Annotated in this window: 55 protein-coding genes (2 of these 55 running past the window's edge); 22 read left to right on the top strand and 33 right to left on the bottom strand. The window is 47.0% G+C overall.

The window, feature by feature from the left end; genetic code table 11:
• Together DEU30_RS06885 and DEU30_RS06880 are read right to left on the bottom strand one after the other, a co-directional pair.
• Positions 1–919, bottom strand: partial view of an iron ABC transporter permease gene (locus DEU30_RS06885; protein WP_114981747.1) — the 5' portion only. 98 nt of this gene lie to the left of the window's left edge; the window shows 919 of its 1,017 coding nt (coding positions 1–919); it begins with the start codon at positions 917–919; its stop codon lies beyond the left edge, outside the window.
• Between the two features lie 4 nt (positions 920–923).
• Positions 924–1,790 carry an ABC transporter substrate-binding protein gene (locus tag DEU30_RS06880; protein WP_114981748.1) on the bottom strand — a complete coding sequence of 289 codons (867 nt, stop codon included), beginning with the start codon at positions 1,788–1,790 and terminating at the stop codon, positions 924–926.
• Between the two features lie 139 nt (positions 1,791–1,929).
• Between DEU30_RS06880 and DEU30_RS06875 the strand changes: the two genes are divergently transcribed.
• A complete protein-coding gene (locus DEU30_RS06875) occupies positions 1,930–3,984 on the top strand; it encodes a TonB-dependent receptor (RefSeq protein ID WP_114981749.1) in 2,055 nt (684 codons plus the stop codon).
• A 114-nt stretch (positions 3,985–4,098) separates the two neighbouring features.
• Here the strand turns inward: DEU30_RS06875 and DEU30_RS06870 are convergent, their stop codons facing one another.
• Entirely contained in the window at positions 4,099–6,000 is a 1,902-nt protein-coding gene (locus DEU30_RS06870) for a cytochrome c/FTR1 family iron permease (protein WP_114981750.1), read from the bottom strand.
• 114 nt (positions 6,001–6,114) lie between these two features.
• On the bottom strand, positions 6,115–6,789 hold the full coding sequence (locus tag DEU30_RS06865; RefSeq protein ID WP_034819103.1) for an SDR family oxidoreductase: 675 nt from the start codon (positions 6,787–6,789) through the stop codon (positions 6,115–6,117).
• 198 nt (positions 6,790–6,987) lie between these two features.
• On the opposite strand from DEU30_RS06865, the gene DEU30_RS13665 reads away from it, so the two are divergent.
• Both DEU30_RS13665 and DEU30_RS06860 read left to right on the top strand, forming a co-directional pair.
• Positions 6,988–7,299: a hypothetical protein gene (locus tag DEU30_RS13665; protein ID WP_227016327.1), complete on the top strand. Its 312-nt coding sequence runs from the start codon at positions 6,988–6,990 to the stop codon at positions 7,297–7,299.
• Between the two features lie 31 nt (positions 7,300–7,330).
• Positions 7,331–8,614, top strand: a complete 1,284-nt coding sequence (locus tag DEU30_RS06860) for a TonB-dependent receptor (protein WP_243734117.1) — start codon at positions 7,331–7,333, stop codon at positions 8,612–8,614.
• A gap of 92 nt (positions 8,615–8,706) precedes the next feature.
• On the opposite strand, the gene katG is transcribed toward DEU30_RS06860, so the two are convergent.
• Both katG and DEU30_RS06850 read right to left on the bottom strand, forming a co-directional pair.
• Entirely contained in the window at positions 8,707–10,887 is a 2,181-nt protein-coding gene (gene katG / locus DEU30_RS06855; protein WP_114981751.1) for a catalase/peroxidase HPI, read from the bottom strand.
• A 240-nt stretch (positions 10,888–11,127) separates the two neighbouring features.
• Complete coding sequence (locus DEU30_RS06850; protein WP_114981752.1) at positions 11,128–11,409, bottom strand: hypothetical protein; 282 nt, start codon at positions 11,407–11,409, stop codon at positions 11,128–11,130.
• Between the two features lie 67 nt (positions 11,410–11,476).
• Here DEU30_RS06850 and DEU30_RS06845 point away from each other — a divergent pair, with 67 nt between their 5' ends.
• Entirely contained in the window at positions 11,477–12,130 is a 654-nt protein-coding gene (locus tag DEU30_RS06845; RefSeq protein WP_114981753.1) for a class I SAM-dependent methyltransferase, read from the top strand.
• Between the two features lie 42 nt (positions 12,131–12,172).
• Here the strand turns inward: DEU30_RS06845 and DEU30_RS06840 are convergent, their stop codons facing one another.
• Genes DEU30_RS06840 through DEU30_RS13660 form a run of 3 tightly spaced genes read right to left on the bottom strand, consistent with a single transcriptional unit; the run spans position 12,173 to position 16,551 of the window.
• The gene (locus tag DEU30_RS06840) at positions 12,173–13,981 is read right to left on the bottom strand and encodes a phytase (protein ID WP_114981754.1); all 1,809 of its coding nucleotides are present in this window, start codon (positions 13,979–13,981) and stop codon (positions 12,173–12,175) included.
• Between the two features lie 29 nt (positions 13,982–14,010).
• Complete coding sequence (locus DEU30_RS06835; RefSeq protein ID WP_227016328.1) at positions 14,011–15,831, bottom strand: TonB-dependent receptor; 1,821 nt, start codon at positions 15,829–15,831, stop codon at positions 14,011–14,013.
• Between the two features lie 39 nt (positions 15,832–15,870).
• The gene (locus DEU30_RS13660) at positions 15,871–16,551 is read right to left on the bottom strand and encodes a TonB-dependent receptor plug domain-containing protein (RefSeq protein ID WP_227016329.1); all 681 of its coding nucleotides are present in this window, start codon (positions 16,549–16,551) and stop codon (positions 15,871–15,873) included.
• 202 nt (positions 16,552–16,753) lie between these two features.
• Here DEU30_RS13660 and DEU30_RS06830 point away from each other — a divergent pair, with 202 nt between their 5' ends.
• Positions 16,754–17,659 carry a diguanylate cyclase gene (locus tag DEU30_RS06830; protein ID WP_011233363.1) on the top strand — a complete coding sequence of 302 codons (906 nt, stop codon included), beginning with the start codon at positions 16,754–16,756 and terminating at the stop codon, positions 17,657–17,659.
• Complete coding sequence (locus DEU30_RS13575) at positions 17,640–18,698, top strand: helix-turn-helix transcriptional regulator (protein ID WP_114981755.1); 1,059 nt, start codon at positions 17,640–17,642, stop codon at positions 18,696–18,698. Before DEU30_RS06830 ends, DEU30_RS13575 begins: the two co-directional genes overlap by 20 nt.
• On the opposite strand, the gene DEU30_RS06820 is transcribed toward DEU30_RS13575, so the two are convergent.
• From DEU30_RS06820 to DEU30_RS06780, 9 genes are all read right to left on the bottom strand, one after another.
• Positions 18,693–19,202 carry a cytochrome b/b6 domain-containing protein gene (locus DEU30_RS06820; RefSeq protein ID WP_114981756.1) on the bottom strand — a complete coding sequence of 170 codons (510 nt, stop codon included), beginning with the start codon at positions 19,200–19,202 and terminating at the stop codon, positions 18,693–18,695. The two genes, DEU30_RS13575 and DEU30_RS06820, sit on opposite strands and share 6 nt — an antisense overlap.
• 93 nt (positions 19,203–19,295) lie before the next feature.
• Positions 19,296–20,639 (bottom strand): ATP-binding protein, encoded by a 1,344-nt coding sequence (locus DEU30_RS06815; protein WP_227016330.1) that lies wholly within the window; start codon positions 20,637–20,639, stop codon positions 19,296–19,298.
• Entirely contained in the window at positions 20,630–21,292 is a 663-nt protein-coding gene (locus DEU30_RS06810; protein WP_114981757.1) for a response regulator transcription factor, read from the bottom strand. Before DEU30_RS06810 ends, DEU30_RS06815 begins: the two co-directional genes overlap by 10 nt.
• 8 nt (positions 21,293–21,300) lie before the next feature.
• Positions 21,301–21,954 (bottom strand): hypothetical protein, encoded by a 654-nt coding sequence (locus DEU30_RS06805; protein ID WP_114981758.1) that lies wholly within the window; start codon positions 21,952–21,954, stop codon positions 21,301–21,303.
• Positions 21,951–22,748, bottom strand: a complete 798-nt coding sequence (locus tag DEU30_RS06800) for an SDR family oxidoreductase (protein ID WP_114981759.1) — start codon at positions 22,746–22,748, stop codon at positions 21,951–21,953. Before DEU30_RS06800 ends, DEU30_RS06805 begins: the two co-directional genes overlap by 4 nt.
• Positions 22,745–23,422 (bottom strand): iron-containing redox enzyme family protein, encoded by a 678-nt coding sequence (locus DEU30_RS06795; RefSeq protein ID WP_114981760.1) that lies wholly within the window; start codon positions 23,420–23,422, stop codon positions 22,745–22,747. The genes DEU30_RS06800 and DEU30_RS06795 overlap by 4 nt, the downstream gene beginning before the upstream one ends.
• Before the next feature lie 9 nt (positions 23,423–23,431).
• A complete protein-coding gene (locus DEU30_RS06790) occupies positions 23,432–24,781 on the bottom strand; it encodes an AMP-binding protein (RefSeq protein WP_114981761.1) in 1,350 nt (449 codons plus the stop codon).
• Positions 24,772–25,374: a thermostable hemolysin gene (locus DEU30_RS06785; RefSeq protein ID WP_114981762.1), complete on the bottom strand. Its 603-nt coding sequence runs from the start codon at positions 25,372–25,374 to the stop codon at positions 24,772–24,774. Before DEU30_RS06785 ends, DEU30_RS06790 begins: the two co-directional genes overlap by 10 nt.
• A 144-nt stretch (positions 25,375–25,518) precedes the next feature.
• Positions 25,519–25,878, bottom strand: coding sequence for a diacylglycerol kinase (locus tag DEU30_RS06780; protein ID WP_011233352.1), 360 nt, complete (start codon positions 25,876–25,878; stop codon positions 25,519–25,521).
• Between the two features lie 123 nt (positions 25,879–26,001).
• Here DEU30_RS06780 and DEU30_RS06775 point away from each other — a divergent pair, with 123 nt between their 5' ends.
• Entirely contained in the window at positions 26,002–27,972 is a 1,971-nt protein-coding gene (locus tag DEU30_RS06775; protein ID WP_114981763.1) for an LTA synthase family protein, read from the top strand.
• Between the two features lies 1 nt (position 27,973).
• Here DEU30_RS06775 and DEU30_RS06770 read toward each other — a convergent pair whose 3' ends face one another.
• Positions 27,974–28,222: a hypothetical protein gene (locus tag DEU30_RS06770; protein ID WP_011233350.1), complete on the bottom strand. Its 249-nt coding sequence runs from the start codon at positions 28,220–28,222 to the stop codon at positions 27,974–27,976.
• A 114-nt stretch (positions 28,223–28,336) separates the two neighbouring features.
• Between DEU30_RS06770 and DEU30_RS06765 the strand changes: the two genes are divergently transcribed.
• Positions 28,337–28,576, top strand: a complete 240-nt coding sequence (locus DEU30_RS06765) for a hypothetical protein (protein ID WP_011233349.1) — start codon at positions 28,337–28,339, stop codon at positions 28,574–28,576.
• 15 nt (positions 28,577–28,591) lie between these two features.
• On the opposite strand, the gene DEU30_RS06760 is transcribed toward DEU30_RS06765, so the two are convergent.
• A complete protein-coding gene (locus DEU30_RS06760; RefSeq protein ID WP_011233348.1) occupies positions 28,592–28,882 on the bottom strand; it encodes a hypothetical protein in 291 nt (96 codons plus the stop codon).
• A gap of 408 nt (positions 28,883–29,290) precedes the next feature.
• Between DEU30_RS06760 and DEU30_RS06755 the strand changes: the two genes are divergently transcribed.
• On the top strand, positions 29,291–30,100 hold the full coding sequence (locus tag DEU30_RS06755) for a UDP-2,3-diacylglucosamine diphosphatase (RefSeq protein WP_114981764.1): 810 nt from the start codon (positions 29,291–29,293) through the stop codon (positions 30,098–30,100).
• 3 nt (positions 30,101–30,103) lie between these two features.
• On the opposite strand, the gene DEU30_RS06750 is transcribed toward DEU30_RS06755, so the two are convergent.
• Positions 30,104–30,898, bottom strand: coding sequence for an SDR family oxidoreductase (locus tag DEU30_RS06750; protein WP_011233346.1), 795 nt, complete (start codon positions 30,896–30,898; stop codon positions 30,104–30,106).
• A gap of 92 nt (positions 30,899–30,990) precedes the next feature.
• The gene (locus DEU30_RS06745) at positions 30,991–32,376 is read right to left on the bottom strand and encodes a family 43 glycosylhydrolase (RefSeq protein ID WP_114981765.1); all 1,386 of its coding nucleotides are present in this window, start codon (positions 32,374–32,376) and stop codon (positions 30,991–30,993) included.
• Positions 32,377–32,554: 178 nt separating this feature from the next.
• Between DEU30_RS06745 and DEU30_RS06740 the strand changes: the two genes are divergently transcribed.
• Both DEU30_RS06740 and DEU30_RS06735 read left to right on the top strand, forming a co-directional pair.
• A complete protein-coding gene (locus tag DEU30_RS06740; protein ID WP_011233344.1) occupies positions 32,555–33,010 on the top strand; it encodes a MarR family transcriptional regulator in 456 nt (151 codons plus the stop codon).
• Between the two features lie 123 nt (positions 33,011–33,133).
• Positions 33,134–33,553, top strand: a complete 420-nt coding sequence (locus DEU30_RS06735; RefSeq protein WP_034819178.1) for an organic hydroperoxide resistance protein — start codon at positions 33,134–33,136, stop codon at positions 33,551–33,553.
• 64 nt (positions 33,554–33,617) lie between these two features.
• Here the strand turns inward: DEU30_RS06735 and DEU30_RS06730 are convergent, their stop codons facing one another.
• Positions 33,618–35,615, bottom strand: coding sequence for a PhoX family phosphatase (locus tag DEU30_RS06730; RefSeq protein ID WP_114981766.1), 1,998 nt, complete (start codon positions 35,613–35,615; stop codon positions 33,618–33,620).
• A gap of 126 nt (positions 35,616–35,741) precedes the next feature.
• Entirely contained in the window at positions 35,742–36,590 is an 849-nt protein-coding gene (locus DEU30_RS06725; RefSeq protein ID WP_114981767.1) for a TraB/GumN family protein, read from the bottom strand.
• A gap of 232 nt (positions 36,591–36,822) precedes the next feature.
• Here DEU30_RS06725 and DEU30_RS06720 point away from each other — a divergent pair, with 232 nt between their 5' ends.
• From DEU30_RS06720 to DEU30_RS06695, 6 genes are all read left to right on the top strand, one after another.
• Positions 36,823–38,751, top strand: coding sequence for a hypothetical protein (locus DEU30_RS06720; RefSeq protein WP_016341246.1), 1,929 nt, complete (start codon positions 36,823–36,825; stop codon positions 38,749–38,751).
• A 140-nt stretch (positions 38,752–38,891) separates the two neighbouring features.
• Positions 38,892–39,980, top strand: coding sequence for an NADH:flavin oxidoreductase/NADH oxidase (locus tag DEU30_RS06715; RefSeq protein WP_114981768.1), 1,089 nt, complete (start codon positions 38,892–38,894; stop codon positions 39,978–39,980).
• A gap of 131 nt (positions 39,981–40,111) precedes the next feature.
• Positions 40,112–40,627, top strand: coding sequence for a DNA starvation/stationary phase protection protein Dps (gene dps, locus DEU30_RS06710; protein WP_034819182.1), 516 nt, complete (start codon positions 40,112–40,114; stop codon positions 40,625–40,627).
• A gap of 187 nt (positions 40,628–40,814) precedes the next feature.
• A complete protein-coding gene (locus DEU30_RS06705) occupies positions 40,815–42,977 on the top strand; it encodes a S9 family peptidase (protein ID WP_114981769.1) in 2,163 nt (720 codons plus the stop codon).
• A gap of 37 nt (positions 42,978–43,014) precedes the next feature.
• Complete coding sequence (locus DEU30_RS06700) at positions 43,015–44,100, top strand: DUF2891 domain-containing protein (RefSeq protein ID WP_114981770.1); 1,086 nt, start codon at positions 43,015–43,017, stop codon at positions 44,098–44,100.
• 158 nt (positions 44,101–44,258) lie between these two features.
• The gene (locus tag DEU30_RS06695; RefSeq protein WP_110012922.1) at positions 44,259–45,101 is read left to right on the top strand and encodes a methylated-DNA--[protein]-cysteine S-methyltransferase; all 843 of its coding nucleotides are present in this window, start codon (positions 44,259–44,261) and stop codon (positions 45,099–45,101) included.
• Positions 45,102–45,132: 31 nt separating this feature from the next.
• Here the strand turns inward: DEU30_RS06695 and DEU30_RS06690 are convergent, their stop codons facing one another.
• Entirely contained in the window at positions 45,133–45,468 is a 336-nt protein-coding gene (locus DEU30_RS06690; protein WP_011233331.1) for a zinc ribbon domain-containing protein, read from the bottom strand.
• Between the two features lie 122 nt (positions 45,469–45,590).
• On the opposite strand from DEU30_RS06690, the gene DEU30_RS06685 reads away from it, so the two are divergent.
• From DEU30_RS06685 to DEU30_RS06675, 3 genes are all read left to right on the top strand, one after another.
• A complete protein-coding gene (locus DEU30_RS06685) occupies positions 45,591–46,007 on the top strand; it encodes a YqaA family protein (protein ID WP_011233330.1) in 417 nt (138 codons plus the stop codon).
• Positions 46,008–46,141: 134 nt separating this feature from the next.
• Positions 46,142–47,101, top strand: a complete 960-nt coding sequence (locus DEU30_RS06680; RefSeq protein WP_034819197.1) for a DnaJ C-terminal domain-containing protein — start codon at positions 46,142–46,144, stop codon at positions 47,099–47,101.
• The gene (locus DEU30_RS06675) at positions 47,101–47,418 is read left to right on the top strand and encodes a chaperone modulator CbpM (RefSeq protein WP_114981771.1); all 318 of its coding nucleotides are present in this window, start codon (positions 47,101–47,103) and stop codon (positions 47,416–47,418) included. Before DEU30_RS06680 ends, DEU30_RS06675 begins: the two co-directional genes overlap by 1 nt.
• Before the next feature lie 38 nt (positions 47,419–47,456).
• Here DEU30_RS06675 and DEU30_RS06670 read toward each other — a convergent pair whose 3' ends face one another.
• From DEU30_RS06670 to DEU30_RS06650, 5 genes are all read right to left on the bottom strand, one after another.
• The gene (locus DEU30_RS06670) at positions 47,457–49,325 is read right to left on the bottom strand and encodes a CocE/NonD family hydrolase (RefSeq protein ID WP_114981772.1); all 1,869 of its coding nucleotides are present in this window, start codon (positions 49,323–49,325) and stop codon (positions 47,457–47,459) included.
• A 307-nt stretch (positions 49,326–49,632) separates the two neighbouring features.
• Positions 49,633–50,928, bottom strand: a complete 1,296-nt coding sequence (locus DEU30_RS06665) for a type II toxin-antitoxin system HipA family toxin (RefSeq protein ID WP_114981773.1) — start codon at positions 50,926–50,928, stop codon at positions 49,633–49,635.
• Positions 50,929–50,942: 14 nt separating this feature from the next.
• On the bottom strand, positions 50,943–51,293 hold the full coding sequence (locus DEU30_RS06660) for a helix-turn-helix transcriptional regulator (protein ID WP_034819205.1): 351 nt from the start codon (positions 51,291–51,293) through the stop codon (positions 50,943–50,945).
• A 96-nt stretch (positions 51,294–51,389) separates the two neighbouring features.
• The gene (locus tag DEU30_RS06655) at positions 51,390–52,334 is read right to left on the bottom strand and encodes a nucleotidyl transferase AbiEii/AbiGii toxin family protein (RefSeq protein ID WP_034819207.1); all 945 of its coding nucleotides are present in this window, start codon (positions 52,332–52,334) and stop codon (positions 51,390–51,392) included.
• A gap of 6 nt (positions 52,335–52,340) precedes the next feature.
• On the bottom strand, positions 52,341–53,114 hold the full coding sequence (locus DEU30_RS06650; protein WP_034819209.1) for a type IV toxin-antitoxin system AbiEi family antitoxin domain-containing protein: 774 nt from the start codon (positions 53,112–53,114) through the stop codon (positions 52,341–52,343).
• A gap of 228 nt (positions 53,115–53,342) precedes the next feature.
• On the opposite strand from DEU30_RS06650, the gene DEU30_RS06645 reads away from it, so the two are divergent.
• A complete protein-coding gene (locus tag DEU30_RS06645; RefSeq protein WP_227016331.1) occupies positions 53,343–53,741 on the top strand; it encodes a helix-turn-helix transcriptional regulator in 399 nt (132 codons plus the stop codon).
• A 193-nt stretch (positions 53,742–53,934) separates the two neighbouring features.
• On the opposite strand, the gene DEU30_RS06640 is transcribed toward DEU30_RS06645, so the two are convergent.
• The 3 genes from DEU30_RS06640 to DEU30_RS06630 all read right to left on the bottom strand — a co-directional run bounded on the left by DEU30_RS06640 (position 53,935) and on the right by DEU30_RS06630 (position 57,036).
• Entirely contained in the window at positions 53,935–54,789 is an 855-nt protein-coding gene (locus tag DEU30_RS06640) for a hypothetical protein (protein WP_011233319.1), read from the bottom strand.
• Positions 54,779–55,315, bottom strand: coding sequence for a sigma-70 family RNA polymerase sigma factor (locus DEU30_RS06635; RefSeq protein ID WP_016341244.1), 537 nt, complete (start codon positions 55,313–55,315; stop codon positions 54,779–54,781). Before DEU30_RS06635 ends, DEU30_RS06640 begins: the two co-directional genes overlap by 11 nt.
• Positions 55,316–56,139: 824 nt before the next feature.
• Entirely contained in the window at positions 56,140–57,036 is an 897-nt protein-coding gene (locus DEU30_RS06630; RefSeq protein WP_011233317.1) for a LysR substrate-binding domain-containing protein, read from the bottom strand.
• 102 nt (positions 57,037–57,138) lie between these two features.
• Here DEU30_RS06630 and DEU30_RS06625 point away from each other — a divergent pair, with 102 nt between their 5' ends.
• On the top strand, positions 57,139–57,671 hold the 5' portion of the coding sequence (locus DEU30_RS06625; RefSeq protein WP_011233316.1) for a DMT family transporter. It continues 316 nt past the right edge of the window; the window shows 533 of its 849 coding nt (coding positions 1–533); it begins with the start codon at positions 57,139–57,141; its stop codon lies off the right edge, out of view.

The raw sequence follows: 57,671 nt of genomic DNA, 5'->3' as shown, positions 1-57,671 counted from the left end.
CAACCAGAGTTTTTGCCAACCAGTCGGTAAGCACTAAAATGGCTGCGCCAAACAACATGGATACCGGCATTAACCAGCGCACATTAGCGCCAACCAGCATTCGTGCAATGTGGGGAATAATCAGTCCGATAAAGCCAATCATGCCGGTTAAGGCAACAGCTCCGCCTACACCAAGTGCAACGAAAAAAATTATCCGACGCTTCAGAGTGCCGACATTAACGCCCAGGTAACGCGCTTGTCGTTCACCTAAAAGCAGAGTGTTAATTGCCCGGCGGTGAATAAAGAGTGCAACGCAGCTAACGCCCATAAACAAAAAGCCAAGTGGTAACTGTTGCCAGTCGGCTCCGGCCAGAGAGCCCATCTGCCAGAAACTCATAAGCCTCAGGGCGTCATCGTTAGCGTAGTAGCTGAGCAACCCGAGAATGGAACCGGCCAGCGCATTGATGGCAACACCTGCCAGCAGTAAGGTGGCAACATGAACTCCGGAACGCCCACCAGCCAAATGGTAAACCACAAAGGTGGTCAGCAGAGCGCCGATAAAAGCCGCGCCGGAAACCCAAAGCTGTCCCTGTAACCCGAACTCGGGACCTAAGGCAATAACTGCCAGTGCGAATACAGCCGCTCCCCCCGAAATACCAATGAGCCCGGGATCAGCCAGCGGATTACGACACAAGGTTTGCATTGCAGTACCACTCTGCGCCAACACCGCGCCCACCATTAGTCCTAAAACCAACCGGGGTAACCGAATATCGATTAATACCGTCTTTTGGATATCAGTAGCTTCAGACAAGACTCCCGGTAACCAGATAAAGGGCAACCGCCAGTCCGACATCACCGGTCCGCTGGAAAGCAACAGAACGCTGCTGACAGCAATACCCATAACACCGACGAGTAACCAATAGCGACGTTCAAGCGGCATAGTCTTACTCCCGGCCCGCCGCTAATTCATTGGCAAACTCAGCAACCACTCGTTGCGCCTCTGCAATGCGGGTTGTCATACCCAGCGCCAGCAACGAATCCATAACCAAAACCCGGCAGTTTTTTCCGGCTTCCAGTAGCTTAAGTGCCTGCGCCTGACAAAACGCTTCTTTACTGCCGTGGCTTTTAACCACGTGCTCAGGAGCAACTAAAAAGTCAGGCTGTTCTGCCAGTAAATATTCAGTAGAAACGGTCTTGAATCCGACGTGAGAAAACACGTTGTTAATATCGGAGTAACTGAAAAGCAAATCCGGTACTGTATCCGTCCCGGCTGCCACCACGCCTCGCTCTGACGCCTGCAGAACGAACAGAGCCTTCAAAGGCTCTTTACGCGAGCTAGTCGTCGTCAAATCCGACTTGATACCGGCAATCACCTGCTTTCCTTCGGCTTGCGCACCGAAGCGATCCGCCATGTTTTCAATTAGCTCGTACAGCTCCTGAAGCGACGTCGGCTTATCAAATACAACCACAGAAACTCCGGCCCCCTCAATTTGCTGCAACACTTTATCGCTACCGCCGCCTTCAAGCACCCACAGGTGTTCAGGCTCAAAACTCAGAACGCCCTCAGCGGATAAATTACGGTAGTAACCAACCTTCGGTAACCGGTTAACAGCCGCAGGCGAGGTACTGGAAGTATCTACGCCAATCAGGTTGTCGTCTTTATTCAGCGCAAACACGATGTCGGTTAAAGTTCCGCCTGCGGTTATTAATTGGTTAACGTCTGTATCCAGCGTATCTTCAGCCTGGCCGAACCACGAAAACAACAATAGAAAAGCGGCTCCGGCATGAACCAGAAACTGTCGTCCTGTCATCACAATCAAACTCCTGAATTAGATTTTCTTTTTTGTCCTAAATCAAAAATAGTAACCTTCACTTGCAAATGCAAATCATTTTCGTTTAGATCTTATTGATTTTTTCATACGACATGTTAATCAGGATTGGAGATGAAAAGTGAATAAAGGACATAAGACAACTCACAGCTTTGCAAAAAGCTTATTGGCGACAGCCATTTTCGCTACCTTACAAACCACTGTTTACGCAGCTGACTTGGCAAAACCCACGCTGGAAACCGATGAAATACTGGTAGTAACCGGCTCCCGCAGTAAAGAAAAACTGGAGGATGTTGCCGGTGCAGTCAGTGTGGTGACAGCCGAGGAAATCGATATTCAGGTTAGTAACAGTCTGTCGGATATTTTTCGTTATGACCCCAGCATCAGTTCAACCGGCAGCCAGGGTCAGGCACAAACCCTGTCAATACGTGGTATTGGCGGTAACCGGGTGGTCTACATTAAAGACGGCCGACGCTTAAACGATGCCTATGCCGGCGGTGGAGGGTATCTGGTCGGCCGGGGTTACCTGGACGTCTCACAATTGAGTCAGGTTGAAGTCGCTAAGGCCGCAGCATCGCCACTTTACGGCTCAGACGGATTGGGTGGGGTTATTGTTCTGACAACGCCAGACCCTGACGATATGCTACAGGGTGATTCAAACGCACTTTCCCTGCAGGCGGGTTTCGATAGCATTGCAGACGAACGCAGTTTAGGTGTGCAGGCGGCAAAACAGTTTTCTGGGTCACAGGCATCCATTCAGCTCACCGCCCGCAAAGGAAACGAAACCCAGAACTATGAACAGTCGTTGCCGGAGTTTGATTACGACAGTGTCGGTGTGCTGGCGAAATGGGCTATCGCGCTTGAGAATAACAATGAACTTAAGTTTACTCTGGACCACTACCAGCAAAACAATGAGCAGTTGCAGGAGCCGCCGGAGCAAACCGAAGATGAAGACAAACAAACCGCCTTTTCCATCGACTATCTCAATAATAACAGCAACTGGCTGACCGATACTCAGCACTGGCAGTTGTATTTGAGTCACTACGAGCAAAACAGTGACCAGATAGTGCAAGGCGCAGATCAAAGCGGTCCTTATATCGACAATAACGATTACGGCTTTGAACAACGTATTATTGGTGCTCGCTGGCAGGGCGAAACCCTGTTGTCCGGCAACCAAGTGGAACAAGACCTGGTATTTGGGTTCGATGTTGACTACTACGACACGGAACGACCACGCTTTAAAACCCGCACCGCAGCAGACGGCACCTTACTGCAGGACAATATCCAACTGAAAAATATGCCGCTTAAATTCATTGCCGGTGTCCGTATCGACCATTACCGCATGACGCCTCAGGACAATGCACTCTACGATATGTCGCTATTAAGTGATATACGTGAAACGGCTCTGTCACCTAAACTGGCGGCTATATACACTTTCTCAAATGATATTCGAGGATACGTTCAATACGCCGAAGGCTTTAAAATTCCACCTCATGATCAGGCGTATCAGAACCACGGCATCGAACCTTTTTATGCCATATTGCCTAATCCCGACTTAGATCCTGAGAGCAGCCGTTCACTGGAAACCGGCCTGAAATTTGCGGACAACAGCACTCGCTGGAATCTGTCAGCCTTTTACAGCAAGTTTGACGACTTTATCGATACTCAGGTCGTCGGAACCAGTCCCACCTACATTCCGGGTGTGGATCGCGTTGAGTACCAGTATGTTAATAAAGACGAAGTGACAATAAAAGGCGTTGAAGCCTCAGTGACTCACTGGCTGAATGACAACATTCAATTAGCTTCTTCAGTGGCCTACACAACCGGCAAGGATGAAACAACAGACGACTACCTGACCACTCTGTCACCGCTTTCCGGTAATGCTTCAGTGGGTTACCACGGCAATGACTGGTATGTACGCGGCGTTGTTACCGCAGTAGATAGCATGAGTCGCGTTCCAACCGATGAATCTATTCAAACACCGGGCTACGCAACCGTTGATGTGCTGGCAGGTATCACACTGACAAACTGGCAAGTTAACCTTGCGGCGCGTAACTTAACAGATAAATATTATGTGCCCTACCAGAGCGTGGCAGGACTTCAGAGCGAAGCCTCTACGGAACAGTACAGTCAGCCCGGACGTTCGTTTGGGGTGCAGGTGAAATACACTTTTTAGTCTAAAACAGCCAAAAAAAAGCCCCCAAATATTGGGGGCATAAAAACTTAACCAGGGAGTATAACCAAACAATGTTAAGTTGTGGTGCATGTTAAAGATTAAATATGACAGTTTTTAGACGACTTTATTCAATTTTGATGAAACCTGCCGTTTAAATAAAGCCATCACAAGAATCAAATACACCAATTGCGCACCTAAGGTCTCCCAGCTGGCGTAAATACCCAGCCAGTCGAAGGTTACATCCACTGGAAACGCCGTATGACTAAACCAGGCAGCTTCCTGCAGGGCGCTAATGCCTTTGCCCAGCAAAACAAAGACCAGAGCCAGAATGATGTACGTTGTGAACTTGAAAAACGTATTCATTGGCAGTTTGACTGAGTATTTAATGACAGCCCAGGCCACTACCGCCAGAACCACCAGGCCAAAGACAAAACCGTAGGCGACACTGCTGCCATTGTCCTGCGCCTGCAACAATAAAGACTGATAGAACAATACGGTTTCAAACACTTCTCGATACACAGCTAAAAAGGCAAGACCGGCAAGACCCCATAAAGCGCCCTGCTTTAGCTGAGTCTGCACTTTTTCATGAATAAAGCGTTGCCACTGCTGCGACTGGGTTTTGCTGTGCATCCAGTAACCCACATAAAACAATATGACAGCGGCCAGCAACGCCGCCCCACCTTCAATAATCTCGCGGCTGGCACCACTAATGCTGATGAAGTATTCCGCCACCAGCCAGGTGCCGACACCCGCAATTAGTGCCGTGATCCATCCGGCGTGCACATAACGCAGGCCGTCTTTGCGCCCGGAGCGCGCCAGCACTGTGCCAATTGCCAGCACAATGAGTAAAGCTTCAAGCCCTTCGCGTAACAGAATAACGGCGCTTGCGGCAAACAATGCGGATTCTGACAGCTTATCTTCTGACAGCGTATTCGCCGCGACGTCCAGTTCCTGTTGCAACTGTGCTGTCATTTGCTCTACCTGCTGCAGCTTGCCGGGTTTACTGATAACCCCACGCAACGCCATCATGTCACGTTCTATGGTTCGCATTAGCTCCGGAGCTTTGGCATTAAGGGAGTTTTCAGCTAACTCGAAACCATCGAGATACGCCGAAATAGCCAACCGCTTAGCTTCGCTATAATTGTCTTGTTGGTACGCCTTTAAAGCCTGGCCAAGGGTTGTGCGGGCAATTGCAATAGGACTGTTTACTGAGCTTTCAGAAAAGTAATCACGAGCGTGAGTGCGCGAGTAATCAATAGCGTTAGACGAAATGCCGCGCTGCAATAAGGTATTCGGGCTGTAATTAATCAACTCGCTCAGCGCCACCTTCTGCTCAGAGTCGGCACTGTTATTAAACGCCAGACTGCCCACGTAAAAGGTCAACGCCCACCGCTCTTCTTCACTTAAATGGCTAAAAGACGCCATTGCCGTGCCGTCGATGCCATCGGAAACAGCGTCAAACAACCCAAGTAATGAGCGGTTATTGGCGCGTTCACGGTCGGTAAAATTAGTGGGGGCAGGCTCCAGCCCGGTAGCACCAGGGCCATCACCCTGACCGGCAGCGCCATGACAGGCTGAGCAGTTTTGTTGAAATAACTGCTCAACGTGCTTTTCGCTTGCCAGCTTTGACGGGAGGCTTAGCTTTGGCAAAGCCGACAGCAATGTGTCTCTTAGCTCACTGGTTAGCGTAACCACCGCTTCCGGGTCAGCTTTATCATGAATCAGCTGCTTGAGCTTGTTCACCAACTGACGCATTTCAGCTTGCACCGCCTGCGGCGCCTGTTCAGTCTTTTCACCAATAAGGCCGGCGAACTCAGTCATTTCGCTGTATTCATCGGGATTAATGACTTCACCATTGGCTACCGCTTCGGAATAATCTACGCCAACGTATTCCGCCAGCTGCAATAACTGACGCATGTCAGAACTTTGAGTATCCGCTGAAGAACTGGCCAAAGCCTGACCGGAGAAAAGTAATGTGCCTATTAAGGCAATAGGGAAAAAGAATCGGGAAAACACGAGTACTCCTCAAGGCTCATGTCATAATCAGGCTTAAAATTATACAGGAACCTTGAGAAGTATTAAATGATAACTATTGTTGTTTGTCTTTAAAGTCTCTTAATCTGAGCTAAATCAATACGCCGGCATTAAGAACACTTCGCGCACACAATTACGCGGATTCGCATTGATTGAATACAATACCGCATCGGCAACATCTTCAGGAGCCAGTTTGTCCGGCTTAGGTTCGTCGAAGAACGGCGTATTGACCATACCCGGTGCTATGGTTGTGCAGCGGCCGTTCCACTCTTTCATTTCTTCGGCCAGGTTCTGGGCAAAGCCATGAACGAACCACTTAGTCGCACCATAAACCGAACCTTTTAGCGTAATTCGCCCGGCGGCAGAGCCTGTCATTAAAAAGTGACCGGTGGTTTTACGTAAATGCGGCAAAGTCAATTTAGCCGTGTACAGAAGACCATTGATATTCACATCCACCATAGACTTCCACTCGTCCGGGTCGCCCTCTTCTGTTCCAGCGGTCGAAACCCCGGTTCCGGCGTTAGCGAATACCGCATCCAGCTGACCAAACTTATCTACGCCCTGCTTTACAGCCTCGGCTAGCTGGTCATAATTTCCGGCATCAGCAGCGACACCAATAGCATTATCCGCACCAAACTCCTTAACCAGCGCATCCAGTTTTTCTTTCCGGCGCGCCGTTAATATCAGCTTTAATCCCTCTTTCGCCGCTTTTCGGGCTGTAGCTTCACCAATGCCGCTTGAGGCACCTGTTATCAATAATACTTTGGACATACTTCCTCCTTAAGTTCGTGTTTCTAATTCTATTGTACTCTTTCATTTCGCTTAGCGATCAACAACGGATAATAACGCACTGCGCTTTATACCCTTTCGAAGAAAAAACAAACATGATATTGATACTGATTCGCATTTACATTAAAGTAACGTTCTTATTAAAGCTGACTCACAAGCGAAACCAAGGAGAACAAAAAAGTGACCGGAAAAAATGAAAGAATAATAACAGGCTTATGTGCATTCATTTTTGTTGGAGCTGCTTTTACCCCTCCCCTTGTTTCAGCAGAAGACGCTATGGTTCAGTCGCAAAAAGACGGGCTGGAAATTATTAAAGTTCAGGGTGAAAAACGCGAGCGCTCACTGTCAGAAACCACCAGTAGTGTCGCCGTAACAACGGCACAAAAAATTGATCAGGAAAACTTGCTCGACCTTGGCAATATCATAGACAACAGCGTTATCGTCCGTCACGTCCCAATCCGATTCGGACTCCCTGCGCTTATACGATATTGATTTAATAGCAGAAGATAATCAGTACGGCAGAATGGATCACGACTATCAAAATCGTTCTCAGGAATTACGGTTACACTTTGACTACCCCGATTTTCATGGGCTGCTCGGATGGTACTGGTCTGATCGTCAGAAAGACAGCGTTGATAACCAACTGGGCGGTGTCGCAACACCAGTAGCAACTATTGTCAGCGCATTACAAAATATGGGATTAGACGAGGCTACCGCCACTCAGTTTGCTAACAGTTATTCACAGGCGCTGCCGTCTATTCCTGTTGATTACGGTAATGATGTTGCCGACCGTTCAACCAACCAGGCTTTATTTGCCGACGTTGAGTATGCTTTAGCCGACGAGGTAGCACTTATTGCTGGTTTTCGTTACGACACCGAGCGTTATACTTACGAGTCTTTAACTGAAGCTGAATTTGCCGGAACCTTACCCGACCCAACAAATTACGGCGAGCCCGGCACCGCATCTCATGGCATTATCAGCGGCATCAATCAGGAAGTACTGAACCTAGTTGACCGCGCAGGTAACAGTGTTCCCGAAAGTACCCGCGACTTTAATGCCTTTTTGCCGAAGCTGGCGGTGCGCTGGGACTACGATAACAACGATTCGCTGGCTTTAACGGTACAGCGAGCCTACCGTTCCGGTGGTAGCTCGTACAATATAGCGCGTGCCGAAGTCTTCGCTTACGACCCGGAATTCACCACCAACTACGAGCTATCCTGGCGCAGTCAGCTGTTAGACAACAAGCTTTTTGTCAGCAGCAACCTTTATTATATTGACTGGGAAGATAAACAAGTCAGCGCTGAATTCGGCCTTAACAGTTTTGATAACCATACAGTGAATGCTGGCAAGGCGCACTTGTACGGGGTTGAGCTTGAAGCGCGCCAATACGTCAATTCATACCTGGATTGGTACGGGTCGTATTCTTACTCCAGAACCCAGTACGATCAGTTTGAAGCCATTGCCGGGGCTCAGGTCCGAAACTTTTCAGGAACAGAATTTATCTATGCCCCCAAACATACGGCCGCTTTAGGCGTAAATTTATACCCTGCCCGCGACTGGACGGTGAATGTAAACGCTAACTATCGCGACTCCATGAACATGGCAACCCGCGCTACAGATAACAGAGTGTCATCACGCACCTTAGTTAACGCCAAGATCAGTTATGACAAGTTCGACTGGTCGGCCTATATTTTTGCGAACAACATTTTCGACAAAGGCTACATCGAATACACTCGCCCGGATCTCCCGTACGCAATATTCGGCGCACCAAGAGTGGTTGGTGTTGGTTTCGAGGCTGAGTTTTAATAGCCTAAAAGCATGCCCAGTAAACTGAATCCGCTATAAAAAAGGGGCGCTTAATAGTAAGCGCCCCTTCTGATTAACCAGCTAACTCTGCATTAAGCTAAATCAAAGCGGTCTGCGTTCATTACCTTAGTCCAGGCTTTCACAAAGTCTTTAACAAACTTCTCCTGATTGTCGTCCTGAGCGTACAGCTCTGAATACGAGCGCAGTATAGAGTTTGAACCGAAGACTAAGTCAATGCGGCTTGCTGTCCACTTCAGTTCGTCAGTTTTGCGGTCACGAACTTCGTAGTGGTCATCCGCTTTCTTCCAGACATTGTTCATGTCGGTCAGATTAACGAAAAAGTCGTTGGTTAACGTACCGACACGGTCAGTGAATACACCGTGCTCAGACTCACCGTAGTTAGCGCCTAAAGCGCGCATACCACCGACAAGAACCGTCATTTCTGGCGCCGTTAATCCCATCAAATGGGTGCGATCCAGCATCAGTTCTTCGGCCGGTACCGCGTAATCTTTTTTCAGATAGTTACGGTAACCGTCATGCAATGGCTCTAAAGGCTCAAAGCTCTCCACATCGGTCTGTTCGTCGGTTGCATCACCACGGCCCGGCGCAAATGGAACCGTTACGTTATAACCGGCATCTTTTGCGGCTTTCTCAACCGCTGCCGTACCACCTAAAACAATCAGGTCCGCTAAACTCACTTTCTTGTCCAGCGTCGACTGCAGCTCTTCCAGTACACGAAGGACTTTGTGCAGTTTTTCCGGCTCGTTACCGTGCCAGTCTTTTTGCGGCGCTAAACGAATACGAGCACCATTGGCGCCGCCACGGAAATCTGAGCAACGGAAGTTACGTGCGCTGTCCCATGCGGTAGAAATCAGCTCGTAAGACGTTAACTCTGTGTTTAATAACTTCTCTTTTAAATCAGCAATTTCTTGTTCGCTTAAGGTGTAGTCCACTTTCGGAATTGGGTCCTGCCAAATCAGGTCTTCTTCCGGCACATCGGCACCTAAGTAGCGGTCTTTTGGACCTAAATCGCGGTGCGTCAGTTTAAACCAGGCGCGGGCGAATACGTCAGCAAAGTACTCTGGGTCTTTGTAGAACTTCTCCGCAATTTTGCGATAGTCCGGATCCATTTTCATCGCCATATCAGCGTCAGTCATAATGGGGTTATGACGAATGGACGGATCTTCCACATCGACCGGTTTATCTTCCTCTTTAATGTCGATAGGCTCCCACTGCCACGCACCAGCCGGGCTTTTCTTCAGCTCCCACTCGTAATTAAACAGCAGGTAGAAGTAACCGTTATCCCATTGGGTCGGGTTTGTCGTCCAGGCACCTTCAATACCACTGCTCATGGTGTCACGACCAACGCCTTTGCCACCACTGTTGCGCCAGCCCATGCCCTGCTCTTCAACATCTGCAGCTTCCGGCTCTGGGCCTAAGTTTTCTTCTTTACCATTACCGTGACACTTACCCACAGTATGACCGCCCGCAGTTAACGCACAGGTTTCTTCATCGTTCATTGCCATGCGTTTAAAGGTTTCGCGTACGTCTTTTGCGGTGCGAAGCGGGTCAGGGTTGCCGTCAACGCCTTCCGGGTTCACGTAAATTAAGCCCATTTGTACTGCAGCCAGTGGGTTCTCCAGTGAATCACGCTCTTCATCTGAACTGTAACGGTTTTTAGTTTCCGCCAGCCATTCTTTCTCGCTACCCCAGTAAGTGTCTTCTTCAGGGTGCCAAATGTCCTCACGGCCGCCGGCAAAACCAAAGGTTTTAAGACCCATCGATTCATAAGCCATATTACCGGCCAGAATGAATAGATCGGCCCAGGACAATTTGTTGCCGTACTTTTTCTTAATTGGCCACAATAAGCGACGCGCTTTGTCTAAGCTTACGTTATCCGGCCAGCTGTTTAACGGCGCAAAGCGTTGGTTACCCGTACCGCCGCCACCGCGACCATCGGCTAAACGATAAGAACCGGCCGAGTGCCAGGCCATACGAATCATTAAGCCACCATAGTGACCCCAATCTGCCGGCCACCACTCTTGGCTGTCGGTCATGAGATCTTTGAGGTCTTGCTTTAACTCTTCTAAATTGATCTTCTTGAATTCTTCTGCATAGTTAAAGTCATCATCCATTGGATTCGCTTTGGTGTCGTGCTGACGCAGAATTTCCAGCTTCAGCGAGTTTGGCCACCAGTGGGTGTTCGTCTTTTTCTCAGAGGTCATGCTGCCGTGCATGATAGGGCATTTACCGCCACCACTTGATTTAGTCATTTAGCCTTCCTTATTTTCTGTGCTCAATTTGAATATTCGTTATGTAAGTTATAGCAACGCCCGGTTATTTACTCAAAGGTAAGATTTCGTTTGCTTTGATAGGTTTTATAGATACACGACAAATCGCGGGAAAGATCGGAATGCCGGTTACTTTAAGGCAAGTGTTTAGTAATTTGGAATGAACATTGATACAAGCCGCTGCATTTGAGGTTGCAGACACAGCAGCTTCCTTCTGGTTTTTTACACACAGGTATCTTCTATTATCTCTTTTTGCTTTTCCATTTCTTTGGTGTTCTCTTCCGACTCTGCAATAAGGAGCTCCATCTTCGCCGACGCGCACTTGTCAGCGAGTTCCTTATTCATGATATAGCTTTGATCTTTCTGATATTGCTCCATACCTTCAGCGCCGCTGTATTTCTCCCTATTTTCAGGGCTGACATCTTTTTCATAAGGTTCAGGCTTAGTCGCACCGCACGCTGACAACAACAAAACCGATGCAATAAAAAATATATGTTTATACAATGTCCATTCTCCTTTTCCATGTGCTCAAAAACTAGCTTACTCTAAATCCCTGAGGTAGCATACCCCCATGCAATGTACTCTATGTTCCTCAATATCCAAGCCTTTTTGTGCAGATAAAAAGCGTCCGTATTTTCGCTGCACGGAGTGCGATCTTATTTTCGCAGACCCTGACACCCTGCTGTCTCAAGCCGAAGAGAAGCTCATTTACGACTATCATGAAAATGGCCCAAACGATGTTGGCTACCGTAAGTTTTTAAATAACCTGGCAACCCCTTTACTTGATAAACTGTCTCCGGGTATGGAGGGGCTCGATTTTGGCTCCGGCCCGGGTCCGACATTGAATTTGATGCTTGAAGAAAAGGGGATGAAGATGTCTGTTTATGACATCTATTACGCGCCGGATACCGGTCAGCTGAGTTGTCAGTACGACTTTGTCACCTGCACCGAAGTCGCAGAACACTTTCGGGAGCCTGATAAAAGCTGGGCGCAGTTAATTGGCCTGGTCAAACCCGGCGGCTGGCTGGGAGTAATGACCTGCATGTTCACAAAAGAAACGGCTGACGACTTTAACCTGTGGAGCTACAAAGGGGATCCCACCCATATCAGCTTTTACACACCAAAAACCATACAGTGGATAGCCCGGCATTTCCGGTTAGAACTTGAAATAATCAATGACCGGGTTATTTTTTTCCGAAAACCAGCGGACGCCCGGCAGCGTTAACTACCGGACGGCTTTGTCAGTAAGTGTGTAAGAAGTAACTACTTACTTAATGGTTTTAAGAATATTCTCTAACGGCACCAGTTTAAGGTTCTGACCCGCTTCCGGCATACGGTTACGTCCGTCCTGAACCATAAACGCGCCTTGCTCAAACCCTTTACCCAAAGACCGAGTTGTTACGTCAATACCGTCAGTTTCTGATGCGCCATCAATAGCTAACTCGGTATTGGTGCGAATACGAAAATGCGAAAGCAACGACCAGGGCGCCTGCCCTTCAAACACAATGTAACTGTCGTTGCCCTGACTTGAGACAAACAATAAATCTCTGCCATCGACATTTGCGAAGGTAACACCTTCAATGTCGTCAACCAGCTCTTCATGTTGGTCAACATTAATAATGGCTTCACCGGAGGTTGAACCATCCGCTGCAGCATCAAATAACCATACTGCAACGTCCTCTTCACCAACGAATAAACGTTGCGTTTTATCATCGACAACACAACCTTCAGGCTGAGAAGGAACGCTTAACTCTCTAACTTTTTCCATCTTGCCGTCGTTGCTTATAACAAACTGCTGAATAACGCCGGATTTGCCGTTTACATAAACGGAGGTCTGTTCTGTCGACTCATTGTAGCCCATGCAAAGACCGTAAATTTCGTCAATATCGGTAAGCGCATTAGTACCAACCGAAAGCTTTCCGTCTGCGTTAATATCAAACAATTGCAGGCTGTTATTGTCACGCAAGGAAGCAACTGCCCAGGAGCCACGGACATCGACATTATTCAGCCGGCCTACAGGGAGTTCCTGAACAATGTTACCGGACATGTCATAAACATAGAGACCTGTGCGCTTGTCTGTAGCCAAAATGCGGCTTTTCTCAGGGGCTTCCGGATGTACCCAAACAGCAGGATCATCAATTGCATCTCCGCGTAACGGTGAGGGTTCAGTCTGCAGTGTTGCCTCAACCTGAGACACCGGCTTTTTAACCGAACGCTGTTTTGACTCCAGAGTATCAATTGTCAGCTTGCTCGTTGCGGTCATGTCTTCTTCTGTCAGCAATAGCTCGCCATTTCCTAAATCAGACACATCGGTTAAAGCTTCAGCGTCGTCAATTGCAAAGGCTTTATCAAACTTAAAACCCTGCTCATTCTGACGATACACCAGCAACCGCGGCGGCTCTTCTTCAAGCACCAGCAAACTGCCGTCATCAAGCAGCTCCAGCGCTTTCACTTCGCCTTCAATAACACCAAAAGGTTTGGCTGCCGCAATTAAGTCGCGCCCCTGATCAACTTCCGGCTCTGCGTTATACGCCCACACAGCCTGATCCGCTTCGGCAACATACAGCTTTTGTTCCGCATTCGATACAACACAAGCCGTGCTATCAAAAGGTACGTTCATATTACGTATAACCAGCGGCTCTTTTAGCCACTTTTCGTCCTGCTTTAACAATCGCTGTTCTGCACCGCCACGGCTGCCAAGCAGAAATACAGACAGCTGCTGGTTTTCGTAGCTCTCGTAAAAGCAGATATCCTCTACCACGCGGCTGGTAATTTCGCCCTTCCACACCGGCTGTATAGCTTTGCCGCTGGCACGCCAGAGAATAAGCTCCTGAGTGTTGCCCTCCATTGCGCCAATCAGGGTTTCACCGTTACTTAACGGCAGAGTCCGCAGGTGGAAAAAATCGCCTTCGGCAACGCGTTTATCGCCCAGGCTTAGTCCATCAGCAGTAACTTTCAGATAGTCATTATCTACTGCGACTTTATGACGAACATTGGTCTCTGTCGCTGACGTACCGCAAGCGGCAAGTAGCATCAAACTTGATGCTACCGCGCTTAAAATCATTTTATTTCTCATGGTTATCCTTTAAATACCGTTATTCCGTGTTACCAGTTAATTAGCTGCACACCCAGAGTGAAGCTGCGGCCATAGCTTTCGTACTGTGCGTTGTATCGCTTCTGGCCGGTGTAAACATAGTAGGGTTCATCGGTAATGTTGTTGGCCGCAAAGCTCAGGCTGACATGGTCGTTAATGAGCCATTTCGCGGAAAAGTCCAGAGTCAGATTGTCGTCTTCGTAAATGTCGTAACGGCTGTCTTCAACGTCACCAAGCTCAGCCAGATACTTTGACTTATAGTTCGCTGCCAAACGTAAGCTGACATCATAAACTTCGTAGCCAAGCGCAAAGTTTGCTGTGGTATCAGACTGGCTCGGCAGCGTAATGTCGCGTGACACAAGCTGACCATCGTCAATCCAGTCAACCGTTGCTTCCGAGTCAGTGAAAGTCAGGTTGGTATTGATTAAGAAGTTATCCAGCCAGTTATTAAAACCAGACACCTGATGCACAAAGTTGACTTCTAAACCGTAGACGTAAGCGTCATCACCGTTGATATAAGTGACGGCTTCATCGAAGTTTTCGTAACCCGGGCGACCGGCAACATCGGCTTCATAGACAAAGTTTTTAATGTCTTTGTAAAAGGCCATGGCGGAAATAACACCCAAGGTTTCATCGTAATGCTCAATACCAAAATCGAGGTTCTGCGTGGTTAATGGTTCAAGATCCGGGTTACCGAATTCAGCTTTCAGGTCGCCATCGTCATTTTCCAGGTAATAGCTGGATCTAACCTGTTCAAAGTTAGGTCTGACAAGACCGGTGCTGTAGGCCGCACGAATAATAGTGTCATTACTTAAGTCGTAGCGCGTCACCACACTAGGAAGCCAGTTTGCATCGCTGAATTTATCCGAAACTGGTGTAAAGGTTTCCAGTTCGTCGTCATAACGGTTACCGCGCCCGGTGCGCTCCTCATGTTCATAACGTGCGCCAGCAATAACCTGCCACTTACCGAAGCCCATGTCGGCCATCAGGTAACCGGCACTGATGTCTTCATCAATTTCGTAAGAGGCGATTCTCGATTCAACTTCATCCCGGAAGTTTTGTAACTCGAAGGTATTAATCATGTCCCAAAGTTTGCCGGCGGAAGCGCCGGGGCCAAATCGATCCAGACCGTACTCAACATTTGACGACGTTTCGTAGTCAGCAAGCGTTAATCCGGTAACACCCAGGTCAGCAAAGTCTTCCATAATAAAGATGTTTTCTTCTGCGGACTTTTCGCGTTGGCTTAACTTAACACCGCCTTTAAAAGTGACCTGATAGCTGGGTTGTAACCAGTCATAAGCCACATCCAGCTTAACGTTCTTTTCAGTCTCTTCGGTGTAGGCGTCACTCACTTCCACTTCATCAATTTCATATTCTGACGCCTGATATGCCGTATCTGGCGCGTTCAGTTGCAAGCGTTTCAGACCTGAGTAGCCCAGGCCTTCGTCAAATTCCTGCGTAAACTTGGCTCCACCAATAGCAAAAGGCTGATCTTCGCTGGCTTTACTGGTACCTGCCTCCAAAGTGACATGCCAGTCATCAAATTTCTGCTTAGTGCCCAGCACAATCGCTGTAATTTCCTGGGTTTCTTTACGGTCTTTAAGCTCACGAACAATTTCGCCGCCAGCACTAGCTTCTGCGCCAATTGGATCAGAAAATTCAGTCACAATACCCTGACGAATTTCGGTATCCGCAAACTCACTGTACAGCGAGCGCAGGTAGAATTCAGAATCATCGGAAGGACGATAGTCCAGGTTTAAGGCTAAGCCAGTTCGCTCACGGGTAACCGAATAGGCGCGTTGCTCAAACTCTTCCAGGCCCGGTTCATCCAAGTCCCAGTTTCCGCCGGTTTCAACGTTGTCGGTAGTAAATTAGCGATCCTGATAACTACCGGCAAAGGCGATACCAAAACTGTCCGCTTTATCGCCGACATCAAAGGTGTTGCTGACAACACCCGAAACTTTTGGGTTCGTTTCGCTGGCCTGCTCGTTATAACCAACATCAGCAGTAAAAGAGTAGAACGAGCCCTCACGGTCAAAGGCCGTCATGCTTTGCAGTTCAATATTACCGCCCAGACTGCCTGCTGAGATATCAGGCGTCAGGGTTTTATTAACCACAACCGATTCCAGCAAATCCGCCGGAATAACATCTAGCGCCACGGCTCGGCGTCCGGCTTCAGGAGCGGCCAGCGAGGTGCCATTGTATGAAACCGAGTTTAAATCGGGGGCTAAACCACGAATGCGAATAAAGCGTCCTTCACCCTGGTCGCGTTCTACAGATAGACCAGGAATGCGCTGCAACGCATCACTAACGCTGTCGTCCTGCAGCTTACCCATGTCATCTTTCTTCAGAACATTGATAATACCGCCGGACTCTCGCTGCTCTTGCACGGCACGTTTTATTGAGTCGCTGTAGCCAATAGTAAGCACCTCTTCAATGCGCTTTTCTTCGGCTGTTTTATCTGCGCTCTGGTCCTGCGCTTCCTGAGCCATAAGTGGGGATGTAGCACCACATGAAACGGCAATAAGCCAAGCTAAATATGTCTTTTTCATAATCATTCAAACCCTGTCGTTTTTTGATTGATGCGACATACCTTAAAAGCAAAAAGTGACAATATGAGGATGCATATCGCCCGCTTATGAGCTCTTTTGATGCGGGTCAGTTAAGCTCAGAAAGCGAAACCGGCGTCACCAAACTGTCACAACCGGAGGTTAAAGTGTCTTTGTTCTAATGCCGAGATATGCGGAGACTTCAATGCAATTGATTAATTTACGCTATATCAGCAACTGGCGAGTTCTGCTCATTGCCGTAGTGGTTCTGCTTTGTTTGCTGCTTAGCAGTCAACTGGGTGTCGTTAAACCCTATGAAATCGTTGATCCGCTGGACATTCTTGGTGAGGGCTCGACCCTGTTCCTGACCATTTTAATTGTCATATTTATGGTTACTGACCGGCCTCGGGGTAATGTAACCAACCTCTTTTACAGCGGTGGTCTATTACTTATTTTTTCCATGACGCTGGACGTACTAGATGAATTTTTTCGCTATCCCGATGCCCTGCGGTTATTAAGCTGGCTGGAGTCCTTTCCGCTTCCGGTGGGGCTTATTATCATTAGTTTTGCCGCAGCTGAATGGCGGCGTGAAAACAAAATGCTGTCGCGACAACTTATGGTACGCGAAAAGAACCTTCGGTCTCACCAGTGGGTCGACCCTTTAACCTCGCTATACACCACCCCTTATTTTATCAAGCTGGTTGAACGGGAAATAGCGTTACAAAACAGTACTGATGCAGAGTCGACTGTATTGGTTAGCGTTAATTTCAAAAACTTCGCCCAGTATAATCATGAAATGGGTACAAAAGCCGGAGACGAACTCCTGCATCAAGCCAGCGAGTTAATGGTGTTACTGCTAAGGCCTCAGGACTGTCTGTGTCGGGAACACAGTGACCATTTTTTAATACTGCTTCCACAAACTCGCTTGTCTCAGGCGGACAGGTTAATGAAGGTTATAGCTCAGAATCTAAACTCCGAACTTGAGTTACCCAATTACATGAGTGTGGAAGTGCATACTCACCGCGTTGAAGAACTCTCGGCTGTTGATGCAATTACCGCATTACACACGCAAGTTGAGGAGATGACTCACTATGCGCCCCTGGCCAACTAACGACCAACGCCGTTTGCTTGGTAAACCCTTTATACGGGCGCTGCTGCCGCTTGCCGAGAGGCGCGGCATTTCCTCTTCGGAGCTTTTCAGGGGCACCTCATTATCTGAACAAAAACTGCAGATAAACAACTTTCGGCTCACCGATCATGAAATGCTGTTGTTACTGGCGTCTGCCGAAGAAAAAATTAACGACCCGCACTTATGGCAATTGGTTGTAGAAACACTGTTCAGTGACAGACTGAACCCACTGATTGACCTGACTGTTCACGCAAAAACACTAAAGCAGGCGCTTATTCATTTGTCGCGCTTTCAAAGCCTGCTACAGCCCTTTTTATTTACCCCCACCCAACGCTTTGAAAATCACTTACAACTGGACTTTATTCCGGTTGAGGGGCTGTCAGGGAAAATGAATCAACTCTGCTATTCTGCCAATTGCAAAATTGGTGTAGCAATACTTTTAATGCTGGGCAGAGCTCGAGGCTTAGCCGTTAACCAGTGGCATGTTGCTCTGCCTGATGATATTTCGCCCTTACCCACCTGGAAAAAATGGGTAAAAAAGGTGAGTTCACGCCCTATTTGTGGACTCTCTATTCCGGCGGAACAGCTTCAGGAACATTCGCCTGAGCGCAACTTAGCCCAATATCATCAGGCACTTAGTTTTTGTCAGATGCAGCATCAGACACAGGCTCAAGCTTCTGTCATGCTAAGCGTTTTTAAGTGGCTGGATTATCAGCTCGAAACGGGCCATGACGCCTCGCTAACCGAATTGGCGGCTGAAATTGGCATTAGCCTTTCCTCGTGCAAACGTCTGCTGGCCAGTCATGGCTACAGCTTTCAGCAAATATATGACCTGGTGCGGCTACACAAACTGCTGAACCTGCTGCAAAAACATCCCTACAACAATGTCGAGCTTGCGCAGAAGCTGGGGTACAGTAACCCCAACAACTTTCGACGCGCCTGCAAACGCTGGCTGGGTATTGTCCCGGAAGAGCTGCGCCAGCGGCAATCTGCGCTATTTATTTCCAATTCAGCTTTATGATCGGGCTACTCCCTCATCTGACAAGTAGGTAACAACAGCACCCGCAATATGCACAACAAGCAGAGCCGGCAGTACGTAAAGGCCGGTAATTTTATGCACTTCTTCCGCCGGTTCGTGAACAATACTGAGAGCAGTGAGATCAAGATTAACGGTAAACCAGTCAAACACCGCCAGTCCTTCATTCTCAGTAAACAAATACAAGGGACCGGTAATAATCAATAGTGTCAGTCCGAGTAGAATCAAGTAGTGAACAACCCGGGCAAATTCGTGACGCCTATCTTGTCTTTTATGTGCAGGGAAACCCATTTTTAAACGGTAGATTGTGCGCCAGAGCAAAAACCAGAAGGCGAAAAAACCAACGCCAATATGTGCGGCTTCGGCGTATGAGCCAGAAGCTCTGTCATTTGCAAAAAACATCATATAACCCAGAGTCAGCATGACAACCACAAAGATCACGCTGAACCAGTGGTTTATTCGCGACAAACCCGAATATCGAATATCCATAACAACTCCAAAAGGTGTTTAATGACTTGAGTATAGGCACACTACCTTAAGGAAATATTAAGCTTATGCGCTCAACGCCGGGAATACAGCCGCTTATTGATCCGTATCAAAAGTTACAATAAAACAGAACTCATCATCGATATGTCGAAAGTTAATCTGAACGCCGAGTTGCTCGGCCAAATTCTTCACAATACTCAGACCCAGTCCGGAGCCCTCAACATCTAGCTGTTTTCCGCGATAAAACCGCTCGGTAATTCGGTCAATATCAATAACATGGTCTGCAGCGACGCGGTTACAAACAAATATCTGGTTTTCGGTGACTTCGATTCCGATATGAGAACCCGGAACCGCATACTTAATAGCGTTATCCAGTGCGTTAGCAAACAAAAGATAGAGATGACTTTCATCACTTGTTTGCTGAAACACAGTGGGAAGTTGTGCATGGTAGCTCAGCCCCTTCGATTCCGCAGCGACGTACTGGTCGGCAAGTACCTGCCTGAGAACACTGGCAACATTCACTTGCTTTAGCTGCTCAGGTGGCAGCTCAGCTTTAGACAACTGCAATAAGCTTTCAACCAATTTAACCAATCGCTCAGTACTATCAAGCAAAGGCCTGAGTTCTTCCTTGTGTTCCGACGTCGAGCCCCCTAGTCGACTCTGAATCTGAGCCTTCAAACTGGCCAAAGGAGTTCTAAGCTCATGAGCTGCATCTGCGGAAAAACGCTTCTCACGTAAAAACGTTTGCTCTATACGATTTATGTAGTGATTTAAAGAACGTTTTACTAATGCAACTTCCTCTCTGTCGTTATCTTCAACAAAGGCGGTGTAGTCGTCAGCACGTTTACGCCTTAACTCACCAGCCAAGCGATTAAAGCTGGAGAAGTTCCGGTTGATGGTCCACCATCCCAACCAAAGCATAAAAGGTAAAATCAGTAATATCGGAATAACTGTATCGACGGTTAAATCCATTCTAAGTTCAGAACGAAAGCCGTCTTCCTGCAACATTAGTATTCGCTGTCCAGTTGCGTTCTCTAAGCCAAATGCATGCCAAAGTTCGTCTTTCACTCTCTTAACTGAAAAACCCGGGATAAACTCAAAAGCACTGGCATCCGGGGCGCCTTCAGTTTGCATAAGAAGCAGCTCTTCAGTGTTTTCTATCCTATAAGACAGCTTATCTTCATAGTTGTGCGCACCGATTGATTCAATGATCACCCCGGCTTCAGGCAAGCGCTCGGAATTCACGGACATAAATGCAGATAAGGTTTTTGCCTGCTGCAGCATTTCCGCATCAAAGAGTTCATCAACCTCATGGCTCACTTCAAAGTAAATCCATACTGCTGACAAGGTTGAACTGACAAGGTACAAAAGAGATACAGCGACAAGAATACGCCTACGAATAGAGTTTAGCTTGTGCCTTACACGCTTAACTAATTGCATTGCAGTCGGTAACCAATACCGCGAATAGTCTGAATCCACTCTTTATGGCCCAGCTTTTTACGTAAATTATGCACATGAACCTCCAGCGCGTTACTCTCTACCTGAGCTTCATTCTGAAACACAACCTGCTCGAGCTTGTCACGGCTGTGCACACGTTCCGGTGCGGACATTAATGCTTTCAGTAGCTCAAATTCGCGTCGGGAAAGGTTAACAGCCAGCCCTTCAACAACAACGGTATGGTTAGCGTCGTCCAAAACAATATCACCCACTTTTAACTCCGGGGAAGCATAGCCGCGCTGGCGACGAACCAGCGCGCGCAGACGGGCAGCCAGTTCGTTCATATCGAACGGTTTGATCATATAGTCGTCAGCGCCGTTATCCAGCTGCTTTACAATTTCACTGGATTGATCTCGCGCTGTCAGAACCAATACAGGCAACGTCATACCCTTTTTTCTGAGGCTGGCCAAAACGCGGGTTCCGTCTAAATCCGGCAACCCCAAATCCAGAACAACAGCATCGTAGTGAGTTCGGTTTAACTCGCTAATAGCCGCCGCTCCCGTGCGTACCCGCTGAACCAGGAACTTACGCTCGGACAAGCCGAGTTCCACAGCCTGTCCTAACATCGCATCATCTTCAACCAGTAACAACTCCATGCGGCCAATTACCTCTTCAGCTCGTGATGAATCTTTTTCAGTAACGCCTGAACCTCTTTGCGTCGCTCCGCATCAGCTAATGGTCTTTGTTCCCGCACTTCAGCGCTCAGCGCGTGCTCTGCGTATTTTCTTGCATCTGAGTACTTGCCCTGTTCATACAGATAGTCGGCGTAAAAGTAGTTAGGGTCAATACCGTCCGGGTTTATTTCCAATGCGCGTTGCAATAATTCACTGGCTTTGTCGTCGTCACCAAAACCAAACGGCCAGCCGGGAACTTTGTAATATAGCGTACCGAGACTTGCATAAGCAGAACCCTGCAAAGCTTGAGGGTCAAGCTGCAATGCTCTTTGCAGAGATTTTCTAGCGTCTTTTGCCAAACCCAGCGCACTCAATCCACCTTCAGCACCGGCCTGAGTACTTTTAATAATACCCAGCCAAATATGCGCTTCGGCGTTATCGGGCTCTTGCTCAACCCATTTTTCAGCTTGCGTCGACAGTTCTTCAAACGCTTTTAGCTGCTCGTCGCCCTCGATCTTATAATTCACTTCAGCCCAGCGTTGCTGAACGCTCAGCAACTGGCTGACTTCTTCTGCAGCAACCGGCGACAGGTAAAGCGTTACAGCTAACGCCATTGAGGTAACTAATACAGTTATTGGTTTCATAGCGATTTTTCCTTGATCAATTGGTGTAATAAAATTCGTGGCTTTTTCATACTGCGGTTAACCAGTTCCGGTAACAGCCCGTTAAGCCGGGCAAATAACTTTTCCGGCCAGCCCAGGGTTTTCAGTGGTTGTTGTTGCTCAATTTGATGAACGATTTGTTGCGCAACCCATTCCGGGGCATCCGCCGAGGTTTTCAACTGTTGGTTTAAACGACTGATAACGCCGTTATTGAGTTGCGTCTGTATTGCTCTGGGGGCGCAGTAAAGCACTCGTACGTCCTCTAGTTGCAACTCTCGCTGCAGCGCCTCACTAAACCCTCGTAGGCCAAACTTGCTGGCGCAATAAAGTGCCTGCCCCGGAAAGCCAATAGCGCCGAATACAGAGCCAATATTCATTACCCAACCATGATTTGCTCTTAGTCGAGGCAGTAGCCTATGAATAAGAGCCACGGGCACGGTTAGGTTGGTGTCGATAACACGCTGAATGTCCTCAGAGGTTGCGTCTTCAAGCAGTCCTTCATGTGTGGTTGCTGCATTATTGATAAGACCGGTAATGCGCAGGTTTTTCTGCTCAATAAACTGGTGCAAATGGCTTATTGCATCGGACGCACAGAGATCCAACACGAAATAGTCCTGCTGCAAACGCCCGGCAAGTGCAGCAAGCTCGGGCTCAGAACGTCCTAATAATAAAAGTTTTGCTCCTTTAGCACTAAGCAGCTCGGCAAGTTGAATACCTAGCCCTCCGCATGCGCCCGTCAGTACTATGCTTTGTGATTTCCAGTTTATTTTGCTCATACACTCGCTTCCGGTTGTTCACCCGCAAGCTCCGGCAAAGCTCTGAACATATCACCATACAAACGATAAACGTGTTTAGCGGTTTGAATAATGGCGCGCTGCGCGTCGGCGTCTTCAATTCGGTTCATCAGTTGCTCAAAAAACTGAACGTGCTCCTGATCCAGGTCACCGTGAGACAGCAAATAACTAAAAGCTGACTCCGGCAAGCCAAGTGTGCTCTGGATTTTATGTGCGGCGGCCGTTGCCAGCTTCACGCTGGTTCCTTCCAGTACGTGTGCCATGCCAAAAAACGCCGTAGGATGCACATTGTCTATCGCGTTATAAACCAAAGACACCATGGCCTGTGTCGGTGTATGTGGCTCTGAGTTCTGCACCATATCCACATCGCCGCCAGCGGCATCGAGGTCGTTGAGTATCCAGCGCTCATGACCATATTCTTCGCCAATGTATTCAATAACCGCTTTGCGTAACCACTCATCGTTTAGCGACAGGCGGCTGCCACAGCGCATCAGCAATGGAACCGTATGCTTTACATGATGGTAAGCCTGACTTAAAAAAGCCTGATAACGAGGCAATGAAATATCGCCCTGCAATGCCTGTTGAATAGGTCTTGCGCTCAGCAAATACTGCTGTTCTGTCTGAGTCTGCTCACATAAAGTGTTAAAAAAGGACATAAAATACCTCTATAGCGTTAATAGCTCGGAATAATCGTTAGCAATTTGCCGACGACGAAGACGTCCGGTTCCGGTCAACTGTTGGTTGGCCTGAGAAAAAGGTTCAGTGATAAGAAAATACCGCTCGATTTGCGCGTAGTCAGGAAGTTGCTGATTAACCGCTTTAACACGAGCGGCAACAGAGTCGATGTTTTCAGGAGAATATAGCAGCGCGGTAATGGGTAACTCTTCCGAGCCCCAAATGGCCGCTTGTCGGATGTTGGGCTGCAGGCTCAACAGGGCTTCTGGCCACTCAGGGTCAACATTGCGCCCAAACGCCGTAATAATAATATTCTTAATACGCCCGCCAATGCGCAGATTGCCCTCAGCATCCCATGAGCCAAGGTCGCCAGTTCTTATCCTTTTCGGATACCAGGAGTCTGGCTCACCCAGGTAACCCAGCATGCAGTTGCCGGAGACCACAACTTCGCCCTCATCAATAGTCACCTGTGCATGAGGTAGCGGTTTGCCAACCGAAGCGACAACCGGACGGTCGGGTGAGTTCAATGCGACAACAGAACAAAACTCTGACAATCCATAGCCGTGAACCAGCGGCAGGCCTAATGCCAATGCTTTTGACTCCAACGGCAGGGGTAATTTTGCGCCACCTATCGCTAACAACTTGAACTGCTGACTATCTAACAAACCTTGCTCAACACCCGATACAATAGCCGCCAACAGTGCAGGCGTTAGAATTAGGCTATCCGGTTGGTAGAGCCGTAGCGCAGCAAAAAAAGACTCTGCACAGAGTGATGATGATCCTTTCAGCCCCAGAGTTTCTGAACCAACCAGAACCACTTCATTACCTAGCCAAAGCGATAGATACACCCCGGCGATATTTTCCAGCAATACAGCAAGCGGCATCAGTACCATATGCCGCTTAACCTTCACCGCTCCCAGACGCTCCGCCAGTGCTTTCACTGTTTCCATCTGAGACGCGGCAGCAAGACAAACTCCTTTAGGTTCACCGGTTGTTCCTGAGGTATAGGTAATTTTAGCTGTCATCGACGGCAGTTGCGGCGACGACAAGGTTTGCTGAACCAAATGCTGCTTCTGCTGTTCAGTAAAAAATGGAGGTACCGGAACACTGACTTTGCCCGCCCACAGCAGCGCCAGGTCATCTATCACCCAATCAATGGAGTTGGGTTTGTCGATAAGAACAACAGGGTCTGGCTGTTGCAGGTAATAGTCGCGTCGGGAAGCCACCCGACTAAGTAACGTGTGGTAAGTAATAGCCGTTTGCTCGTCACTTAAAGCAATCTGATTTGGATTACTTTTTACGTGCGCTTGCAGTTGGTCAAAAAACTCAGTTACAGGCATGACGCAGCCCCTGCTGTCGACCTGAAAACAGACGCAGGGCGTTGCTTAGTGAATAACGCATGCCCCTGGCTCAGCCAACCACCCAGCACAAGCGGTGTGTGCTCATAGTAATTGCCCCATATATCGCGGACAGACTCGGGCAAAGCGTTTTTCTTAGCTTCGGCTAGAAGGGTTAATTCTATGCCTTGTCTCGCGAAATACTTTTGCAGAGCCCGGGTTGCAGTGAAGACAACAGCGGTAATTCCTCTCGACAAGAGAGAATCGATAACCGCCTGAAACAGCAAAGGTAAATAAGGCGGTGCCAGAGCGGCCATTGAACCGACTTCAGCTATATTTTCAAGCGCTGGCATCGGCTTGTTGCCAACAGAGTATTGTTGCAATGGCTTATCGAGATAGAACTCTGAAAACAACGGCTTTTGTTCAGCAAACTGAATACCACATGCCGCAACCAGAGTGTCGTTTTCGTACAGGGCTAGCAGCACCTCGGGCAGTTGACTAAGGCAGGCATTAAAATTAAGCCAGTAGCGTTCACAGATAAAAGCCTCAACCGACGACCGGTTAGCCTGTGTTGTTGTAACCCATTGGTAGCGCATGACGATTACTCCTTTTCCAGCGGACATCGCTGACAGAATCATTCATGCTGCTACTGTATGAGCGTTTACTTAAGAGAACCTTAAGGGCTATTAAGGAATAGTGGAGCGTTAGTTTGTAGAAAGTTCCTGAACATACCCAATAAATCAAAAAAACAGAATGCTAACCCAGACCACGAGCATAAACAGTAGGGCAAAAAATACCGCTGCAGAGGCTAAATCTTTCGACCTTCCACTAAGCTCGTGGAACTCTGCCCCAACACGGTCAACAACGGCTTCTACCGCCGAATTAAGAAGCTCAGTAATGAGCAGAATAAAAAGACTTGCAAGCAATAGCAGCCGCTCAGCCAACGATGCTTCAACGTAAAAAGCGACAGGTACCAAAATCAAACACATTAGTGCTTCCTGTCGAAAGGCCGCCTCGTACTGCCACGCACTTTTCAGGCCTCGCAGCGAATTGAAAGTTGCGTACCAAATTCGTTCTAAGCCTTTCTTTCCCGGTTTCATTCTATCGCCCTCTTAGCCATCAACATCTTTAAATAACTTATTAAATGTTTCTTAAGGCTTACTTAAGAATGCGCTGCTAGTTTGCCTTTTATTAAGCAGCAACAAAGAACTAGTACAATATTTATGATCAAACCAATTTTACCAATTGCAGAATTATTGCGGCCAATATTTCTTTTCTTTGTTTCTGCGCTCGCTCTGCTTAGTGGATTCCGCTTTCTTCACTTCTCTCTGTACAGCAACCGTGTCAGCGAAGCTATAGGGTTAGGAGAGTTTTTCATTCTGGGCTTACGAGCCGATCTTATGCAAGTAAGCTATTTTATTGTTATTCCACTTCTTGTATTACCATTTCTTATTCCTTTTATGAACCGATATCGAGCCCAGAGTCTCTGGTATCGAGTCTCTTTATTGTGGTTTACATTATGCTTCATCATTTTATGGTTCATGGAGATTTCAACACCGGCTTTTTTGGCTCAGTACGACACTAGACCCAACCGCTTATTCTTTGAATACCTAGAGTATCCCGCCGAAGTATTTTCCACACTATGGAACGGATTCAAAACTTGGTTAATGATAGGTGCGGCTTCTACTTTACTAACCATATACATTTTAAAGCGCATAGCCCGTATTATTGCTCAACGATTTCAACCAGAACCAATGCGCCGTCGGTATTTGTTGGGTGTTTACTCTCTTCTTCTAGTGATGGTAGTACTCGGCATCCGTTCAACACTAGCGCATCGCCCGGCTAACCCAGCATTTTTCGCGGTTACCTCTGATGCCATGGTCAATTCATTGATTCTGAATTCCACTTATACCTTAGAGTATGCACTTTACAATTTAAAACACGAATCAAAAGCAAATCTTATATACGGTGATATGAAAACCGATGAAGTTTTAACAACAGTTAAGCAGAACACTCACCTTAAAGAATATGAGTTTCCTTACAAAGATTACCCCACAGTACACTTTCAGCCTGCGACACGGAAAAGAGAAAAACCTCTTAATATTGTCATTATTTTAGAAGAAAGCCTGGGTGCGACATTTGTCGAATCACTTGGTGGCGTACCGGTAACACCTAATCTGGAGCGACTGAAATCAGATGGCTGGTGGTTTGAGCGGCTTTACGCAACAGGAACCCGTTCAGTACGCGGTATAGAGGCTGTTGTTTCAGGTTTTTTACCGACTAGAGCACGAAGCACCGTGAAACTTTCAAACTCACAGCGTCAGTTTTTTACACTTGCCGATGTTTTATCCCGGCAGGGTTATTTCACCGAGTTTATCTACGGCGGCCAGGCTCACTTTGACAATATGGCCAACTTTTTTGTCGGTAATGGCTTTCAATCGATTATCGATCAAGATGATTACAAAACACCGAATTTTACTGGGAGCTGGGGTGTTAGCGATGAAGATTTATTTAATAAACTACATCAGCGATTAGTAGTCAACACAGCTAAACACCCCACCTTCACCCTGGCTTTTAGCTCCTCTAATCACGAACCGTTTAAGTTCCCCGATAACACTATAAAGCTTCATGAGGAGCCTAAAAATACCGTGAATAATGCGGTTAAATATGCGGATTACGCACTCGGAGAGTTCTTTAGAAAAGCCAGACAAAGTAACTACTGGGATAACACCTTATTTTTGGTCGTGGCCGATCATGATACCCGGGTTTACGGTGACGACTTAATCCCTGTCAATAAATTCCACATACCAGGACTGATTTTAGGTGCAGATCTTGAACCCCGAACCATTAAGTCGACAGCAAGCCAAATTGATTTAGCTCCCACATTACTCTCTTTAGCAGGTGTTTCCGCCTATTTGCCAACAGTAGGGCAGGATTTAAGCCGCACAGATAAAGCTCCCGGAAACCGGGCAATGATGCAGTTTGGCGACAACTACGGATGGTTGGAAGGTGATACTTTAACCGTTCTTAGGGTAAATAAGCCAACTGAGCATTATCGCTATATCCCGGAAGTCGATAAGCAAGAGTCGATAGAGGATCCGCTAAGCCCCGAGCAGTTAAAAAAAATAAGAGCATTCGCTATGTTGCCGTCTATTTTGTATCAATCGCGAGAATATTATGTTCCTAAAGATTAGACTACTTCGGCGTACCAAACAGAATCTTGTCGGCTTGACCAGCTAACGCAATGATCATGGTCACAACCCAAACGCCCAGTATCCACCAAAAAGTTGACCAGGACATCCATGCCAGGTCTAAAAACAGCAAGTCGAAAATCCAGACAATAAATGCCGCGAATAAAATTGAAGGCAGAAATACAACGAAAAGAACGCAAAGGGCTAGAGGTATCGTGCCCAGAGTTTTCATCCAGTTTAACAAAGAGGACATAATGGCTTCAGATTAGTGAGAATGGACTGAAAATTACATTGAGTTGCGGGAGATATCAACTCACCCCGTGATTTCCCGGAAAAATCGACTACTATTTGTTCTTAGGAGGCCTTTATGACTCAAGAAGAAATCAATTCTCAGGAATGGCATGACGAAAGCAACTGGTCACGGCCTTTGTGGCTCGGCATATACTTTAGCAAGAAAGATACGCGCAGCTGGGTGCCGAAATTTTATCCAATGCTTGGCTGGACAATTAATTTAGGAAAGCGGGCTGGAGCTGCATGGTTTATCGCTATTATTGCCGGGGCACTTGCCGCAGCATTTTTTGCAGGGTGGCTAACAGCCAGCAAGTAGCCACCCCTAAACCCTTTATTTTTTAAATTGCTGACTGGCCGATTTCAGCGCCGTTGATAAAGACTCTGTTGCCGACTCAAGTCCCTTACTAACGTCAGACCATGCGTCTTTGCTGGATTTCTTAACTTCTTCCAGCTTAGTTTCTGCATCATTTCTTAACGCTTCAAGTTCACTAATTTTTTCTTCATACTTAATTTCAGACTCCGCTTCCGACTGCTTTGCTTTCGCTTTTAAGCGGTCAATCTCAGCTTTCATTTCTTCTATTTTTGCTTCGTGCTTTTTCTCAAATGCGTCTTTGTTATCCATTTAAACCTCCAAGTTTTTACCGTTACTCAGTAACTTAATTAAAATAAGCATGGTCAAAAGTCGTCGGGGAATCAAGCGCCCCTTGGTTCTCATGTATGATTACTGTAAAGATGCTTGTCCGGTTTATGGTTTTCGGGTTTCATATTCGCATTACCCAATAGACAGGGACGTCATGGCAAAAAGTAGAACAAGCACGCTAGATCGGAGTATCAGGCTCTATGAGCGTTTTAAAGATTATGCCTGGTTAATGCCTGAGCCGGTGCACAATGCTTCCTGACTTTATGCCATTCATAATAAAGCTGATCTTGTCGCAAATAGTCTGCCGATGTCACAAAAGCTTAAATGAACTGTCAACGGCGGTTCATTTAAGCAGAGGAGTATGGACGAAACCCACAGTGGGAGATCGTTATGCCTCAGGCTCGCTTGAACGCCCGAACTTTGTTTATTTCCGACGTACACCTTGGCTCTAAAGATTGCAAAGCCGAATTTCTGCTTCACCTGCTCAAACGCGTTGATATTGAGCGGTTGTATCTGGTTGGCGACATTGTCGACTTTTGGGCAATGAAACGGCAGATATTTTGGCCGGATCAGCATCATAAGGTACTTCAGCAAATACTGGCAATGGCACGTAACGGTGTCGAGGTTATCTACATTCCCGGCAACCATGACGAAGTTATGCGTAAATATCGCCATCCAGATGTGGCCAGTATTCGCATTCAACGTCAGGCTATTCATACTACCGCTGACAACAAACGTTTGCTGGTAATGCACGGCGACGCGTTTGATGCCGAAACCTGCCATAGCCGCTGGCTGTCGTTTGTTGGCGACCATCTTTATGACTTCTTACTGTGGCTTAACCGAACAACAAACCGCATTCGCAACCTGTTTGGCCACAATTACTGGTCATTGTCGGCCTACGTGAAAAGCCAAATTGGTAAAGCCGAAGAAGTCATTGGCCGCTATCGGGCGGCCTCATTCCGCGAAACTAAAAAGCGTGGTTTAGACGGTATTGTATGCGGACACATTCATCACCCAGAATTGGTTGAGTCTGACGGCTTACTGTACGCCAATACCGGTGACTGGGTGGAAAATTGCACGGCTCTGTTTGAAAACCATGACGGCGAGCTGTCGCTGATGAAATACACATTCTCGGATGCTCAGCCAGCTCGCTTAAGTCGCTTTCGTCGGCGCCGTCGCGCCTATAACAACGCGACCTAAAGGCTAAGTTAAGGTATCGACAATACCGCCTTCGACTCGCAGCGCTGCGCCGGTAGTGGCGCTGGCCTGCGGCGATGCCACGTAAACACTCATATTAGCAACCTCTTCAGGCGTTGCTAAGCGCTGAATAATGGACGAAGGCCGGTTCTCCTGAACAAAGCGGGACTCTATTGTTTCCTGTGAAACGCCCTCTTCCTCAGCCATGTCTTTAAGCATATTAAGCACGCCTTCTGAGCGTGTGGGTCCGGGCAGTATGGCGTTAACTGTCACTTGAGTGCCGCTAAGTACTTTCGCCAACCCCCGGGAAATGGACAACAGCGCTGATTTTGTCATGCCGTAATGCACCATTTCACTAGGAATATTAATGCCCGATTCACTGGATATAAACTGAATACGCCCCCAGTCACGCTCCTTCATGCCTTTCGCATAATGGCGCGAGAGTCTCACCGCACTCATCACGTTCACATCGAAAAATTGCTGCCAGGTATCATCATCCACCTCAAAGAAGTCCTCAGGTCCGAAAATACCGACATTATTAACCAAAATATCAGTGTCTGGTTGCTGTTCAGTCAGAGTTTTACAACCTTCCGCGGTTCCAAGATCGGCTGCGACACCTTCAATGCCAGCATCAGGAGCCGCTTTTTTAATCTTGGCGATGGCTTCATCAACCCGCTGTTGAGTACGCCCGGTGATCACAACATTAGCACCAGCCTTGGCGAGCCCTTCGGCAATTGCAAAGCCAATACCGGCTGTAGAGCCAGTAATAATGGCGTGTTTTCCGTTCAGATCAATGTGCATAAGCTGCTCCTTTTTTCTGAATACCCGTGCTACATAGAAAAACGATGAACGCACGGCTTGTTAAGCAAAACATGGGACTCTTTTTATTATATTCAAGGTGCAGAAGGCCGGAAAGTCGCCGCCTCTTTCTCTTCATTAGACGAAGGTTTACTCAGCTTCAGACTGCCTTCATGTAATACCAGATAGACCTCTGGCTTATCTGCCAAATGATAAGAAGACCACTCACTATTGGACAGGCCTTCAACTTGCTTAAAGGTCGCGTTGGCGATAAAACTGTCTGAGCCATCATGCTTGCTTACGGTTAACTTACCGTTTTCCGAAACAAGGTAGAAACCAGGTGATGCTTCAGGCTGAAACGAAACCGTATTCTTCTCACCGCGTAACGACTGCAGATGCCACAGCTGGCTATAGTTTTCTTTCTCACCTGCAGCAACAGCGGCACCGTCACCCTGATAAGTCAGAAACTCTTTATTTGAAAAGGCCTGCAACTGTTTCGCATTGTAGTGAATACCCGACGCCGTTGGGGTAATTTTCTGGATGCTGCCGTCCTCATTGTACTCAAGATGTTCTATCGAAACCGAACGACGATAGTTTCCACCCGTTGGCAGCGCGGCGGTGTGATAAACCAAATACCACTGCTGTTCGAACTCAAGCACAGCCTGATGGCTAGTTCCGCTATCGGGCAGCACATCCATTATCAGCCCTTGATATTCCCACGGCCCTTCAGGCGAGTCACTTACCGCATACGCCAGCTCTTCAGGATAATTCATTGCAAATGTCAGGTAATATTTATCCTGGTATTTATGCAGCCACGGCGCCTCAGTGAAGGTACCTGGCATGTTATCGATATCAACTTTATGAATTTCGCTGTCCAGTTCGGTCATATTGTCTTTCAGACGTGCGTAGTAGAGGTGCGTGTTCCCCCAATACAAATACGCTTGTCCGTCATCATCAATAAATACAGTTGGGTCGATGTTGTCCCAGGGCTCATCCTCCATAAATTCAGGCGATTCTGTCATGTCCGCGGTTATCAATGGCCCGCCTATTGCGTCTTTCCAACCATTAACCGGGTCATCCGACACCGCCACTCCTATCGCAAAACCTTGCTTTTCCGGATCGGAGGCGTCGTTTAGTACAGTTACATACCAGTAAAACTTACCGTCTCGTTCAGTCGCCTGAGCAGCCCAGGCTGTGTCGCCTTTTGCCCAGTCAAATTCCGTGCGGGGAAAAGCGCCTTCCAGCGTCCAGTCCTTTAAGTTATCTGACGAATAGATAGACCACTCGCGAAGGACAAAAAAATCACCGTCTTCTTTAGCTTCGTCGTGGCCTACATACAGATAGACCACACCGTCATGAACTAAGGTTGCCGGGTCGGCTGTAAAGCGTTCTTTAATAATTGGGTTTCCGGCTACAGCAGAGCCAACAACAGAAGCCGCCAGCACAAAGCCCCCGAGCATAGTCACTAATTTATTCGGCATATAACATGGTTCCTGGTTTGAGGTATCCGGGAAATAGTTTTAGAGACTACCCCGAACCTAATTCGCACAAAGTTAATTTGTATTACTATAAGACATTAACTTATTTAACTACAAACCCTAAACTTTGTTTGTAAGCTGACTTTGCGTATCATTGAGACAAACGACACAGGAGCAACGCATGGCAGACAATAACAGTAATAAAGCGCTCAGGCTGGATAACCAGCTTTGCTTTGCGTTGTACTCAACCTCACTAGCAATGAATAAGCTCTACAAGCCGCTGCTCTCGAAGCTTGATTTGACCTATCCGCAATACCTTATTTTATTGCTTTTATGGGAGCGCGATGGCGTGACCATTACGGAAATAAGCCGCAAGTTGTTTCAGGAAAAAGGCGCGTTAAGTCCGGTTATTAAGCGGCTGGAGCAGCGCGGGCTAATAACCCGAAAGCGCAATATCGACGATGAGCGACAACTGCATTTATACCTCACCGAACAAGGTCGGCAACTGGAACAGTCTGCCTGCGATGTTCCGGAGCAGGTTTTCTGCGCCACTCAACTGGAGCCTGATGAGGCCCTTGCCTTAAAACACACCCTTGAATCACTGCGGGCGCAGTTACAAGACAAGCCCGACCACTAGCCAAGTCCGATGTATCGAAAATATCGATAACTTCGTTCGGAAAATACTGTTATCGCGATAACTGTTATTGCACTAACATTATGCGTATTAGTTCCCAACACACCAAATAGTGAGGTAATCGTTATGGATATTCTGTACAAAGCTGTAGCAACATCAACCGGCGGACGCGATGGTCAGTCAGAGTCTGACGACGGCCAACTGAAAGTAAAACTGACAACACCTAAAGAACTCGGTGGCGCAGGCGGTGATGGTACAAACCCTGAGCAATTATTTGCGGCGGGTTATTCAGCCTGTTTTATCGGCGCACTGAAGTTCGCTGCGGGTCAGGAAAAAGTTAAACTGCCCAAAGACACTGAAGTTAAAGCCGAAATAGGTATTGGTCAGATTGAAGGCGGGTTTGGTATTGATGCCACGCTGAACATTCATTTACCGGGCATGAGCCAGGACGAAGCGGAATCTCTTGCTGAAAAAGCACACCAGGTTTGTCCGTACTCAAACGCGACTCGTAATAACATCGACGTACGCCTGAACGTTACGGTGTAACCGTTATTAACAGCGGTGGTGTTGAGAGTGTCAGCCGATCAGTTTAACTGATCGGCTGGCTATTTCAGGCTCCTACTACCCCGCCGTCTTCACGAGTAATAATAACCGTTGCTGAACGCGGACGTGCACCGTTACCGGCAGGCCAGCTACTGCTGAACTTACCAGGCGCCAGTCGGTCACCAGGGTGCTGAACATTAACAAACATAGTTTTGCCATCCGGCGTTGTTACCACTCCGGTAATTTCGCAATCTACAGGGCCAACCAAAAAGCGTTTCAACTCGCCAGATTCAGGGTTAGCAGCGTACATACCGTTGTTACCAAAACCGCCCTGGCTTAACAGCTCACCACTCATGTCCGTCTGGATCCAGAGCGTGCCTCTATGATCAAACCACAAGCCATCCGGGCAGGCGAACTGGTTATCGGCCGTTAGAGTCAGGTCATCCCCTTCAGCGTTTGGAGTGCGTGTACCCGCTTCACCGCCCATTAAGAAAATGTCCCAGTGAAAGGATTCAGCACTTTGCTGGTGGTCTTCGCTCCAGCGCACAATATGACCATAAGCGTTTTCGGCACGCGGGTTCACAGCATCCGTCTGCACTTCGGTGCGGCGGGTGTTATTGGTTAAGCTGAAGTAGACTTCTTTGGTCGTTGGATGCACAGCGCCCCATTCCGGGCGATCCATTTTCGTCGCACCCATAACATCGGCCGCAAGCCGAGTGTTTAACAGCACATCGGCCTGAGAATGGAACTCGACGCCCGCTTCGCTGGCCTTTGCCTGAAACTCTGAGTTTTCAATATCTAACGGCAGCCAGCGACCCGTTCCATCATCATTAAAGTGCGCAACATACAGCGTACCTTCATTCAGCAAATCGCCTGAAGCAGTTGCTTTGTAATAAGGTTTCGCCGAAACAAACTTATAAATATATTCAAAGCGCGAATCATCGCCGGAATAAGCCACCAACGGCTCACCTTCCACTGCCGGAGCAAACACAATACCTTCATGAGCAAAGCGACCCAGCATGCTTCGTTTAACCGGTGTGCTTTTAGCGTTAAAAGGGTCTATTTCAACAATCCAGCCAAAGTGGTTCGGTTCATTTCGGTAATCATCTGCGGCTGCAGCACCGGTAGAAGAGGCATTAAAGCGCGCGGTTTCATCAAGACCCGGCGTTGCCGTTTCCCAGTAATAACGGCTGTTCCCGCGGTTCACACCGTATCTTTCATGCTCACGAGGATGAGTCTTGTCATCGTTCATGAAGCAGCCCGCCCAGTTTTCTTCGCAGGTTAAGTACGTGCCCCAGGGCGTATGGCCATGCGAACAGTTATTGATGGTTCCGCGAGTCCTGGTGCCGTCAGGGCTAAAACGAGTTATCAACTTGTCATGACCGGCAACAGGCCCGCTCATTTGCATTGGGGTACTTGCGGTAATTCGACGGTTGTAGGAGCTGCCTTCAACAAGCTGCCATTCTCCGTCGGGTTTACGAATAATATGAGCGACCGATACGCCGTGCGCCATCATCTCCTTCAATACTTCGTGCTGCGGGCGCGGTGCGTTAGGGGAAAAACTGGTGTGAAGAATTTGCGGATCGACGTATTCATGGTTCATCACCAGCAGCCCTTCTTTCGAGGAAGCACCGCCTTCTTTCACATCTATGGGAAAGAAATGCATGCCATCGTGATGCGAACCAACTTGCCGCGCCTGATCTAACGCCGAATTGCTTGCGTCAGTTTTAAACTCACCGGCACCAGGCACAAGTGGTGTACCCCAGGGCAGAAAAGGTTGAGCACGATACCCAACGGGTACATCAACAACATCAGTTCGGTTGCCGGCAATGGCCTGAAAACCAAGCCCCGCGGATGAACTAGCAGAGCCTTTAGGGGACGTACAACCGGCCATTAAAGGCGACAACATAAAGGAACTGACAGCAACGCCAAGGCCTCCTTTTAGGAAAGAGCGCCGGCTTAACTGACGGTTCACCACATCATAAAAGTCATCACCTTTTGACTTATTACAAATTGGATCAACACCTGAAATATCAATCTTCAGCTTTTTCTCTTTCGTGGTCATGCCGTCTTCCCCGTTCTGAAACCTCTGGCTTAACAAGCTCAGCGTTATATTTTCGAACAGGCAATAGTACTGACTTTAAATGACAGTTTGATTACGTCGTTAGCCAGCTTTAATGACGGCTATTTCCTACATTTTTTGAATATCAGCGCCCTGCTTTTCAAGTTGCTCAAGCACGCCTTGCTGACCACCAAGGTGCCCCGCACCAACGGCCACGAATACGTTATCAGACTCAGTTACCTTAGCGAGCTTTGTTATCCATTCATTGTTACGTTTAGTGATCAGCTCGTCTAACGCCTTCGGAGGTAGGTTCTGGTTTAAGTAGTGGGTGAGTTTATCCAGATCGCCCTCTAGCCAGGTCTTCTGGATATCGGCAAAAACCTCTTCAATTTTTTCCACTTCCGCAAGCGTCTGCTCCAGCAATTCACCCTCACCAGATTCACTTTGAGCCGCGCGTAAAGCATCAATTTGCCGCTCGACGGTTTCTAGCCCTTTAACCGGTATGTCCGAGCTTTTTGCCAACTCAAACAGTTTTCCTTCAGAGCCACCTTCGGCGGTGTAACCGGATTGCGCAATGGCTTGCGAAACAATGACAATTTGTGCGAACCAGGCATTGAGCTGTTCCAGCGCACTGGCGTTCATACCATACTTTTCAACCTGCGTAGTGAGCTGCTGCCAGGTTTCACTATCGACCGTGTCAGATAACTTACCCTCGGAGCGCCGGGCATGCTGCATAAACAACGCTTGAGCACTTTGAATTTTCTCCGGATGTACCTCAAACCACACGGTTTCACTGTTTTTCAATGCATTTTCTGCCGTTTCAGACAGCTTAATTAAGTCTTTTTTGGCGGCGTGCAGCGTGCCGTATACCCAAATAGTCTGGTCTTCTTTTGTCACCTTGTAGAGAATTTCGGCCTGCGCGGAGGCACTCAATAAGCACAACACTAAGCCGGCAATTAAGGTTTTCAGCTTCAACATGGTTATTTCCGGTCTATTTTTGTAGCAGTAGTCTCATATTTGCCAGTATACGACAACTCTATAGCGCTCATCAGCCGGCTAGCGAGTAAAACCCGCCGCTAGCCTGTGTTTTTACAAAGCCTTAACTTAAAATTGTGCGCTTTAACAGGTACTCTTAGCGGTCATGCTTTAAACGAACAGAATTTTTAGCGCTAGCTGGTACAGCTATCAGTAAAACAGATTAGGTACTGTCATGAATAAAAAAGGAATTTTGTTGCTTATTGGCGCACTTTCAGCGGGCGCTATTACGCTGGGTTGCAACAGTAACGACAGTTATTCAGCAAGAGAGGTACTGAGTGTGGAGCAAAAAGAAGCGGCTTTAGCTGAATTACAGCAAAAGAGAAAAGAGCGTAAGAAAAAAATCCAAACCATTGAAGATAAAGCTTTGTTTGAAGCTCTGGAGGGCGAGGAGTTTATAGCCCACCGGAACATTTACAGAACGATAAAATTCGATGAAAAACCTGCGCAGTACTTTTATGTTGAGCCTTTCAAGGCTTCTTACATAGGCCCCTTAGGTCGCCCCTACACCGCCGACCGATTTAAACGACTAAAAGACTACGAAAGCCCACAAAAGCTTCTGGATATTTACCGTAACAACTTTGTGGCTTCCACCGCTTCACGCGAGGGTCAGTGGTTTCAGGTTCGTGAACCTTTTGCTTTTCCCTTTAAAAGTCAGCTGCAGTTTACCCAGGTAGTGATGGATAACGGCGACGTCAAAGCCCTACCTGACCTATTAGACTGGGTTGCCCAAACCGATGAAATTCGTTACGACCCAGAACGCTTTTATTTCAAAGAGCCGCGTACCGAAGACGACCTACAACCCGTTAAACTGCTCGGCGACGTTGAAACTGAGTTACCCAAAGATGTGCTTCAGTTCGAGTTTAAAGCAAGCGATGTGGGCAAAACTCAAGAGCAGCGCGGATATTCTGTCACTCTGGTTAAGGCCGGTGATTTTAACTACGACATAAAAATTGAAGTACCGGATGACCAGGCAATGCCGCTGCGAGACGAAGACATTATTGGTGAAGCCCTCTCGCCAACCGAGCGGGAACTTCAACTGCGAATGGATACGACACTGCAGTCTGATTATCACGAACGAATGAGTGAATGGCTTGACGAAATCATAGAACGAGCCATGCGGGGTGAAGTTGATGCAGAAACCGTACGCACCGAAGGCAATAACTTACATGACAAACTTTCCGTAGGCGAAGGCCGCGTTCTGCATAAAGCCTTTGCCTTTATGGGGCCTGTAGCTACCGCACGAGTGACTTTGCTGCCCCGCAAGAAAACCCGCGATAAAGTAACTCACAAAATTGAAATTCCAATTCACTTCCTTGGCCAACAAGACAATAGTGATGAGATTGATTTAAGCACTTTGCCTGATATCGACCTGGCAGGCCCGGTTTATGATGAAAGGCCAAAACGACGAGTCGATTTAACCGAAGAAGAAATGAAACAGCTTATTGATATTCGCTATGAAAAAAGTCGGCACCTTCCGGAATATCAACACACAGAACGGATCTATCTGAAATACCCGCCGGTACAAAGCCAGCTTTTTATCAGCAGTTCAGACCGCTACCACTTCAACTTAGAGCCAAAATTTAAGCGAGTGATACTGACCGAAATGGTGAAATTTTTCGATGACGCAGACGAAACCATTGAGTTAACACGCGACAAAGATGAGGTATTCAGTTTCACCACATATGGCTTTGCGTATACCCCTGAGTATATGCCGGAGTCGCCAGCTCGTATCGAAGTCCGCATTCCGCTATTAACGGCACCGGATATTGTCAAAAAAAGCTACAGCGCCGACAATTTACCCGACGGTATGCGCTTAGACGACAACCGACTTGTTGTTGACTACAGCGTGTTTACTCCCGAAGAAACCCTTGACGGCACGCGGTTAAACACAAAGCTTCGCAACCGAATTTTCGCGAAGAACGCAGAGCAAAAATACCTGCAGCCCTTTGACAACGTTATTCTACTTGAGCGCGAAGACGGCGAACCGGTGCATGTGTTCTATTATTACGGGCAGCCTGAAAGTATTGAGCTCTGGTATCGCGGCGAAACGAAAGTCGTCGACTTCAAACTGGATGTCGAGACGCGGGAGCAGAAAGGTTAGTCAGGGCGGCGTTCGTTTGATTCATTTTTTCGATGGTTGAGATAGATTATTTCTAATTATCTCAAACCAGTGCCCGAGCTAGTATAGGTGCTTCAAAATTGCTTTTACAGCAAGCGCAGTAATTAACAGGAGTACTTAAGGTGTCCGCACTATTTCAACCGTTCGAGTTAAAAGACGTCCGTTTGCGTAACCGCATTGCCGTTCCCCCAATGTGCCAATATATGGCTGAAGACGGTGTCGTTAACGACTGGCATTTAAGCCATTACACCAGCCTGGCGCGTGGCGGTGCTGGCTTAGTCATTGTCGAAGCCACCGCAGTTTCCCCTGAAGGGCGCATTACCCCTAACTGCACAGGCCTCTGGAACGACGAACAGGCACAAGCTTTTGCGCCTGTTGTGGAGAATATAAAAAAAGCAGGCGCCGTTGCCGGCATTCAAATTGGCCACGCCGGCCGCAAAGCCAGCGCAAACCGCCCTTGGGACGGTGACGACCACATAGCTGAAAATGATACTAGAGGCTGGCAGCCAATATCGCCTTCTCCTATCGCTTTTGGTGCAAACCTGCCTCGCGAACCTAAAGAAATGTCGCTGGATGACATAAAACGCGTGCAAAATGACTTTGTTTCCGCTGCGGAACGAGCTCGTGATTTAGGATTTGAATGGCTTGAACTGCACTTTGCTCATGGTTATTTGGGACAAAGCTTCTTTTCCCCTCATGCCAACCAGCGTACTGACGAATACGGTGGTTCATTCGAGAACCGCGCCCGTTTTCTGGTGGAGACAGTTCGTGCGGTAAAACAGGTATGGCCAGATAATTTCCCACTAACTGCACGCTTTGGTGTAATTGAGTTTGACGGTAATGACGAGCAGCAGATGCAGGAGTCCGTTAAACTGACTCAGTTGCTAAAAGCTGAGGGACTGGACTTTTTAAATGTCAGTATCAGTTTCTCAACACCAAACGCCGAAATCCCCTGGGGTCCGGGCTTTATGGCACCTATTGCTGAGCGCATTCGTAAAGAGGCGGATATTCCAGTGGCTTCCGCCTGGGGCATTGATTTACCTCAGCTGGCAGAACACACGGTTGCACAAGGGCAACTGGATTTGGTCATGGTGGGTCGTGCTCATTTATCGAATCCTCACTGGCCTTACGACGCAGCCAAAGCACTGCGTGTCGAGAAGCCTTCGTGGGTATTACCAGCACCTTACGCGCACTGGCTTGAACGCTATTAGGTAATAAGTTGTTCGCAGCTCAAGCAAAGGCGGTCACCCTATACGGTGGCTGCCTTTGCTTATTAAGCGCCGAGATCCATTAAGTCGGTTTACGCGTATAAAGGGGTGATGAACAAATAACAGGAGGAATAATGAATACAAGTGATAAAACAGCTGAATTCACCGCCCCTGGGATTAAAGACAAGTCTGCCCAAGACGCTATAGCACTGCTCGACGACCGCCTGGTCGCACTGCTTGACCTTCAACTGACGCTTAAACATGTTCACTGGAACGTGGTTGGTCCAAACTTTATTGGCGTACATGAAATGCTGGACCCGCAGGTTGATAGCATTCGTGAAATGACCGACACCATCGCAGAGCGAATCGCCACTATGGGCGGCGTGCCCGCCGGTACCCCTCAGTCAATTGTGGATCGCCGTTCATGGAAAGACTATTCGATAGGCAGAGGTCTGGTCACTGAGCATCTGGTTGCACTTGATAAAGTGTACAACGGTGTAAATAAAGACCACAGAGACGCACTCAATAAGCTCGCTGAACTGGACCCGGTTTCGGAAGACATGCTCACCGGCCAACTTGCCGAGCTTGAGCAATTCCAGTGGTTTGTCCGCGCTCATATCGAGTCGGCGTCGGGTGAACTCAAAAGCTAATTAATTTTTACAATTAGCAAACCACTCTGGAAGCCCGGCAACGATGTTGCTGGGCTTTTTTGCTTTTAAGGCCGGGCTACTGCAGTTAAGAACTGCCTATCAATGCGGGGGGCCCCGATATAGCTAACAAATTATAACTTTGTTAATATCATTTGAATTAAAATAATAATCATAACGAGATCGCCACATGCAAAAACTTCGCCCCCTTTATATTGCTCTATTAAGTGCTGCATTATTGCAGGCCTGCTCTCCCGCGAATCAAAACACCGATACCAGCTCATCGACCTCTAAACAAGGCGTTGAAGCTCCGGTAGCAGAAAAAGTCCCTCATGAAATGACCATTCATGGTGATACCCGCATCGATAATTATTACTGGATGCGGGACGATGAACGTAAAGACCCTAAAGTACTGGCTTATCTTGAGGCAGAGAACGCTTATACGGATGAGATGCTGGCTCACACGGAAGATTTGCAGCAAAAGCTGTTTGAAGAAATGAAAAGCCGCATTGCCAAAGATGATAACTCCGTACCAGTACGTGACGGCGACTACTATTACTCAACAGAAATGCGCGGCGATAACGAATACCCGATTTACGTTCGCAGTACAGATTTTTCCGGTACCAACAAGCAAATTTTGTTAAATGTTAATGAGCTTGCTGAAGGTAAAGATTATTACTCCGTAGGCAGTCTTGAAGTTAGCCCGGACGATGCGATTCTTGCCTATAGTGAAGATACCGTTAGCCGCCGTATGTATGAAATTAAACTTAAGAATATGAAAACCGGTGAGTTACTCCCGGATCAAATCAAAAATACGTCTGGCGATATTGTCTGGGGTAACGACGGACAGCATTTTTACTACATAAAGAAAGACCCGGAAACCCTGCTGGGTTATCAAGTATATCGTCATAAAGTGGGTACCGAACAGCAACAAGATGAACTGGTCTATGAAGAGCAGGACACAACCTTTTACACCGGCATTCGCAAAAGCAAAGACGACTCAAAAATTTATATTATCCATGATGCGACCGAATCTAAAGGCGTCTCGCTAATTGATGCCAATGACCCCAACGCCAAGCCGGTTGAGTTTGTGCCACGGGAAGACGGCCTGGAATACAGCATAGCTAAACACGGTGATGATTATTATGTGTTGACCAATCTGGATGCCGTGAACTTTCGCCTGATGCGGGTAAGCGCAGATAAGCTTGGCGACAAGCAGCACTGGCAGGAAGTTATTCCACATAAAGAAGACACTCGACTGGAAGACATTGAGCTGTTTGACCAGCATTTGGTTTATAAACAGCGCCAGCGCGGACTAACAGAGGTGTTCGTACGAAACCTAAATACCGGTGATGAACAAGAGCTTTCATTCCGCGACAAAGCTTACACGCTGTATTTTTACGGTAACAAAGAAGCCGATAACCCTGAGCTGCGCCTTTACTACACCAGTATGACCACTCCGGGTAGCCATTATAATGTAGACCTGAACAGTCTGGATAAAACGCTGTTAAAGCAACAGCCTGTACTTGGCGATTTTAAACCTGAAAACTACGCTTCCGAACGGTTATTTGTCACCGCCCGGGACGGTGCTGAGGTACCGGTAACACTGGTTTACCGTAAGGACAAATTTAAAAAAGATGGCGCCAACCCACTTTATCAATACGGTTATGGCTCTTACGGTTCTACTTCAGAACCCAGCTTTAGCAGCAACCGTCTAAGTCTGTTAGACAGAGGTTTTGTTTTTGCTATCGCCCATATTCGCGGCTCGCAAATGCTGGGGCGCCCGTGGTACGAAGACGGCAAAAAACTGACAAAACAAAACACCTTTAATGATTTTGTCGATGTCACTAAGGCATTGGTTGAGCAAGGCTATGGCGCCAAGGATAAAGTCTTCGCCATGGGTGGTAGTGCTGGTGGTCTGTTAATGGGCGCAGTGATCAATCAGGCGCCGGAACTTTACCTTGGCGTAGCGGCACATGTACCTTTTGTCGATGTTGTGACAACCATGCTGGATGAAAGTATTCCTCTCACTACCAACGAGTTTGACGAGTGGGGTAACCCGAAAGAGAAAGTCTATTACGACTATATGTTGTCGTATTCACCTTATGATCAAATCAGCGCACAGGACTACCCTAACCTGCTGGTAACCACCGGACTCTTTGACTCACAAGTGCAGTATTTCGAACCGGCCAAGTGGGTCGCTAAGCTCAGAGATTATAAAACCGATGATAATCTGCTGCTGTTTAAAACCGAAATGGAAGCGGGTCACGGTGGTGTTTCCGGGCGCTTTAAGCGCTTGCAAAACACGGCGCTGGAATACGCTTTCTTTCTCGATTTACTGAAAAACCAATGAGCCAATTAACACAGTCTCCAGCATATAAGGCAACATTATGAATATTCGCGGCATTATAAGCAGTGCCCTACTCATGTCGGTTAGCCTGTTCACTCAGGCGGCCGATAATAACGCATCGTCACACGAGCTCAGCCTCTCGGAAGCCAATAAGCTGGTGGCTCTTCCATTACATTGCGTCGAAACGCCTTATCCGTACAAAACGGGAATAATATTAGGCAGTGCCGATGATTTAAAAGAACCGTCGGTTATACACCCGGTTTTTTATGGTTGCTTTGACTGGCACAGCGCCGCTCACGGTTATTGGTCAATGGTTACTTTGCTGCGTCAGTTTCCGGACTTAGAACAGGCCGACGAAGTCAAAGCCATACTTAAACGTAATTTAACCGCCGAGAAAGTGGCGCGCGAAGTCGACTTTTTCAGTAAAGATATTAATGACTCGTTTGAGCGCACTTACGGCTGGGCCTGGCTGTTAAAGCTGTCTGACGAGCTCCATTCATGGGAAGACCCTATGGCCAAAGACCTAGCCGCTAACTTACAACCATTAGCCGATTTAATTGTTGAGCGCTATATCAACTTCTTACCTCGATTAGTTTACCCAGTGCGGGTGGGCGAGCATACCAACACGGCCTTTGGCTTAAGTTTCGCCTACGACTATGCCGTTAATCAGCAGCACACCGAACTACAGCAGTTAATTGCCAAACGCGCGAAAGACTATTTTCTGGAAGATAAAAACTGCCCCATAGGCTGGGAGCCCAGCGGCTACGACTTTCTTTCGCCCTGCCTGGAAGAAATTGGCTTAATGCAGCGCGTTCTACCGAAGCAGCAGTTTTTAACCTGGCTGGATGATTTTATGCCACAACTCGCTGACCCAGAATTCAGTCTAGCGGTAGGTGAAGTTGGCGACAGAACCGATGGCAAACTGGTTCATCTGGACGGTTTAAATTTCAGCCGCGCCTGGAACCTCTATGCGCTGGCTAACCAATACCCGCAGTACAGGCATTTACGCAAAATAGCCGATAAGCATATGGCGCACTCATACCCTAATCTAATCGGCGATAGCTACGAAGGTGGTCACTGGCTTGGCAGCTTTGCTATTCAGGCGTTAAATCAAGCCCAGCAGTAATTGCTGGGTTTGCTAAAGAGCAAGCTTCGGGTCGGCATCAGCTAAAAAGCCTTCTATGATTAATAGCTCAGCCAGCATTACTCCTAGCGTCTGATGCTTTAGGTTTTACCACTTCTGGATAGTGGTGTATCAATTAATCGTATCTAAAGGTGATGGTTATGTCTGATTATATCCGTATTGAAAAAGCCATGGCCTATATGTCAGAGCATGTATCGAGCCAGCCGACCCTGGAAGACGTTGCTGCTCATGTTCATCTCAGTCCGTTCCACTTCCATCGGGTGTTTTGTAAATGGGCAGGCACCACACCGAAACGCTTCCTGCAGGCCCTCACGCTGGAGCGAAGCAAACGAATGCTGAAGGGAGAAAGCTCTCTTATGGATGTTTCCCTCAGCATGGGTTTAAGCGGAGGCTCCCGACTGTATGACCACTTTGTAAAGCTAGAAGCCGTAACGCCAGGTGAATACAAGAACGAAGGCCAGGGAGTTACTATCCAATACGGCGTAAATGAAACGCCTTTTGGTAAGATATTTGTCGCAATTACTCCACGGGGCGTATGCCGCATTGAGTTTTTGGGCTCCAGAGCTGTTGACGAGATACTTACTGATTTATGCAAAGACTGGCCCAAAGCCTCGCTCGTAAGAAACGACAACGCGATCAACTATGTGGCTAACGTACTGTTTAGTCGATTAAAAGACGGGCAGTCTAACCCCTTGTCATTGCACGTAATGGGTACAAATTTTCAAGTAGCCGTGTGGCGAGCTTTATTGAGGATACCACCGGGAAAGCTGGCGAGTTACTCACAAATTGCCAATGCATTAGGTTACCCTAAAGCGTCTCGGGCGGTTGGTAATGCTGTTGGTTCGAACCCTGTTGCCATGCTAATTCCGTGTCACCGTGTTATTCAGAAAAGCGGTGCTTTGGGCGGGTATCGCTGGGGTTCAACGAAGAAAGAAATGCTTCAGGCATGGGAGTCCCTGCACGAAGAGCCCGTAGAGCAGTAGCATCGTTCGGTAACCGCGTTATTGCCCTTATTTAAGAAGAGTGCGAACGCCAGATTCGAAAGCGCGTCACTATGTACCAGATAAGACCGCCGATAAACATAACCAGAGGTATCACATTAATTTCGTTACTTTGCTGAGACTCCTCGGAGGTTAGAAAAAACCAAAGCACACCCACGATAAGAATAACGAGCGATAACACACCTTGTATCTGCAAACTTTTCGATGTGTTCTCAGACGTAATCGCGCTGTTTTCGCCCGGTTGGTTCTCTTGCTCCGATTTTTCACTCTTCACAAAACCACAGGCAGGACAGCTATAGTTATTATCCAGTACCTGATCTTCACATTTTGGACATTTTTCAAATGCCATTGAGGTACCTCTCTGCTTTATTGATGAGTGTTCATTGTTGAGTGTAGTCAAAAACTTTTGTGTTTGTCATTTCCATTACGCTGATGACATCCGTTATAAGCTGTGCCACGTAATAGGATTTTATGTATTTAAGTATATTTCTGACAGCCTTTCTGGCCGCCACAATACTGCCTGCTCAGTCTGAGTTTGTGGTCGTGGCAGCCCAGCGCATGGATTACGATGTCTGGATAATCTGGTGGCTGGCCTCAATCGGTAATACGCTGGGGTCAGTGGTCAACTATGTTCTGGGTCGTTTTTTGGTACGGTATCAGGATCGCCGCTGGTTCCCGTTCAAACCCAAATCTTTAGCCCGTGGGCACCGCTGGTTTGAACGTTTTGGCAAATGGTCGCTGCTGATGGCCTGGGCACCCTTCATTGGCGATCCTCTTACGTTTATAGCCGGTATGCTGCGATTAACCTTCTGGCAATTTTTGATTCTGGTTTTCATCAGTAAAGCTGGCCGCTACGCTATTTTGTTGGGTATTACGCAGTTGTTTTAATAACTCTCATCGCACCATTACACCTACCGGATTCACTCTAAAACGGTGACCTGTTTTTTTTAATCTGTGAACACAGACGAAATTTTTCTTTAAAGCTATACTCAGGTTCGATAATACGAACATAAGGCTTTGCAATGGAGTTTATTGATTATTACGAAGTACTGGGTGTAGAGCCGACCGCCGATAGTAAAGCAATTAAAACCGCGTACCGCAAACTCGGCCGAAAGTATCATCCCGATGTAAGCAAGTTACCAGATGCAGCCGAGAATTTTAAGCGCGTAGCCCAAGCCTATGAAGTATTACATAGTGCTGAAAAGCGTGCTGAATATGATGCTTTGTGCGAGGCTCGCAAACGCGGTTATAACAATCAAAATAGGAAATCGAGCGCCAACTATCACACTAATAATAGTACGATGGGTAATCAGGACTTTACTGACTTCTTTAACTCAGTGTTTGGAGCAGCAGGTTCCCGCAGTCGCCAACAACATCGTCAGCAACCTTGGTATGAGGACGCCAACCAAGCCAAAGGAGCTGATGTTGAATTCGACTGGCCGGTTATGCTCGAAGACACCTTGGCCGACACGACCAAACAAATTGAGTTCGTTATTCCGGTTTATGACCAACAAGGTTACCAGCAGCAGGTAAAAAAATCGCTCAAAGTAAAAATTCCTGCTGGCGCACGAGATGGCGAACGTATTCGACTAAAAGGACAAGGTGCCCCGGCTTACGGTAACGCCCCAAGCGGCGATGCTTACTTAACCATCAAAATACTTCCGCATCCATTATTTGATGTGGAAGCCAATAATCTTTTGCTCACCTTACCGCTCGCGCCATGGGAAGCGGCATTAGGAACTAAAGTAGAGGTGCCGACGCTCTCTGGCAAAGTTCAACTAACCATTCCAGCTAACAGCCAGGCAGGTCAGCGCTTACGTGTAAAAGGCAAAGGCTTGGTCGGGAAGCTCTCAAATGGCGATTTGATTGCCACAATAAAGATTGTGATGCCATCCTCACTAAATGAAAACAGTAAGACCCTTTGGGCTCAGCTCGCGGACAGCGAAGCCTTTGACCCTCGTCGCGAATGGAGCGATAGATAATGACAACCTTACAACAAGTGTACTCACCCAATTTTCACCTGAGTTTCGAAGAGCTCTGCCTTTCTGCAAATGTCAGCGCCGAAACCATGCTTGAGCTGATTGAGCATGAGATTGCGGTACCAGTCACCGGAGAACACCCGCATCAGTGGATGTTTCATGTTACCTCGGTGATGACAGTAAAAAAGGCGGCGCGTCTCAACCGGGATCTAAATATAGACTGGCCCGATCTCTATTTAGTGCTAAACCTGCTTGATGAAATTGAGCAGATAAAAGCTGAGAACCACAGGTTGAAGCAACGGCTCAATAGAAAAATTTAGAAGAGCCGCCGGTAAATCAAACGTCTGGTCGGAGTCGATTACAGCACGTTAAAGCTTATCGAACTCGGATACTCAGAGTTGTGATAAATTTTATGAGTTGCCTTTGCAAAGTCGCTCTCTTTTGCATTAAAAATGTTTTCAACGTAATTCTGGGGGTTAATATCCAGAAACGGAAACATGCTGCTTTGTATTTGAATCTGCAGCTTATGCCCGCGTTTGAACGTATGTAAAACATCGTACAGCTCAAACCCAATTTCAGTTGGTTGATTTGGAACGAATGCTTTAGGCTCACTCATACTCTCACGAAAACGCCCGCGTAACACGCCCCAACGCACAAGCTCATGGCGGTTCCCGCGCTCCATGTCAGCCTTATTGGTATTCTCATCAATGGAAGGAAAGACATCGACAAGCTTCACCACAATATCCGCCGCTGATTTATTGGTAGCGAACCATAGGTTAAGGTCGATGGCCCCGGCAATTGTTAAGTCCGATTCCAGCGTATCGGTCTCAAATACCAGAACGTCAGGTCTTCTCGCCGTAAAACGCTGATCTTCTACCATGTATGGTCTATCCCAGCCGCGACTGATTTCGGCAGAATGAGGAACCGGCTTGTTAGGATCACTTAGGTACTCGCTGCTACCCGTATTGTTTTCCTGCTCAACGATTTTTTCGTCATCCGCTAAATACAGGGTTTCTCTAGATGTATCCTTAGGCGGCCAAGCTTCAAAATGACGCCAGCGATTACTGCCGGTTTCGAACATGGTTGCCCTAGTCAGATTGGCTTCATCAGCACCTTTTAGGTGCTCTTTAAAAAATGGCAGCAACACATCTCTTTGAAACCAAGCACTGGTATCAAAACCAAAATGAGCCTCTCCAAGTTCAGTACCGCCCTGCTCGCTTTGCCATTGACCGTGATACCAGGGCCCCATGACCAGTTGAACATGATCCTTCTTATTGTTGTCTGACATGGTTTGATAGGTATAAAGCGGTCCGTAAAGGTCTTCTGTATCATACCAACCGCCAACAACTAGCGTGGCAGGCTTAGTGTTTGATAAGTGCTGTAAGACATTCCGCGCCTTCCAGTAATCGTCGTAATTTGGATGCTGAATAATCTCATTCCAAAATGGGCGTTCTCCGTTAAAGTACTTATCGTTTACATTGGAAAGTGGCCCAAGATTTTTGAAAAACTGATAGCCGTCTGGCGTTTCAGTTTTCATACCTTCAGGCCAGTAAGCGAAGGTGCCATCGCGCTGCTTATCGAAGGTATCAAAAAATATGAAAGCCATAGGCGTGACGAAAGCACCATTTCTATGAAAGTCATCAAAGAACCAATCAGCAATGGGAGCCTGAGGAGAAATTGCCTTAAGCGCAGGGTGACTGTTAATTGATGCCACCGACGTGTAGTAACCGGGGTAAGAGGTTCCCCACATACCCACTTTTCCGTTGTTACCCTTTATATTGTTTACGAGCCAATCAATCGTGTCGTACGTATCTGTGGCGTCATCCGTTGCGTTCTTTCCGCGAGTGTAGGCATCCTGCGGGCGCATGTTGACGAAATCCCCCTCCGACATGAACTTGCCGCGCACGTCCTGGAAGACAAAAATAAAACCGTCTTTTTCAAATGCTTCGCTCGGTCCCAAACGTTTTTTATACTCGTCTACCCCGTACGGTGCAACGCGATAAGGCGTTCGCTGCATCATAATAGGGTAAGATTTGCTGGTATCATTGGGTACGTAAACCGACGTGAATAACTTTACGCCATCGCGCATCGGGATTTGATATTCATATTTGGTGTAGTTAGCCCGGATATAGGCTTCCCTTTCATCCGCTACACTTTGTTTACTGAATGCGGAGTTCACCGTCAGCAAACATATAGCCAGCAAAAAGCTGCGTATAACAACCTTCATGTTCTGTCCCTTTTATTATTGAACCAACTCGTTTACCACCTCGAATGGATGCCGCGGATAGCCGTTTTCGACCTTTCTTTGTTATAAATCCAAAACCACTCAGTAGCAAGTTTTGTGTTTGTTCAAAGTTTTAGTTGTGGGAAGGCCGCCGAAGTCCCAAAAATTCTCTGTCTTCGCGTTAATATCGACTGCTACAGCCATCGTGTATTGGGGAGCCAGCTTTGAGCGCCACGGGACACGCCACCATGATTGGCAAGTATCCTTCTGGGTTAATGAAGGAACACTTCCAAATAACTTTTTAGATCGTTCATATCAGCAGTTTTTTCCTTGCTAGATCCAGAACGCCTTTGGTTATTTGTTCTCCTGTTTCCCGATGAAAGTGTTCGGGAGCATCAGCCCAGGTTTTATCAAGAGCACCCTGCAACTCCTCATTTATCGCACCAATTAATTCTTGAGCAATATCGGGGGAAAGGCCAGAAAATTTGGCATGATTAGGCCAATGCCGAGGTAAAATTTTATGCCAATGATAATGGGAGTTTTTACTTTTTACCCTCATTGCCATTTTAGCTTTTTTCGGCTGTATTTTACCCAGGGTTGGATACGCTGAAAGGACATCATAGATTGGCGTTAACCAATAACCCGAAGCGTCCAAATAAACACTGAAATTCTTTGCATGACCATCAATAGCACACAGTAACCAGAATACGTATTGACTCAAAAAAAACACTTGCTGATCTTTTAAACCTTGCTGACTTGTTGCGAGCAGATCCGATATTTCAAAAGCGCCCGGGCCTCCTTTATCTTCATACTTCGATTGCCCGGCTCTGCCCAGAGCCTGGCACATATCTTCCTGGCTTATCCTTAAAATTTGACCATCTTCATCCGTATGTCTATCAAAACGTTCGACAACAAGTACCTTTTGCTCACCAAAAACTTCTATCTCAGCGTGCGCTACATCAAACCCTAAATGATGCATAAAGCGTAAACAAAACCATTCATTGTCGACACTTTGCTCCATATTTATGCCACTAGGTAACTCTCCCATAGCCATTTTAAAAATATGGGTTGTAGGAGTGTTACCTATCGGTTGATGCCACTGACCACGGTGATAGGTTAATGCTGTTTTTTCCTGAGCTCCTGCAATAGAAATACGAAAAGTATCGTCATCCCCCATTCCGAGGGTATGCCCGGTAACCGCATGATTTAAAATCTCATTGATTTCATTCTCATCGACCGGGTTCATCTGCATAGATGGTTCTGGAGGTATTTCCGTTAAGGAAAGAGATAACGCTCCCACACAGTCACGCCCGATAGCTGATAGCAAATCCATAGTGTCTGTTGAGTAAGCGCCGATTCTATCAACAATTTGCTGACGAACTTCTTCATTATCTGGCAACAAATTATCAAAAAAATAACGAACGCGCTCGCCTGTATGTCGTTTAGATGTCATTGGCAGTGACAAGCTTATCGAATGCGCATATTCTGCTCCCAACCATTCATCATCATAAATAAACTCGAAGGTGCCACTTTTCCGCCTTACGGTTCCTACTTTTATTCCATTAATCCCGCAATGTAATTCTCGTGTAGCCTTGCGCCTTGGCATGACGAATCTTCCTTTTACTTTTTAGGTGGTGATTTTCGAATCACAATAGGCCTACGATTGCTCTTAAGCGCATCAAGAGGCCGATGCTTGGTTTGCGGGAGATTTTCATCCACAGACGCTTTCCTGACCCTATTTAAGACTTCATAACCGTCATCTGCGGAATTAGAAATATCGAACCGAATGTTCAAAGCAGCCATTACTTTCATTAAGTTAGCGAAAGTAATGGATGATGTTTTGGTCTCAACACGGGATATAAAACGCTGATCTTTACCAATCCGTTTGCCTAATTCCATTTGGCTATAACCAGCTTCCTGTCGCCGTTGTGCTATATATTTACCCAAGGAACCGGGAGTGGTGATTCGCATTTTAATTCCTTATATAGAATATAGGCATTTATACTAAATAGAGAATATAAAAATTTAGTTTATATATGGAATATAGTCAAATAATGCATATATGGATTATCTCGTAACTAAACCCACTGAATTGAGTGCATCCACAAGTCTGTTATAAGCTCTCCGATGTCTTTCCTCACTCATTTCTCCAAGATTTTTCAGCTTCCACCTAACCGCCGGTAGCCGATCAACACCATCAAGTCCGAGTAATGACCAATCCGGTTTGCGTGATTTAAACGTCAAAAGAAACGACCTCTCCTCGTCAGTAAATGCCGCATGCATGAGTTTTACAATTTTCCCACGCGCAGCCACAAGCTCCGCGAATGGGACATCGATGTCCGCCATCGATTTAAACTCCCCCTCATAAAGTTCGGAAATATCTTTGAAATGAGGTCGTAATAACTCCGAAATAGGACGGGGGTGGCTGACAATATAAACAAGTAACGCTTTACGAATATCATCAGTGAAGCCTTCGTTATCCAGAAGTAGTTTTACGTCAAACAAATCTCTGGGGTGCTGCCGGTCGAGCGCGGCGCAAATCTTACCAGCATAGAGATCGGCGAAATTAACCACGGAAATTTCTGCGAAGCCAAATTCATTTTCCACCGCTTCAGTAACACTCAAGGTTGTCGGTTTGTAGACAGTTCCTCGAAGTACGGGTGACAGTTCTATCTTTATCTGAACCTTTGTACCGCGAACCTCACGCTCCACCAATAAACGGAGCGCGTCTTTTTTGACTTCAAATGGGCGTATGACAGTCACATTCTGAATTTCGGCTGTGAGCTTTTTACCTATTTTCTCCAGGTGACTAGTGATCGTATTAAGTGCTTCATCTCGATCCATCATAGGTAGAAAAACGAGATCAATATCAACCGACAGTCGCGGAAAGTCTCTGACAAATAGGTTAATCGCTGTGCCGCCTTTGAGCGCAAAGCAGTCATGAGCCGCAACAAATGGTAACACCTGCATAAGCAACTGAACCTGCCGATAATAAATGCTATTTCTATCCATGATAATTTACATCTCCTTGGGTACCGTGATCTGCCATTTGCTTTCCAGGCGACCATTTACCGCGATAGCTCTTTTACCTGAGCCTAGATCGTAGTCTGTTGACACTAAACGTTTAAACCAGGGCTGTTGATTGCGCTCCGCTAGCCAAAAGAATAGCCGTTTTACTTTGACATTAAGGCAGTTTTTTAGCAGCGTATCTAACTTCCGGGGTGATAAGTTATGCAACCCCTGAAGCAGCGCATCAGCATGCTCAAAACTGATATGTTTAGGTACCTCGTTGAGCACTTCCAGATAAGCTTTTTCAACACAAGAATACGTTATTTCCGGCAAACCTTTTGACCATTCATAAGGACGGAGAACGCGCTGGTCGCGCATGAGTGATTCTGGCCACAATCGCTTCGTTCCATGCCATTCGAAAGTAGCTTCCACACCAATTTTATCAACCCATACAGGCAGCTTCTCAGGACAATATAGACCAATCGTAGGTTTTCCACTTTGATTTACGTAATGGCTTACACCATTTAACTCTAGAGCTGTCAGGCCCCCCACATTGACTGCGAACGTAGCTATTCGCTGCAATGAAGCCACAACACCTTGCCAGGTTGGGTAAGCTTCTTCGCGATAATAGACCCCGGGCGTAGCAACGATTAAAGCTCCTCGTCGGACGGAGTTGTCGATATAGTGCAAACTCAAGCCCTGCTCTTGTAGCCAACGCTTTGTTGCTATCATACCGAGAGGAAGTTTTTGCTTTAGCGTTTTGCCCGCTTCATGATTTAACATGTGATGCTCTTTTGGTTTGCAATATACTTTATACACGTTAATTATTGACGTGTATAATGAATTAGTCAAACTGAAGGCACAGGAAAATCGTAAACCTGTGGTTAGCTTCTCTTGACCACTACAGTTAGTGTCGCCCGTCTGTCGTGTATATTTCGTGACCGACACCGACGTTGTTGCTTCATCATTGAGCCTGAATACAGATACCAGGAGAATTTGAATGATTAAAAATTGAGAGAACGTAAAAATTGGTCTCAAGAACAATTAGCGATAATGTCAGGCTTGAGTGTAAGAACAATTCAACGTATAGAAAGCGGCAATAAAGCAAGTATGGAATCTCTTAAATCACTGGCCTCTGTATTCGAAGTTGATGTGTCGAAGCTAACGGAGGAAATTACTGTGATTGATAAAGAATCTAAATACTGGAAGCAACAACCGGTCTGGTTCAAATTAAGTTTGTTTGGCGTCAATAGAAGAAATAAACTCGTTTGGGTCGAGTACTTAAGCGTGTTACTGGGACTGGCAACCTGGATTATGCATCCAGACATTTTTGCGACGCCTGCTTTTTTCTTAGCTGCTTACTTAATAAGTAAATTGGTAAACAGAGCAGATAGCCGGAAAGTTTGGTAAAGAATAATAGGCAAAGACCTGTTGAAAAAGAACCGTTATACGTAAAGGGAGTTAAACATGTTCTGGCAAGTATCCTTCTGGATTTTAGTTGGGATACTCGTTCTGCCGTTGCCGACTCGGGCATTACTGATGGTTTATAACCCCGTAGCGCCACGGCCGATTCGCAAGTGCCCGAGCTCGGCAACAGCCTGGCTTACTCCGAATCCGCTCCCATAATTTCATAGCCAGATGGCGCTAAGTCGAACATTTCAGGGTCTATCGCTTCATTAAATGCCACATCTGCCTCAAAAACAAAATACGGTCCATCCATTGTCTCTACTCTTATACGAATAGGTAATTCAGTCTTAGGATCGACCCATAAAGTCAATCTCATGTTTTCAGGCTCCACTGTAAAGACAGTCGTTTCTATTCCATCGATAACTACACCTGGTTCACTCTTCACTTCACCGTCGTAATTTAAAATTTTCGTGTGCCAATCAAGTAACTCATTTTCCAGCGCCTCTTTCGCGTTTTGACCAGGCGTAAAATTAATAGGCATGGCAACTTTGCGTTCAGGGAAGAGTATTAACCCCTTACCAAGTTTAGTATCCATCACGTTCACTACTGAAGGTGCACCTTCAATGTCTGGAAGCGGTGTGTTGACCACCCTAATTTTACTGGGCGATTGGTAAAAAACCTCTACTGTCATAATAACTTGGTCATCCGACTGCATTTGTCCTGTGTACACCATACTGGTGATTTCGCTTAACTTCTTGACCACCGATGCAAATGCAGGTTTGCTCACCGACGTGGTGATAATCAACACAGCGGTTAGCACCAAAGCGGCAGCCGTTCCAGCAAAGCCAAATCGCTTTGGTTGTGAGGCGGTTTTTAACCAACTCCAAAGACGAATCATACCGTTGCCGGGTTCTTCTTCATCTACAGGGTTGTCTTGTGCATCAATGGCAGCGTGAAGTCGGGACTGCATTGCTATATCGTCATGTTCCGAAGGCTTTTGTCCCTTAACTTTATTAAGCATAGTCTGAATAGAATCGTGATTAGTGTTCATGACGAGCTCCTAAATATTCTGATTTACCTACGATACTGGAGAGTTTTAGCTGTGAGCGATGCAGGGATACGCCGACTGAATTGCTAGAGACATGCATTAATTCGGCGATTTCTTGGTAAGAGTATCCTTCGACATGACGCAGGCAATATATGTGAGCGTCTTGCTCTGTCAATTGCAAAAGGGCTTGTTTGAACAGTATCAAATCACGGTCTCGTAAAACTTGGTTCAAAGGGTGCCTTGATGTATCACTTTCATTTTCAGGCACGCTTTCCAAGTCGTCTTCCGCTAATCTTTTATTACGACGTAGATAATCAATCGCTGTGGTAACTGCCATAGACTTTAAATAAGCAGGCCAGTTTTTCACCTCGTTCATGCTTTTAAGAGATTTTTTAAACAGTTTAATAAATACGTCTTGAGTCACATCCTCTGCAAGGTGTGTATCGCTTAACAGTCGATATGCGCAGTGAAAGACTAGCCTCCCGTGTTGCAGTGCCAAGTCAGATATTTTCGCTTTGTGTTGCTGCAATGTCATTCTCCAAAAACACATCTCGACTTAAAGACGATCCAGTTGTCGAAAATATTACCGTTTTTTTAATTCTTTCAGAGCAGCATATGTTAATTGTGCTTTGTTGACAGTTAGGAAAGCAATGAAGGGTAAAACGCCCTACTAAAATAACAAAGTTATCGTAAGCGTGTAGTCGGAGATAATTTGGGACACAGAATGGACACAAGAGAAATTGAGTTAATAGTTACTATCAATGCGAGAACTTCAAAAGATGGCGCGCCCGACAGGAGTCGAACCTGTGACCTCCGCCTCCGGAGTAAATAGCGACTGGCTGACGTTAAATGGTGAGAGAAGTTACTAACCGTGCAGGCCACGTTCTATAGGGATCTCAGGAATATTTTAACGAGGCCATTTAGCCAGATGTTTTAGCGTTTTATCTCCAACCCCTGCAAAACTTGCCACAAAAGGGTATGGAAAAAAGGATAGTTAGCCAGATAACCACTACCCTAAATTATGCGTCGATTAGCAATCACCGTGGTTTAAATATTAACTAAAACGCCTATAATTTGGTAGGAGCAAGTGCTCTTGAAAGGGAGCTAAACCTCCCTATGCAGTTTCTGCCTCTGTGTATTATCTTCATTGGACTCTCGGTACTGATGTTAACTTATGCTGTAACTTTGGGAATTTAAATCTACCGGGCGCTTCTTAGCAGCGCCTGGATTCTACCCACTCAGTTTTTACAAGATAAATTCTGGGTTCCTCATTGCCATTAGGCTCGAGACACATCGCTACATGGAGAGAACTCGAGGCCAGTATTGCTAAGGCTGACAAGTTAAGTATCAAGACTAATGCCGTGTACGGCATAAAGCGACCAACCAATCGCCCAGGGACTCAAGCCCGGGACTTTTAGCGGTACTGGAAGGGTAAACAAAATAGAAACTGTCATCGGTTTGAATACTGTGAAACGGCAATTCAAACAAACTTTCTTCACGCTCTTGCTCGGTTGTCATAAACTCATTTAACAGCGCAATTCCCTGTCCGTATTTAGCCGCCTCGGCAGCAAGTAATAAATGACTAAAGTGGTGAACCCTAGCGCTCACAGGTAACCGAAGGTTGGCTTTTTTAAACCAACGCTGCCAGTCGGTTCCCGGTTCGCCGCTGGCAAATGCGCTTATCGCTGACAGTAATGGATATTGAATGAGGTCACCCGCACTTTCGAGCCGATGAGCCTCAGCCCATAATGCTTTTGAACAATAGGGCTTTAACGTTTCATCATACAAATGGTAGCGCTGATAACCCATGCCTGGCGGCTGTGTTGTAATAAAGCAGTCAGCCCACTGGGTATCAAAATTACCATCCTGAGTCAGCATTTGCAGCGTCAATTCCACATTAGGATAGCGTTGTCGGAACTCATCGAGGGCCGGTATCAGCCACTTTACCGCTAACGAACCATGCACCGCCAGCTTTACCTGCCGGGTATCATATTGCCTGACGTTTGCAGTCGCCCCTTCAATCGCGTTAATTGCTCCAGCAACTTCATTAAAATAGTTCTCGCCGACTGCTGTTAACAAAATTTTGCGGCCCCGCCGAACAAAGAGATCATCACCCAAATATCCTTCAAGTAGTGCCACCTGATGACTCACGGCACTTTGTGACACATGTAAGCGCTCTGCTGCCAGGGAAAAGCTCTCGCAACGCGCAACTTCAACAAAATAATGGATGGAGCGAAGCGGAAGGCTCATTATCTAAAAACCTCATGTGAAAATTAGTTAATATCATTATATTTAATAAAAAGAGCCACGTAAAATGCCCTCATCGCTAACAGTTTAAAGAGGAGAACAAAGGTGGATCGCTCATTGCTCATGGCTATTATTATGTTGGTCTTAGGAAATAACATCGTTATTCTCTCAGATTCTTTGATTAAGCTACTGGATGGTTTTGAGGCACCTTTTCAATTTGTTTTATACCGTCAAATAAGTGCCACGCTGATGCTTTTACCGTTTATGTTGCTTTTTAAGCGCCCATTATTGCCTAAGAATATACGTTGGCATGCCACTCGCGCTCATATTTTTTTACTCGGTACGGTGTTTATGGTGATATCATTAACCACTTTACCGCTAGCGACTGCGAATGCCATATTTTATGCGGCGCCTATTATCACGGTTGTATTAGCCCGCATGTTTTTTAAAGAGCGTGTCACACGCTTATCTTTGATTACTGCAGTCTTAGGCATGGTTGGCGTATTGGTAATTGTGAACCCCTCCTCTACAAACATTTTTGCGTTGGCGGCCCTGGTGGTTGCTACAACCCTGGCGCTCAATAATCTGCTAGTAAAAAAGCTTCCGGCTGAACACAGTATTCTGGACACGCTTTACTT

The sequence above is a fragment of the Idiomarina sp. 017G genome (assembly GCF_004362265.1).
In the GTDB taxonomy this organism is placed as follows: Bacteria; Pseudomonadota; Gammaproteobacteria; order Enterobacterales; family Alteromonadaceae; genus Idiomarina; species Idiomarina loihiensis.
This window is presented reverse-complemented; position numbering and strand designations above follow the sequence as displayed.

What these genes read in the sequence shown, in the direction of transcription:
- katG (WP_114981751.1), bottom strand. Translation starts at nt 10,887, where the DNA reads ATGACTAAATCAAGTGGTGGCGGTAAATGCCCTATCATGCACGGCAGC.
- DEU30_RS06695 (WP_110012922.1), top strand. Translation starts at nt 44,259, where the DNA reads ATGTCTGATTATATCCGTATTGAAAAAGCCATGGCCTATATGTCAGAG.
- DEU30_RS06815 (WP_227016330.1), bottom strand. Translation starts at nt 20,639, where the DNA reads ATGCAATTAGTTAAGCGTGTAAGGCACAAGCTAAACTCTATTCGTAGG.
- DEU30_RS06800 (WP_114981759.1), bottom strand. Translation starts at nt 22,748, where the DNA reads ATGAGCAAAATAAACTGGAAATCACAAAGCATAGTACTGACGGGCGCA.
- DEU30_RS06660 (WP_034819205.1), bottom strand. Translation starts at nt 51,293, where the DNA reads ATGCGAATCACCACTCCCGGTTCCTTGGGTAAATATATAGCACAACGG.
- DEU30_RS06805 (WP_114981758.1), bottom strand. Translation starts at nt 21,954, where the DNA reads ATGAAACCAATAACTGTATTAGTTACCTCAATGGCGTTAGCTGTAACG.
- DEU30_RS06765 (WP_011233349.1), top strand. Translation starts at nt 28,337, where the DNA reads ATGACTCAAGAAGAAATCAATTCTCAGGAATGGCATGACGAAAGCAAC.
- DEU30_RS06750 (WP_011233346.1), bottom strand. Translation starts at nt 30,898, where the DNA reads ATGCACATTGATCTGAACGGAAAACACGCCATTATTACTGGCTCTACA.
- DEU30_RS06830 (WP_011233363.1), top strand. Translation starts at nt 16,754, where the DNA reads ATGCAATTGATTAATTTACGCTATATCAGCAACTGGCGAGTTCTGCTC.
- DEU30_RS06735 (WP_034819178.1), top strand. Translation starts at nt 33,134, where the DNA reads ATGGATATTCTGTACAAAGCTGTAGCAACATCAACCGGCGGACGCGAT.
- DEU30_RS06740 (WP_011233344.1), top strand. Translation starts at nt 32,555, where the DNA reads ATGGCAGACAATAACAGTAATAAAGCGCTCAGGCTGGATAACCAGCTT.
- DEU30_RS06665 (WP_114981773.1), bottom strand. Translation starts at nt 50,928, where the DNA reads ATGCCAAGGCGCAAGGCTACACGAGAATTACATTGCGGGATTAATGGA.
- DEU30_RS06865 (WP_034819103.1), bottom strand. Translation starts at nt 6,789, where the DNA reads ATGTCCAAAGTATTATTGATAACAGGTGCCTCAAGCGGCATTGGTGAA.
- DEU30_RS06745 (WP_114981765.1), bottom strand. Translation starts at nt 32,376, where the DNA reads ATGCCGAATAAATTAGTGACTATGCTCGGGGGCTTTGTGCTGGCGGCT.
- DEU30_RS13575 (WP_114981755.1), top strand. Translation starts at nt 17,640, where the DNA reads ATGCGCCCCTGGCCAACTAACGACCAACGCCGTTTGCTTGGTAAACCC.
- DEU30_RS06725 (WP_114981767.1), bottom strand. Translation starts at nt 36,590, where the DNA reads ATGTTGAAGCTGAAAACCTTAATTGCCGGCTTAGTGTTGTGCTTATTG.
- DEU30_RS06770 (WP_011233350.1), bottom strand. Translation starts at nt 28,222, where the DNA reads ATGTCCTCTTTGTTAAACTGGATGAAAACTCTGGGCACGATACCTCTA.
- DEU30_RS06785 (WP_114981762.1), bottom strand. Translation starts at nt 25,374, where the DNA reads ATGCGCTACCAATGGGTTACAACAACACAGGCTAACCGGTCGTCGGTT.
- DEU30_RS06790 (WP_114981761.1), bottom strand. Translation starts at nt 24,781, where the DNA reads ATGCCTGTAACTGAGTTTTTTGACCAACTGCAAGCGCACGTAAAAAGT.
- DEU30_RS06845 (WP_114981753.1), top strand. Translation starts at nt 11,477, where the DNA reads ATGCAATGTACTCTATGTTCCTCAATATCCAAGCCTTTTTGTGCAGAT.
- DEU30_RS06730 (WP_114981766.1), bottom strand. Translation starts at nt 35,615, where the DNA reads ATGACCACGAAAGAGAAAAAGCTGAAGATTGATATTTCAGGTGTTGAT.
- DEU30_RS06670 (WP_114981772.1), bottom strand. Translation starts at nt 49,325, where the DNA reads ATGAAGGTTGTTATACGCAGCTTTTTGCTGGCTATATGTTTGCTGACG.
- DEU30_RS06685 (WP_011233330.1), top strand. Translation starts at nt 45,591, where the DNA reads ATGTATTTAAGTATATTTCTGACAGCCTTTCTGGCCGCCACAATACTG.
- DEU30_RS06755 (WP_114981764.1), top strand. Translation starts at nt 29,291, where the DNA reads ATGCCTCAGGCTCGCTTGAACGCCCGAACTTTGTTTATTTCCGACGTA.
- DEU30_RS06680 (WP_034819197.1), top strand. Translation starts at nt 46,142, where the DNA reads ATGGAGTTTATTGATTATTACGAAGTACTGGGTGTAGAGCCGACCGCC.
- DEU30_RS06840 (WP_114981754.1), bottom strand. Translation starts at nt 13,981, where the DNA reads ATGAGAAATAAAATGATTTTAAGCGCGGTAGCATCAAGTTTGATGCTA.
- DEU30_RS06675 (WP_114981771.1), top strand. Translation starts at nt 47,101, where the DNA reads ATGACAACCTTACAACAAGTGTACTCACCCAATTTTCACCTGAGTTTC.
- DEU30_RS06775 (WP_114981763.1), top strand. Translation starts at nt 26,002, where the DNA reads ATGATCAAACCAATTTTACCAATTGCAGAATTATTGCGGCCAATATTT.
- DEU30_RS06700 (WP_114981770.1), top strand. Translation starts at nt 43,015, where the DNA reads ATGAATATTCGCGGCATTATAAGCAGTGCCCTACTCATGTCGGTTAGC.
- DEU30_RS06705 (WP_114981769.1), top strand. Translation starts at nt 40,815, where the DNA reads ATGCAAAAACTTCGCCCCCTTTATATTGCTCTATTAAGTGCTGCATTA.
- DEU30_RS06880 (WP_114981748.1), bottom strand. Translation starts at nt 1,790, where the DNA reads ATGACAGGACGACAGTTTCTGGTTCATGCCGGAGCCGCTTTTCTATTG.
- DEU30_RS06810 (WP_114981757.1), bottom strand. Translation starts at nt 21,292, where the DNA reads ATGGAGTTGTTACTGGTTGAAGATGATGCGATGTTAGGACAGGCTGTG.
- DEU30_RS06720 (WP_016341246.1), top strand. Translation starts at nt 36,823, where the DNA reads ATGAATAAAAAAGGAATTTTGTTGCTTATTGGCGCACTTTCAGCGGGC.
- DEU30_RS06780 (WP_011233352.1), bottom strand. Translation starts at nt 25,878, where the DNA reads ATGAAACCGGGAAAGAAAGGCTTAGAACGAATTTGGTACGCAACTTTC.
- DEU30_RS06760 (WP_011233348.1), bottom strand. Translation starts at nt 28,882, where the DNA reads ATGGATAACAAAGACGCATTTGAGAAAAAGCACGAAGCAAAAATAGAA.
- DEU30_RS06690 (WP_011233331.1), bottom strand. Translation starts at nt 45,468, where the DNA reads ATGGCATTTGAAAAATGTCCAAAATGTGAAGATCAGGTACTGGATAAT.
- DEU30_RS06655 (WP_034819207.1), bottom strand. Translation starts at nt 52,334, where the DNA reads ATGGATAGAAATAGCATTTATTATCGGCAGGTTCAGTTGCTTATGCAG.
- dps (WP_034819182.1), top strand. Translation starts at nt 40,112, where the DNA reads ATGAATACAAGTGATAAAACAGCTGAATTCACCGCCCCTGGGATTAAA.
- DEU30_RS06860 (WP_243734117.1), top strand. Translation starts at nt 7,331, where the DNA reads ATGGATCACGACTATCAAAATCGTTCTCAGGAATTACGGTTACACTTT.
- DEU30_RS06795 (WP_114981760.1), bottom strand. Translation starts at nt 23,422, where the DNA reads ATGTCCTTTTTTAACACTTTATGTGAGCAGACTCAGACAGAACAGCAG.
- DEU30_RS06630 (WP_011233317.1), bottom strand. Translation starts at nt 57,036, where the DNA reads ATGAGCCTTCCGCTTCGCTCCATCCATTATTTTGTTGAAGTTGCGCGT.
- DEU30_RS06640 (WP_011233319.1), bottom strand. Translation starts at nt 54,789, where the DNA reads ATGAACACTAATCACGATTCTATTCAGACTATGCTTAATAAAGTTAAG.
- DEU30_RS06820 (WP_114981756.1), bottom strand. Translation starts at nt 19,202, where the DNA reads ATGGATATTCGATATTCGGGTTTGTCGCGAATAAACCACTGGTTCAGC.
- DEU30_RS13660 (WP_227016329.1), bottom strand. Translation starts at nt 16,551, where the DNA reads ATGAAAAAGACATATTTAGCTTGGCTTATTGCCGTTTCATGTGGTGCT.
- DEU30_RS06650 (WP_034819209.1), bottom strand. Translation starts at nt 53,114, where the DNA reads ATGTTAAATCATGAAGCGGGCAAAACGCTAAAGCAAAAACTTCCTCTC.